This window comes from Roseicella sp. DB1501, assembly GCF_013112485.1.
Taxonomy (GTDB): Bacteria; Pseudomonadota; Alphaproteobacteria; order Acetobacterales; family Acetobacteraceae; genus Paracraurococcus.
The window spans coordinates 337,526-394,303 of sequence record NZ_JABFHG010000004.1 but is presented as its reverse complement, the minus strand read 5'-3'; the positions used below and the strand labels follow the sequence as shown (position 1 = coordinate 394,303).

55 protein-coding genes, 1 tRNA gene and 2 pseudogenes (2 of these 58 only partly in view) are annotated in these 56,778 nt (G+C 64.3%); 45 read left to right on the top strand and 13 right to left on the bottom strand.

Annotated features, from left to right (window positions below):
• The 3 genes in view from HJG45_RS28385 to HJG45_RS10790 are tightly spaced (at most 5 nt apart) and all read right to left on the bottom strand, a layout consistent with a single transcriptional unit that may run on beyond the window.
• Window positions 1–1,197: the 5' portion of a PepSY domain-containing protein gene (locus HJG45_RS28385; protein WP_217362894.1), read on the bottom strand. 351 nt of this gene lie to the left of the window's left edge; only the first 1,197 of its 1,548 coding nucleotides appear in the window; its start codon is at window positions 1,195–1,197; its stop codon lies beyond the left edge, outside the window.
• Window positions 1,194–1,466 carry an iron transporter gene (locus tag HJG45_RS10795; protein ID WP_171612111.1) on the bottom strand — a complete coding sequence of 91 codons (273 nt, stop codon included), beginning with the start codon at window positions 1,464–1,466 and terminating at the stop codon, window positions 1,194–1,196. The genes HJG45_RS28385 and HJG45_RS10795 overlap by 4 nt, the downstream gene beginning before the upstream one ends.
• A 5-nt stretch (window positions 1,467–1,471) precedes the next feature.
• Window positions 1,472–3,649: a TonB-dependent siderophore receptor gene (locus HJG45_RS10790; RefSeq protein WP_171612110.1), complete on the bottom strand. Its 2,178-nt coding sequence runs from the start codon at window positions 3,647–3,649 to the stop codon at window positions 1,472–1,474.
• Between the two features lie 86 nt (window positions 3,650–3,735).
• Here HJG45_RS10790 and HJG45_RS29420 point away from each other — a divergent pair, with 86 nt between their 5' ends.
• Window positions 3,736–4,272 carry a cupin domain-containing protein gene (locus HJG45_RS29420; protein ID WP_368040565.1) on the top strand — a complete coding sequence of 179 codons (537 nt, stop codon included), beginning with the start codon at window positions 3,736–3,738 and terminating at the stop codon, window positions 4,270–4,272.
• A gap of 308 nt (window positions 4,273–4,580) precedes the next feature.
• Here the strand turns inward: HJG45_RS29420 and HJG45_RS29415 are convergent.
• Both HJG45_RS29415 and HJG45_RS10775 read right to left on the bottom strand, forming a co-directional pair.
• Window positions 4,581–5,078, bottom strand: a pseudogene (locus HJG45_RS29415) (pyridoxamine 5'-phosphate oxidase family protein); the annotation flags it as partial.
• 539 nt (window positions 5,079–5,617) lie between these two features.
• Window positions 5,618–5,681, bottom strand: a tRNA-Ser gene (locus tag HJG45_RS10775).
• A 165-nt stretch (window positions 5,682–5,846) separates the two neighbouring features.
• On the opposite strand from HJG45_RS10775, the gene HJG45_RS10770 reads away from it, so the two are divergent.
• The 3 genes from HJG45_RS10770 (at window position 5,847) to HJG45_RS10760 (ending at window position 8,293) form a co-directional block, all read left to right on the top strand.
• Window positions 5,847–7,205 carry a site-specific integrase gene (locus tag HJG45_RS10770; RefSeq protein ID WP_171612108.1) on the top strand — a complete coding sequence of 453 codons (1,359 nt, stop codon included), beginning with the start codon at window positions 5,847–5,849 and terminating at the stop codon, window positions 7,203–7,205.
• 76 nt (window positions 7,206–7,281) lie between these two features.
• Window positions 7,282–7,728: a DNA-binding protein gene (locus HJG45_RS10765; RefSeq protein WP_171612107.1), complete on the top strand. Its 447-nt coding sequence runs from the start codon at window positions 7,282–7,284 to the stop codon at window positions 7,726–7,728.
• Entirely contained in the window at window positions 7,718–8,293 is a 576-nt protein-coding gene (locus HJG45_RS10760) for a PIN domain-containing protein (RefSeq protein ID WP_171612106.1), read from the top strand. The genes HJG45_RS10765 and HJG45_RS10760 overlap by 11 nt, the downstream gene beginning before the upstream one ends.
• Window positions 8,294–8,318: 25 nt before the next feature.
• On the opposite strand, the gene HJG45_RS10755 is transcribed toward HJG45_RS10760, so the two are convergent.
• The 7 genes from HJG45_RS10755 to HJG45_RS10725 form a co-directional block, all read right to left on the bottom strand.
• A complete protein-coding gene (locus HJG45_RS10755; RefSeq protein WP_171612105.1) occupies window positions 8,319–10,097 on the bottom strand; it encodes a bifunctional diguanylate cyclase/phosphodiesterase in 1,779 nt (592 codons plus the stop codon).
• A 324-nt stretch (window positions 10,098–10,421) separates the two neighbouring features.
• Complete coding sequence (chrA, locus tag HJG45_RS10750; RefSeq protein ID WP_171612104.1) at window positions 10,422–11,621, bottom strand: chromate efflux transporter; 1,200 nt, start codon at window positions 11,619–11,621, stop codon at window positions 10,422–10,424.
• Between the two features lie 66 nt (window positions 11,622–11,687).
• Entirely contained in the window at window positions 11,688–12,404 is a 717-nt protein-coding gene (gene arsH, locus HJG45_RS10745; protein ID WP_098107553.1) for an arsenical resistance protein ArsH, read from the bottom strand.
• Window positions 12,404–13,459 (bottom strand): ACR3 family arsenite efflux transporter, encoded by a 1,056-nt coding sequence (gene arsB, locus HJG45_RS10740; RefSeq protein ID WP_124084671.1) that lies wholly within the window; start codon window positions 13,457–13,459, stop codon window positions 12,404–12,406. The genes arsH and arsB overlap by 1 nt, the downstream gene beginning before the upstream one ends.
• A 9-nt stretch (window positions 13,460–13,468) precedes the next feature.
• Complete coding sequence (gene arsC / locus HJG45_RS10735) at window positions 13,469–13,894, bottom strand: arsenate reductase (glutaredoxin) (protein ID WP_124084670.1); 426 nt, start codon at window positions 13,892–13,894, stop codon at window positions 13,469–13,471.
• Between the two features lie 8 nt (window positions 13,895–13,902).
• The gene (locus HJG45_RS10730) at window positions 13,903–14,430 is read right to left on the bottom strand and encodes an arsenate reductase ArsC (protein WP_171612103.1); all 528 of its coding nucleotides are present in this window, start codon (window positions 14,428–14,430) and stop codon (window positions 13,903–13,905) included.
• Entirely contained in the window at window positions 14,423–14,794 is a 372-nt protein-coding gene (locus HJG45_RS10725) for a helix-turn-helix transcriptional regulator (protein WP_046845536.1), read from the bottom strand. Before HJG45_RS10725 ends, HJG45_RS10730 begins: the two co-directional genes overlap by 8 nt.
• 205 nt (window positions 14,795–14,999) lie before the next feature.
• On the opposite strand from HJG45_RS10725, the gene HJG45_RS10720 reads away from it, so the two are divergent.
• The 16 genes from HJG45_RS10720 (at window position 15,000) to HJG45_RS10645 (ending at window position 36,856) form a co-directional block, all read left to right on the top strand.
• Entirely contained in the window at window positions 15,000–16,421 is a 1,422-nt protein-coding gene (locus tag HJG45_RS10720; RefSeq protein ID WP_124084669.1) for an IS1182 family transposase, read from the top strand.
• A 169-nt stretch (window positions 16,422–16,590) separates the two neighbouring features.
• Complete coding sequence (locus HJG45_RS10715; protein ID WP_171612154.1) at window positions 16,591–17,784, top strand: DUF932 domain-containing protein; 1,194 nt, start codon at window positions 16,591–16,593, stop codon at window positions 17,782–17,784.
• Window positions 17,785–17,955: 171 nt separating this feature from the next.
• Complete coding sequence (locus tag HJG45_RS10710) at window positions 17,956–18,873, top strand: hypothetical protein (RefSeq protein WP_171612102.1); 918 nt, start codon at window positions 17,956–17,958, stop codon at window positions 18,871–18,873.
• 193 nt (window positions 18,874–19,066) lie between these two features.
• On the top strand, window positions 19,067–19,465 hold the full coding sequence (locus HJG45_RS10705; RefSeq protein WP_171612101.1) for a response regulator: 399 nt from the start codon (window positions 19,067–19,069) through the stop codon (window positions 19,463–19,465).
• 221 nt (window positions 19,466–19,686) lie between these two features.
• The gene (locus HJG45_RS10700) at window positions 19,687–21,822 is read left to right on the top strand and encodes a ParB/RepB/Spo0J family partition protein (RefSeq protein ID WP_171612100.1); all 2,136 of its coding nucleotides are present in this window, start codon (window positions 19,687–19,689) and stop codon (window positions 21,820–21,822) included.
• Window positions 21,823–21,875: 53 nt separating this feature from the next.
• Window positions 21,876–22,097, top strand: a complete 222-nt coding sequence (locus tag HJG45_RS10695) for a hypothetical protein (protein ID WP_171612099.1) — start codon at window positions 21,876–21,878, stop codon at window positions 22,095–22,097.
• A 148-nt stretch (window positions 22,098–22,245) separates the two neighbouring features.
• On the top strand, window positions 22,246–22,563 hold the full coding sequence (locus HJG45_RS10690; protein WP_171612098.1) for a hypothetical protein: 318 nt from the start codon (window positions 22,246–22,248) through the stop codon (window positions 22,561–22,563).
• Window positions 22,564–22,851: 288 nt separating this feature from the next.
• Window positions 22,852–27,165: a strawberry notch family protein gene (locus HJG45_RS10685; RefSeq protein ID WP_171612097.1), complete on the top strand. Its 4,314-nt coding sequence runs from the start codon at window positions 22,852–22,854 to the stop codon at window positions 27,163–27,165.
• Window positions 27,165–28,220 carry a toprim domain-containing protein gene (locus HJG45_RS10680; protein WP_171612096.1) on the top strand — a complete coding sequence of 352 codons (1,056 nt, stop codon included), beginning with the start codon at window positions 27,165–27,167 and terminating at the stop codon, window positions 28,218–28,220. The genes HJG45_RS10685 and HJG45_RS10680 overlap by 1 nt, the downstream gene beginning before the upstream one ends.
• A gap of 302 nt (window positions 28,221–28,522) precedes the next feature.
• Window positions 28,523–29,446 carry a DUF2493 domain-containing protein gene (locus HJG45_RS10675; protein ID WP_171612095.1) on the top strand — a complete coding sequence of 308 codons (924 nt, stop codon included), beginning with the start codon at window positions 28,523–28,525 and terminating at the stop codon, window positions 29,444–29,446.
• A gap of 174 nt (window positions 29,447–29,620) precedes the next feature.
• Window positions 29,621–29,941: an SMR family transporter gene (locus HJG45_RS10670; protein WP_171612094.1), complete on the top strand. Its 321-nt coding sequence runs from the start codon at window positions 29,621–29,623 to the stop codon at window positions 29,939–29,941.
• Window positions 29,942–30,291: 350 nt separating this feature from the next.
• The gene (locus HJG45_RS10665) at window positions 30,292–30,459 is read left to right on the top strand and encodes a hypothetical protein (RefSeq protein ID WP_171612093.1); all 168 of its coding nucleotides are present in this window, start codon (window positions 30,292–30,294) and stop codon (window positions 30,457–30,459) included.
• A 141-nt stretch (window positions 30,460–30,600) separates the two neighbouring features.
• Complete coding sequence (locus tag HJG45_RS10660; RefSeq protein WP_171612092.1) at window positions 30,601–31,044, top strand: hypothetical protein; 444 nt, start codon at window positions 30,601–30,603, stop codon at window positions 31,042–31,044.
• A 943-nt stretch (window positions 31,045–31,987) separates the two neighbouring features.
• Window positions 31,988–33,148 (top strand): tyrosine-type recombinase/integrase, encoded by a 1,161-nt coding sequence (locus HJG45_RS10655; protein WP_171612091.1) that lies wholly within the window; start codon window positions 31,988–31,990, stop codon window positions 33,146–33,148.
• Between the two features lie 37 nt (window positions 33,149–33,185).
• A complete protein-coding gene (locus HJG45_RS10650; RefSeq protein WP_171612090.1) occupies window positions 33,186–34,967 on the top strand; it encodes a hypothetical protein in 1,782 nt (593 codons plus the stop codon).
• A 314-nt stretch (window positions 34,968–35,281) separates the two neighbouring features.
• Window positions 35,282–36,856, top strand: a complete 1,575-nt coding sequence (locus tag HJG45_RS10645) for a hypothetical protein (RefSeq protein ID WP_217362892.1) — start codon at window positions 35,282–35,284, stop codon at window positions 36,854–36,856.
• A gap of 28 nt (window positions 36,857–36,884) precedes the next feature.
• On the opposite strand, the gene HJG45_RS10640 is transcribed toward HJG45_RS10645, so the two are convergent.
• A complete protein-coding gene (locus HJG45_RS10640; RefSeq protein WP_171612088.1) occupies window positions 36,885–37,496 on the bottom strand; it encodes a hypothetical protein in 612 nt (203 codons plus the stop codon).
• Between the two features lie 289 nt (window positions 37,497–37,785).
• Here HJG45_RS10640 and HJG45_RS10635 point away from each other — a divergent pair, with 289 nt between their 5' ends.
• The 25 genes and pseudogenes from HJG45_RS10635 to trbL all read left to right on the top strand — a co-directional run.
• Window positions 37,786–38,082 (top strand): DUF736 domain-containing protein, encoded by a 297-nt coding sequence (locus HJG45_RS10635; RefSeq protein WP_171612087.1) that lies wholly within the window; start codon window positions 37,786–37,788, stop codon window positions 38,080–38,082.
• Window positions 38,083–38,226: 144 nt separating this feature from the next.
• Window positions 38,227–38,511 (top strand): annotated as a pseudogene (locus HJG45_RS10630) (DUF736 domain-containing protein); the annotation flags it as partial.
• A gap of 192 nt (window positions 38,512–38,703) precedes the next feature.
• The gene (locus tag HJG45_RS10625; RefSeq protein WP_171612086.1) at window positions 38,704–38,955 is read left to right on the top strand and encodes a helix-turn-helix domain-containing protein; all 252 of its coding nucleotides are present in this window, start codon (window positions 38,704–38,706) and stop codon (window positions 38,953–38,955) included.
• Between the two features lie 104 nt (window positions 38,956–39,059).
• A complete protein-coding gene (locus tag HJG45_RS10620) occupies window positions 39,060–39,332 on the top strand; it encodes a DNA -binding domain-containing protein (protein WP_171612085.1) in 273 nt (90 codons plus the stop codon).
• A gap of 118 nt (window positions 39,333–39,450) precedes the next feature.
• The gene (locus HJG45_RS28700) at window positions 39,451–39,786 is read left to right on the top strand and encodes a transcriptional regulator domain-containing protein (protein ID WP_368040561.1); all 336 of its coding nucleotides are present in this window, start codon (window positions 39,451–39,453) and stop codon (window positions 39,784–39,786) included.
• Entirely contained in the window at window positions 39,719–40,231 is a 513-nt protein-coding gene (locus tag HJG45_RS10615) for a DUF2285 domain-containing protein (protein WP_368040564.1), read from the top strand. Before HJG45_RS28700 ends, HJG45_RS10615 begins: the two co-directional genes overlap by 68 nt.
• Window positions 40,232–40,370: 139 nt before the next feature.
• Window positions 40,371–40,652 carry an AlpA family transcriptional regulator gene (locus HJG45_RS10610; protein ID WP_171612084.1) on the top strand — a complete coding sequence of 94 codons (282 nt, stop codon included), beginning with the start codon at window positions 40,371–40,373 and terminating at the stop codon, window positions 40,650–40,652.
• An 18-nt stretch (window positions 40,653–40,670) separates the two neighbouring features.
• A complete protein-coding gene (locus HJG45_RS10605; RefSeq protein ID WP_171612083.1) occupies window positions 40,671–41,819 on the top strand; it encodes a replication initiator protein A in 1,149 nt (382 codons plus the stop codon).
• On the top strand, window positions 41,816–42,469 hold the full coding sequence (gene parA, locus HJG45_RS10600; RefSeq protein ID WP_171612082.1) for a ParA family partition ATPase: 654 nt from the start codon (window positions 41,816–41,818) through the stop codon (window positions 42,467–42,469). Before HJG45_RS10605 ends, parA begins: the two co-directional genes overlap by 4 nt.
• Window positions 42,466–43,224 (top strand): site-specific DNA-methyltransferase, encoded by a 759-nt coding sequence (locus HJG45_RS10595; RefSeq protein ID WP_171612081.1) that lies wholly within the window; start codon window positions 42,466–42,468, stop codon window positions 43,222–43,224. The genes parA and HJG45_RS10595 overlap by 4 nt, the downstream gene beginning before the upstream one ends.
• Window positions 43,221–43,460, top strand: a complete 240-nt coding sequence (locus tag HJG45_RS10590) for a hypothetical protein (RefSeq protein WP_171612080.1) — start codon at window positions 43,221–43,223, stop codon at window positions 43,458–43,460. The genes HJG45_RS10595 and HJG45_RS10590 overlap by 4 nt, the downstream gene beginning before the upstream one ends.
• Window positions 43,457–43,978, top strand: a complete 522-nt coding sequence (locus tag HJG45_RS10585; protein ID WP_171612079.1) for a DUF2840 domain-containing protein — start codon at window positions 43,457–43,459, stop codon at window positions 43,976–43,978. Before HJG45_RS10590 ends, HJG45_RS10585 begins: the two co-directional genes overlap by 4 nt.
• Complete coding sequence (gene traF, locus HJG45_RS10580; protein WP_171612078.1) at window positions 43,975–44,520, top strand: conjugative transfer signal peptidase TraF; 546 nt, start codon at window positions 43,975–43,977, stop codon at window positions 44,518–44,520. Before HJG45_RS10585 ends, traF begins: the two co-directional genes overlap by 4 nt.
• Before the next feature lie 67 nt (window positions 44,521–44,587).
• The gene (locus HJG45_RS10575; RefSeq protein WP_171612077.1) at window positions 44,588–44,923 is read left to right on the top strand and encodes a DUF736 domain-containing protein; all 336 of its coding nucleotides are present in this window, start codon (window positions 44,588–44,590) and stop codon (window positions 44,921–44,923) included.
• Between the two features lie 4 nt (window positions 44,924–44,927).
• A complete protein-coding gene (locus HJG45_RS10570; protein WP_171612076.1) occupies window positions 44,928–45,656 on the top strand; it encodes a lytic transglycosylase domain-containing protein in 729 nt (242 codons plus the stop codon).
• A 243-nt stretch (window positions 45,657–45,899) separates the two neighbouring features.
• Window positions 45,900–47,639, top strand: coding sequence for a VirD2 family relaxase/mobilization nuclease (locus tag HJG45_RS10565; protein ID WP_171612075.1), 1,740 nt, complete (start codon window positions 45,900–45,902; stop codon window positions 47,637–47,639).
• Window positions 47,640–47,664: 25 nt separating this feature from the next.
• A complete protein-coding gene (locus HJG45_RS10560) occupies window positions 47,665–49,650 on the top strand; it encodes a conjugal transfer protein TraG (protein WP_171612074.1) in 1,986 nt (661 codons plus the stop codon).
• Window positions 49,651–49,655: 5 nt separating this feature from the next.
• Window positions 49,656–50,117, top strand: a complete 462-nt coding sequence (locus HJG45_RS10555; protein WP_171612073.1) for a CopG family transcriptional regulator — start codon at window positions 49,656–49,658, stop codon at window positions 50,115–50,117.
• A 167-nt stretch (window positions 50,118–50,284) separates the two neighbouring features.
• Complete coding sequence (gene trbB / locus HJG45_RS10550) at window positions 50,285–51,268, top strand: P-type conjugative transfer ATPase TrbB (protein ID WP_171612072.1); 984 nt, start codon at window positions 50,285–50,287, stop codon at window positions 51,266–51,268.
• Window positions 51,265–51,618, top strand: a complete 354-nt coding sequence (locus tag HJG45_RS10545; protein ID WP_217362891.1) for a TrbC/VirB2 family protein — start codon at window positions 51,265–51,267, stop codon at window positions 51,616–51,618. Before trbB ends, HJG45_RS10545 begins: the two co-directional genes overlap by 4 nt.
• Window positions 51,618–51,899, top strand: a complete 282-nt coding sequence (locus HJG45_RS10540; protein ID WP_171612071.1) for a VirB3 family type IV secretion system protein — start codon at window positions 51,618–51,620, stop codon at window positions 51,897–51,899. The genes HJG45_RS10545 and HJG45_RS10540 overlap by 1 nt, the downstream gene beginning before the upstream one ends.
• Window positions 51,900–51,912: 13 nt before the next feature.
• A complete protein-coding gene (gene trbE, locus HJG45_RS10535) occupies window positions 51,913–54,351 on the top strand; it encodes a conjugal transfer protein TrbE (protein ID WP_171612070.1) in 2,439 nt (812 codons plus the stop codon).
• Window positions 54,348–55,112, top strand: coding sequence for a P-type conjugative transfer protein TrbJ (gene trbJ / locus HJG45_RS10530; RefSeq protein ID WP_171612069.1), 765 nt, complete (start codon window positions 54,348–54,350; stop codon window positions 55,110–55,112). Before trbE ends, trbJ begins: the two co-directional genes overlap by 4 nt.
• Window positions 55,113–55,129: 17 nt before the next feature.
• Complete coding sequence (gene trbK-alt, locus HJG45_RS10525; RefSeq protein WP_171612068.1) at window positions 55,130–55,501, top strand: putative entry exclusion protein TrbK-alt; 372 nt, start codon at window positions 55,130–55,132, stop codon at window positions 55,499–55,501.
• 3 nt (window positions 55,502–55,504) lie between these two features.
• Window positions 55,505–56,778, top strand: partial view of a P-type conjugative transfer protein TrbL gene (gene trbL, locus HJG45_RS10520; RefSeq protein ID WP_171612067.1) — the 5' portion only. The gene runs 88 nt beyond the window's last position; the window shows 1,274 of its 1,362 coding nt (coding positions 1–1,274); its start codon is at window positions 55,505–55,507; its stop codon lies beyond the right edge, outside the window.

Sequence of the window (56,778 nt, the reverse complement as noted above, 5' to 3'; positions counted from 1 at the left end):
CAGCAGGCGGTTGAGCCAGAGATAAGCGATGCAGGCGATGACCACCCCAGCCACGGCCGCGACATTGATCCGCGCCACCGCCCGGTCGAAGCGGGAGGCAGCGCCGTGGCGCGCCATCCGCTTGACGGTGAACATCACCAGCCCGGTGGCGATCATGGCGGAGCCGGCGAGGCCGGAGAGGAAGTAGAGCCAGCGCATCGCCGCGCCGCCGAACTGCGCCAGGTGCAGCCCGACCATGGCGCGCCAGACATAGGCCGAGGGATTCCACGCCACCTGGGTGCCGACATGCCGGCCGGTCGTGCCCTCGAAGGCGGCATGGTCGGCGATGGCGGCGATGCGGTCGTCGGTGCGGCGGAAGACGTCCACCACCGCATTGGCATCGCCGGGGTTGTAGACCGTCACCAGCTCCGCCGTCTCCGGCCCGAGGATGCCCTCGGCCTGTTCCACCATCGGCGCCAGCGGCAGCAGCGGCGCCGGCTGCCGCGCGGCGGGGCGCTCGAAGGGCGTCACGACATCGGCCCGCAGCCTGGCCAAGGAGCCGCCGTAATGCAGCTGCACCCCGACCGGCATGGTCACGCTGAACATGATCGCCAGGCCGGTATAGGTGATCATCAGGTGGAAGGGCAAAGCGAGGACGCCGCAGACATTGTGCGCGTCGAGCCAGGCGCGGTGTGGAGCCCGGGCGCCGGGGCGGAAGGTGAAGAAGTCGCGGAAGATCCGCTTGTGGATGATGATGCCGCTGAGCAGCAGGGCCAGCATCCCGATGCTGACCGCGGCGATGATCCAGATGCCGGCCGGCCTCGACATCAGGCTGTAGTGGAAGTCCACGAAGAACTCGCCGCCCTCGGTCTCGCGCACCGGCACGATCCCGCCGGTCGCGGGGTCGAGGAAGCGGGCCTCGCGCGTGCTGCCGTGCCGCCAGCGGATCTCGATCGGCTCATCCTCCGCATGCGGCAGGGCGATCTGCCAGAGCCGCGACTGCGGCGCCTCCCGCTCGAGCGTGGCCTGGGCGCGGGCGATGGCCTCGGCCCGGGGAGCGCTGCCCACCCGCCGCAGCTCCGGCTGCATCCAGTCGGTGATCTCATGCGCGAAGACCGAGAGCGTGCCGGTCAGGAAGATGGCGAAGAGCAGCCAGCCGAAGAACAGGCCGGCCCAGGTGTGCAGCCAGGACATGGACTGCCGGAAGCCCGCCTTCATGGCCGCGGCCAGCCGAGCAGGAGGACGGCCGCCGGCGGCGCGGCGAGGGCGAGCAGCCAGGCCCAGGCCCGCAGCGCCGTGCGCGCGGCGAAGGCCCAGAGCACGGCGAAGGTCATCGGCAGATAGGCCAGCATGCCGGAGATGTAGACCGCATCCGGCCGCGGCACCGGCAGCAGCAGCGCCAGCGCCCCCGAGATGGCATAAGAGAGCGCATAGCCGCCGAGCAGGGCGGCGAGGACGCGCCCGATGATGTCGATCGGCCTCGCCATGCCGCCTACCACCGGTGGCTCAGCGTCGCCAGGATGGTCCGGCGCGCGGCGAAGAAGCAGTCCGTGTTGGAGGCGCAGGTCACCAGCCGCTTGTCGCCGAGGTTGGAGGCGTTGACCGCGAGGCGCGTGCCCTCGAGCCCAGGCGCCAGCCGGCCGAGATCGTAGCGGATGGCGGCATCGAACAGGGTCGCGGTCGGCGTCTCATAGAGGTTGGCCGTGTCGCCATAGGCGCCGCTGACATAGCGCGCACCGCCGGCGATGCCGAGTCCGGCGAGTGGCCCGTCGGGGAAGGTGTAGTCGAGCCAGAGCGCGGCGGTGTGCTCGGGCGTCAGAGGCAGCCGCTTGTCCTGGTTGGCGGCGACCGTCGTCCTGGTCACCTTGCTGTCGGTATAGGTGTAGCTGGCGATGGCGCTCAGCCCGCGCGCCAGGCCGGCGACGCCCTCGAGCTCAACGCCGCGCACCCGCGCCTCGCCGGTCTGCACCTGAAACAGGGTGTTCGCCGGGTTCGTCGTCAGGATGTTCTCCAGCGTGCCGGTGTAGGCGGCGAGGCTGACGGAGGCGTTCACGCCTGGTGGCTGGTAGCGCAGCCCGACCTCCCACTGCTCGCCCCGCGTCGGCCGGAAGGGGGTGCCGGAGGCATCCACGCCGATCTGCGGCTGGAAGGACTGCGACCAGGAGACATAGGGCGCGAGGCCGAAATCGAAGAGGTAGTTGAGCCCGACGCGGCCGGTGGTGGCGCTGTCGCTCTGCGGCGTCTGCCGGTTGGTCAGGCGGTTGTCGGTGTTGCTGTCCACCCAGTCCTGCCGGCCGCTCACCGTCAGCAGCCAGCGGCCGAGGCGCGCCTGGTCCTGGGCGTAGAGGCCGACCTGGTCCTGCGTGCTGAAGGTGCGGACCGAGTTGTAGCTGGTCGGCAGGGTGAAGGCACGGCCATAGACCGGGTTGAAGACGTTGATCGTCGGCGCCGCGCCGCGGCCGAAGCCGTAATCGGTGGAGGCATGGCGGAAATCGAGGCCGGCGAGGATCGTGTGGCTGACCGGGCCGGTTTGCAGATGCGCCTCGCCCTGGTTGTCCATGGTGAAGGCGTCAACATGGTCGCGGATGACGACGGCGGTGCGGTTCAGCGTCTGCAGGTCCGCCTGCAGCCCGAGGCCGCGCACCACGTTCATGTCGAAATTGGTGCGCGAGTAGCGCAGGTTCTGCCGGATGGTGAAGCGGTCGTCGATCCGGTGCGAGAAGGCGTAGCCGACGCCCCACTGGTCGCGGTCGAAGTTGTTGGCGTTCTTCTCGCCGACGAAGCGGTTGATCGGGATGGTGCCGTAGGGGTTGGAGCGCAGCGTGCCCTGGACGGGCAGGAATTGCTGCACGCCGGAATCGTCGCGCTGCCAGTAGGAGAGCAGGGTCAGGCTGGTATCGGGGCTGAGCCGCCAGGTCAGGCTCGGCGCGAGGAAGAGCCGGCGGTCGCGCACATCGTCCGTCTGGCTGTCGGAATCGCGCGCCAGACCGGTGAAGCGGTAGAGGAACTTTCCCTCCTGATCGATCGGGCCGCCGAGGTCGAAGGCCCCCTGCAGCCGGCCGAAGCTGCCAGTCTGCAGCTGCACCTCATGCGTCGGGACATCGGTCGGCCGGCGGCTGATCATGTTCAGCATGCCGCCCGGCGGGATCTGGCCGTAGAGCACCGAGGCCGGGCCGCGCAGCAGTTCGAGCCGCTCGAGGCCCCAGGGCTCGACCTGCGGGATGGCATAGGTGCCGAAGGGCAGCCGCATGCCGTCGAGGAACTGCGCGCCCTGCAGCGAATAGCCGCGCACCGTGCTCCAGCCGTAGCGGATGTCGCTGCCATAGGGCTCGGCGAAGACGCCGGGCGCGTAGCGCAGGGCCTGCTGGGTGTCCTGCACCGCCCTTGCATCCATCTGGTCGCGGGTGATGACTGAGACGGCTTGCGGGGTCTCGAGCAGGGGGGTATCGGTCTTGGTGCCGCTGAGGTTCTGCCGTGCGACGAAGCCCCGCACCAGTCCGGTGGCGGTTTCCGCGCGCTCCTGCACATCGAGCGTCGGCAGGGTGATGCTGGGCGCGGCGCCGGGGCTGGCACCGGGCGCGGCCGCATCCTGGGCACCGGCGGGCAGGCCGGTGGCGAGCACGGCGATGGCAGGCAGGACAAGCCGTGCCCCGGCTCGGATGTGGCGCATGGTCAGCTCCCGGCGCCCCACGTCCCGGTTCGCCAGGGATCGGAGGCAGTCTGATCTCGATTTGGATAGGCGTCTATGCGATTGAGATGCATTCGCATCAAGCCGCTGACGGCACACATCTTTGTTTTCCTGGCCAATGTGGCACGACAGCCAGGGCCTCCGCCCTGAAGCCGCGAGACCCCAAAGGGAGAGACGCCATGAACGATGTGACGGTACGCCCGGCCGCGGGCCGGACGACGAAACCCGCCCCGGCCGCCAGCTTCACCGGGACGGTCCTGCAGGATTCCCTGGCGACGCCCGAGGCGCCGTCGCGGACCAGCGCTACCCTGGTGACCTTCACCCCCGGGGCGCGCACCAACTGGCATACGCATAAGACCCGGCAGGTGCTGGTGGCGACGCATGGCACGGGCATGGTGCAGGTGAAGGGCAAGCCGCCGCAGTGGCTGCGGGCCGGCGACGTCGCCGTGGTGCCGCCGGGGATCGTGCACTGGCACGGCGCCATCGCGGGCCAGCTCTTCGCGCATATCTCCTTCGTCGAGACCGACGGCCCCGACAACACCACCTGGCTGGAGCCGGTGGAGGAGGCGGAGTACCGGTCCGTCGCGGTGGCGCCGGAAGGCTGAGGCCATGGCGGGCGCTCAGTAGAGGTTGGATTTGTAGTCCTTCTCCAGCCCCTGCGCATCAGGCCGGGGATGGAGACGACGGCGCCGGCAAGCCGGGCAGACAGGCCCTTGTCCCGGTTGAGTCGCACATGTGCGGTGAACATCGCGACGGGGTCGATCCCCTCGACCGGTGCCGCGACCGGCCAGAGGGCGGCGCGCCCGAGCGCGGCGCTCCGGCGCAGGGCCAGGCTGGCGAGTTCGACGCGGGTGACGAGCGGCGGCACCTTGCCCTCCACGGCGAAGCCTTCCCGCGCCGTCTCCTCCGTGGTCAGCCGCGCCCGGCCGCCGAGGATCAGGACATGGTCGGTGCCGGGGAGGAGCAGCGCGGCCGCGATGCGCGGCTGGGCGATGATGTTGCGGAAGCTGTCGGTGCGCCGGTTGCCGGGTCGGTCCGGGAACCACAGCGCGTCGCCCTCCAGCCGCGCCAGCCGCATGGCCGGATCGCCCTTCGGGCTGAGATCGGCATGGCCGCCGGGATCGCTCGTCGCCAGCGCCATGAACCGGCTGGCGGCGGCGAAGGCAGCAGCCTCCTCGGGCGCCGCGTCGAGCTGCGGCGCGGACCAGAAGGCCGAGCGGATCAGCGCCTTGGCGCAATGGACGTAGCATTCCTCGACCGCGATCCGGGCCTCGTCGCCTTCGATCCCGGCGACGCGGCCGTTGACGCGCAGAGTCTCGCCGAGGTCCGGCGCGAGGAAGAGCGCGCCGAAGCCGGCCCCTGGCCGCGCCAGCGCCGGCTCATCGAGCGCCGCGGGGGGCAGGCGCAGCATCCGCGCCTCGGTGCCGGCGAAGCCCGGCGCGCCACCGCCGAGCGTGATGGCGAGCGTGGCGGCATCGCCGAAGCCGGCGAAGAGCAGCGGCGATGCGGCGATCCAGCGCCGGGCGCCCTCGTCGAGATGGTCGATGACCTTCAGGTGCATCGGCGGCGGCGTCTTGCCGAGGACGCTTTCCAGCGCGGCGACGGTGTCGATGGCGGTCATGGCGGCGGCCGCATCATCCTGAATCGGTCCTGCCGTGCCGGTCATGGATCGCCTCTCCTCCGCTGCGGGGATTCATCCCGCCGCTCGGCTTAGAGAAATTGCGAATGATTCTCAACTAAGTTTCGCGCCGGGCGAGCCTGGTCCGTTGCTGGCGCAGGCACCGGCGAGAGCGGCGGAGTTGAGCGTTGGCGCGTCAGCGCGTCGGGCTTGCAGGAAGCGGGGGCGTCATCGGCAGCCGCGAGGCGGGCAGATCGCAACGCAAGCCAGCGCGCCTGCCGGCAAAAGGCAGGCAACTTGCTGGCCGAATCAGCCTAACGCATTGAGAAGATTGGCGGACCCGATACGATTCGAACGTACGACCTTTGCCTTCGGAGCAATTTGACCTAGCCATCCTTTATGCACGCTAGGACACGCTACGATGCGCCAACCGCTTGAAACCCCTAGACTATCCGGCCTGTTGTGCCGAACTGTCTATCCGAAAATTCGCTCTGATATTCATCCGGCTGCTTCCGTGGTGCTTCCGCGGAAACAGCCCCTCCTCAACGGAGGAGACGTCACATGGCAAAGCTGACCAAGCGCATTGTAGATGCGGCCAGCGCTCGAGAAAAGGACTACTTCCTCTGGGACGACGAGTTGCCGGGCTTCGGCCTGCGCATCTTCGCTTCGGGCAAGCGCAGCTACCTCATCCAATATCGCGCCGCCGGACGGACGCGGCGCTACACCATCGGTATGCATGGCGTGTGGACACCGGAGACGGCCCGGCAGGAAGCGAAGGTGCAACTCGGTCGTATCGCCAAGGGCGACAATCCCGCCGAGGAGCGCCAGCTCGACCACCAGGCGATCACCGTCAAGGAACTCTGCGAACTCTATCTCAAGGATCTGGACGCTGGCCTCATTCTCGGGAAGGGCGGCCGACCGAAGAAGGCCGGCACAATCGCCAGCGACATCGGCCGGATTCATCGGCACATCGTCCCGCTCATCGGCAACCGGCGGGTCAAGGATCTCGCCAAAGCCGACATCGCCAAGGTGTTGAAGGACATCATGGCCGGGAAGACGGCCGTGTCGGTCAAGACGAAAAAGCTGCGTGGCAAGGCAATCGTTCGCGGCGGCGCAGGCACCGCGACCCGAACCGTCGGACTACTCGGCGGGATACTCACCTACGCGATGGAAGCCGGCATCATCACGGCGAACCCGGCCCACGGCGTTCGCAAGCCCAAGGACAATGTGCGCGGCCGTCGCCTCACGGAAGCCGAGTATCGCACCTTGGGCGAGATGCTGCGCACGGCCGCCGCGACCGAGAAATATGAGATGACCGTCGACATCATCCGCCAGATCGCGCTGACCGGCTGCCGGCGAAGCGAGATGATCGGCCTCATGTGGACCGAGGCGGATACGGGCGCCAGTTGCCTCCGCCTCGCCGACAGCAAGGAGGGAGCGTCCATCCGTCCTATCGGGCTTCCCGTCGTCGAGTATCTCGAGGAACGACGTAAGACGCAGACGGGAAGCTATGTCTTCCCCGGTCCACGCGCGGAGGACGCCGCATTTGGCGGCTTCCCGAACCATTGGAAACAGATTTTCAAGGACTCGCCGCTGGCCGACGTCACGCCGCACGTTCTGCGCCACAGCTTCGCCAGCATCGCCAACGATCTCGGCTTCACCGAGGTTACGATTGCCGCGCTGGTCGGCCATGCGAAGGGCTCGGTCACGAGCAAATACATCCACACCCTCGACACGGCGCTCATCATGGCGGCGGATACGATCTCCGGCTACATCCAGGGCCTCCTCGACGGGAAGGCGTTCAAGCAGACCGCCTATGCCCTCGACCGGGATTCCCGGAAGGCGGCGCTGGCGCGCTTCCTTCAGAAGGCCGCCGGCGACGAGGAGACGGAGCGGGAGGAGCTGCCACTTGCCGCTTAACCATCCCATACGGGGCCTTTCAGTTATTGCAGTTATGGCCCCGCGCGACTATATTGGCTGGTCAGGAGAACCCGTCATGGCCAGCCAAGTCGTCAAATTCGCCGGTCTCTCGGATCGAGACCGAAAGAAGGTATCGCCCCTGCCCAAGCTGGCCGAGGGCGACCGCATCGAGCTGCGCGTCCGACGCCGAAGCGGGGGGGACGAGACCGTGGCTCTGCCGCCGGCAGCCGCTAGTGTCGTCGAGACGCTAATTGACCGCCTGCTTAGTGGTGAGCGTGTAGCAGTCCTTACGGAAGACCAAGAGCTGAGCCCAACCGAGGCTTCCGCCATCCTTGGCATATCGCGCCCGCTCGTGGTCCATCGCATGGATATCGGCGATCTGCCGTTCCGCTATGTGGGCAAGCATCGCCGCGCGTCGCTCAAGAACGTGCTGGCACTGAAGGCGAAGCTCGACGTCCAGCGCAAGGCAATGGAAGACTTGGCTGCCGACGCCGAGAATCTTCACCTTCAATATGGCATTTAGCCCCGTAATCGCGGTCTGCGATGCCTGCATCCTCTATCCGTTCCATTTAAGGAACATCATAGTCCAGACCGCAGTCGACCGCCTGTTTCACGCGCGTTGGTCCGAACAAATCCATGATGAGTGGCTGAGCAATCTCGTGGCCAATGTGCCGGGTCTCTCGGCCGATCACCTCGACACAGCGAAACGGCTCATGAATACCGCTCTACCGGCGGCGACGATTACGGAATATGAGAAGCATATTCCTGCCGTCACCTTGCCCGATCCTGATGACCGCCACGTCGTCGCGGTCGCAATCGAGGCCGAGGCGTCCCATATCCTGACCTGGAATTTGCGCGATTTCCCGATCATGGCTCTGAAGAAGCACGGCCTCGTTCGCCAGACTCCAGACACCTTTTTGACCGACCTCTATGACCTGTCGCCCCAACTGATCCTTGGATCTCTCGCCAACGCCCGCCGCAACCTCTCAAAGTCCGCCATGTCGGCCGCCGCGTTCCACGACATGCTGCGTGGCCAGAAGCTGAGGCAACTTCATGACCGGCTACGTGGGCATATCGGCGACCTCTGATGAACCATCGGTCGTGGCAACCGAGTCAGATTGTTCCGGTTCGCCGCTCGTCCTGGGCGAAGCCCTGAAATCCTGTCCCTGTCTGAAGTCGAAGAGGAACGGCGCCTATGATGCCATTCAAGTGGCGGCGGAGCAGCGCCGCCATCTCGGCAGCGCCCATCGGCCGCGAAAACACAAATCCCTGGCCGAATTCGCAGCCCATCGTCCAGAGTTGGCTGGCCTCGACCTCGGCCTCGATGCCTTCAGCTATAACTTGAATGCCAAGTTCATGTGCGATCTCGATCACACCTTTTACGATCGCCGTGCTAGGTTCGTTAGGCCACAGTTCGGCAATCAACGATCGGTCGATCTTGATGGCATCGACCGGCACGTTCATCAGATGGGTTAGAGGCGCCTGACCGCTTCCAAAATTGTCGAGCGCGACGCGCACACCGTTTTCGCGCAGCCGCTTTACCTCCCGCGCGACAATCCTATCGTTTCGCCCCATCCAGACATCTTCGTTCACCTCCACGATGAGATGATCGAGCGGCACCCGCGCTCGGCCGAAACTACCATCCAGCTTATGCAGCAGGTCGCCAGCATAGAAATCGGCCGCCGAGACATTCACGCTGACAAACCGAAGAGGTATGTCCTCGTCCAACCATCGCCGAACGTCACCGGCAGCGATTGACAACATCCGATCCGTCAGCGCCGTCGCCACCCGGACATCAGATGTTGCTTCGCGGAAAGCATAGGCGGACAGAATCTCACCGTCATGCCTCTTCAGCCGGCAGAGCGCTTCGACACCGATAATCTCGAAATTGTCGAGTTGGACGATCGGCTGATAGTAGGCGCTGATCCTGTCATCGGCGATCGCGGCGGAAACGGAGTGGATTGCTCCAATTCGATGGGTGATGCGCGTATCAATCCCCGGCCAGTAGCGGACAAAGCCGCCGCGGCCAGTCTCTTTCGCATGGTAAAGAGCGAAGTCGGCGTTCTGGCAGACACTCGACCCGTCAATGTCACCCGCCGCCAGCACGGCGCCGCCGATCGTTGCCGCCGGCGCCACCATGTTGCCTGCACAGTCGGCCAACTCCTCCAAGGCATCGAAGATCCGTCCTGCTCCTCCCTCGATATTGGCTAAAGTCGCAGGCTCTCGGACGATCACCGCAAACTCGTCGCCGCCGAACCGAAACGTGACGTTTGGCGACATAGCTGCCGCAATCCGGCTGGCGGCAACACGGATCAAAGCGTCACCGGCCGCGTGACCGAAGACGTCGTTCACGACCTTCAGATTGTCGAGGTCGATCATCAACACGGCCCAAGAACCCGGCTCTTCGCACGACAGGTTCGCCAGTTCGGCATCGAAAGCGGCGCGATTGAGCAAGCCAGTGAGAACATCCAGCGTCGCCCTACGATCTCGGGAGACAGCGTGTTCGTGGCGGCGGAAGGCCAGTTCACACCATTCCACGCAGGTTGCCGCCAGGTTCTCTGGAATCTCGACAGCGCCACCGGGTGCTTCCGAAAGAAGCGTCAACCGTCCAATCGGAGTGCCCGTTTCGCCGGTGATGAGAGACGACCAGTTTGACGCCGAAAAGGAAGGAACGGAGCCTTCGGCGGTCGGCCTGGCAACGGATAGGGAAGCCTCATCGCGGGGATCGCCCAGCGCCAGCGGCCGGAGCTGACCATCGGCATCTATGATCTCTATCTCGCAGAGCACCCCCGGAAGACATGCTTCCATCGCTTTGCAAATATGCCGCGCCGTATCGACCAACGGCGCGCCACGCGCAATCATCCGAAGGATATGGTTTTCGAGTTCGAGCAAGTCACCAAGGGCCATCCTACCCATGACCCTATTGGTCTGCGACTATTCTGGTCGCTTTCGTGTGAAAGCTCCGTTTCCTAGATTGGTAAATTGCCGCTTAATTGTGCCTGACTTGGGATTGCCGTGAGGGGAAAGTCTTCCCCTGCGGCCGAGCCTCGCGTCTCGGCCGACCCCTTCTGCGGGGAGACCCCCAGGCTGTGCAAAAACTCTCCCTGATGTCGCTGGGCTTGGATCTCGCCGGCTAGCGTTGGCGTGGCGCGACACAATTCAGCATCGTGCTACCTCGGGTTTGACAGAGTGAGCCCGATAGCTTTCGAAACCGCCTTACATCAACAGGCTAAGCGCAGCTCCACCCACGGCCGCCAGCAACACGACGACCCATGGCGGAGCTTTCCAGGCCATCAGCGCCACGAAACAAATCAAGGCCAGTGCGAAATCCGGCATGCCTCCGATCGCGCTGGTGAAGACAGGCGAATAAAGCGCAGCGCCGAGGATTCCGACGACTGCGGCATTGGCGCCCTGCATGGCCGACTGCGCCCACGTCTTACGGCGCAGTTGATCCCAGAAGGGCAACGCCCCGATCAGGATCAGGAAGCCCGGCAGGAAAAGTGCGACAAGAGCGATCGTCGCGCCGGCCACGCCGTTCGGCGCCGGTCCCATGACCGCTCCGAGCCAGGCGGCAAAGGTAAAGAGCGGTCCGGGGACCGCCTGCGCTGCGCCATAACCCGCAAGGAAGGCATCATCGGACACCCATCCTGGCGTGACCGTTTCAGCCTGTAACAGCGGCAACACGACATGTCCGCCACCAAAGACAAGCGAGCCGGCACGAAAGAAGCTGTCCGCCAGCGCCCATCCTTGCGCTTGCCCCGCTAGGACCGGCAGGCCAATCAGTAGGGCGACGAACAGCGCGAAGGCCATCAGTCCGGCTTTGCGTGAAACCGGCACAGGCAGATGCTCGCCAATCGTGACCCGTCCTTTGCCAAGAGCCAGCCCGGCAAGTGCGCCCAGCAGTATGGCCGCCATCATCCCGATCGCTCCCGGCGCCCAGGCAAGCAGAAGCACGGCCACGACCGCGATCGTGGCGCGCTCCTTATCGGGGCACAGGTTTTTTGCCATGCCCCACACGGCTTGCGCCACGATGGCGACGGCGACGATCTTGAGACCATGTAGGACGCCAAGCGCTAACGGGCTTTCCAGCCGCGTAGCCGTCATGGCAAGCGCAAGAAGGATCATGGCCGATGGCAGGGTGAAGGCGAGGAAAGCTGCGAACGCGCCGAGCCATCCCGCCCGCGTCAGACCAAGAGCAAAGCCGACCTGGCTGGAAGCCGGACCGGGCAGGAACTGGCACAGTGCCACCAAATCGGCATATGCGCTTTCGCTCAGCCATTTTCGCCGCGTCACCAGCTCGTCCCGGAAATAGCCCAGATGTGCGATCGGTCCACCGAAGGAGGTGAGCCCCAGCTTCAGGAATGCGCGGAATACCTCGGAGACGCTTCCTTGCGACTGTTGCGGGCTATGATCCATTCAAGGGACCTCGTTGGTTGGGGCATTCTTGCGAGCGATGACGTGCGATCGGCGCGGGATAGATTCTCAGGTTGCAGCCGTCAGATTGACCCGCTGCATCAGGGCCTCGCCGCTCTCCTTGCGCTCGGAATAGCGGTCGGTCAGGTAGGGTGAGACGTCGCGCGTCAGAAGCGTAAACTTCATCAGTTCCTCCATTACGTCGACCACTCGATCATAATAGGAGGACGGTTTCATCCGGCCCGCATCGTCGAACTCCTGAAAGGCCTTGGCGACGGAGGACTGGTTGGGGATCGTCACCATGCGCATCCAGCGGCCGAGCACACGCATCTGGTTGACGGCGTTGAAGCTCTGCGAGCCGCCGGAGACCTGCATCACCGCGAGTGTCCGGCCCTGCGTTGGCCTTACCGCGCCGACCGAAAGGGGAATCCAGTCGATCTGCGCCTTCATCACCGCGCTCATTGCGCCGTGCCGCTCCGGGCTGGTCCAGACCTGGCCTTCCGACCAGAGCGAGAGCTCTCGCAGTTCCTGCACTTTCGGATGCCTGACCTCGGCGCCGTCCGGCAATGGCAGGCCATGCGGATCGAAGATGCGTGTTTCCGCGCCAAAGTGTTTCAGCAGGCGCTCGGCCTCGAATGTCAGGAAACGGCTGTAGGATCGCTCGCGGAGCGAGCCATAAAGCAGCAGGATACGCGGCGGATGGGTAGAAGGGTCGGTTACGCGCAGCCGACCAAGGCTGGGAGTATCAACGCAGCCGGCATCAAGATTGGGAAGATCGTCCGGCATCAACGCTGCTCTTTCGCGAGTTCGGACACCTTGCCGCCACGCTCATACCAGCCTTTGGAGCGGTTCACGATCCAGACGACCGAGAGCATCACCGGCACTTCGATCAGCACCCCGACAACGGTGGCGAGCGCCGCACCCGAGTGAAAACCGAACAGGCTGATGGCGGCGGCAACCGCCAGTTCGAAGAAATTTGACGCGCCGATCAGCGCCGAGGGACCGGCAACGCAATGTTGTTCGCCGGCAAGCCGGTTGAGCAGATAGGCAAGGCCGGAGTTGAAATAGACCTGAATCAGGATCGGCACTGCCAGCAGGCCGATGATGGCCGGCTGCGCGATGATCTGCTCGCCCTGAAATCCGAACAGCAAAACAAGCGTCGCCAGCAAAGCGACGAGAGAAGCCGGGCCGAGCTTTGCAAGCAGCCGGTCAAGCGCTGCCTGCCCGCCACTTGTCAGCATCCGGCGACGGATGATCTGCGCGATGATGACGGGAATGACGATATAGAGGACGACCGACAGGACCAGCGTGCCCCACGGCACGGTGATGGCTGACAGGCCCAGCAGCAGGCCGACAATCGGCGCAAAGGCGACGACCATGATCGCGTCGTTGAGGGCGACCTGGCTCAATGTGAAATGCGGTTCACCCTTGGTCAGGTTCGACCAGACAAACACCATGGCCGTGCATGGCGCGGCTGCAAGGATGATGAGGCCGGCAATGTAACTGTCGATCTGGTCGGCAGGTAGATAGGGCCGGAACAGCCAGCCGATGAACAACCAGCCCAGTAGCGCCATCGAGAACGGTTTTACCGCCCAGTTGATGAACAGCGTTACGCCGATGCCGCGCCAGTGGCGGCCGACCTCACCAAGCGCAGCGAAGTCGATCTTGAGCAGCATAGGGATGACCATCAGCCAGATCAGCACCGCCACCGGCAGGTTGACCTTGGCAATTTCCATCGCGCCGATGGCATGAAATGCGCCCGGCAGAAAATGGCCGAGCGCGATGCCGACGACAATGCACAGCGCGACCCAGAGGGTCAGGTAGCGTTCAAAGGTGGACATGCAATTCCCTCAGGCCGTTGCGACACGCTGGCCGTGTTCGTCGATCACGCGCTCGCCGTCTTCCTTGACGAACGCGCCGCGTTGCGGCGGCAGCAGGTCGAGCACGTCCTCGGACGGTCGGCAGAGCCGGACGCCCTTAGGGCTGACGACGATGGGTCGGTTGATCAGGATAGGATGCGCCATCATGGCATCGAGCAATTGCGCCTCGCTCAGAGCCGGGTCGCCAAGGCCAAGTTCGGCATAAGGCGTGCCTTTCTCACGGAGCAGCTCTCGCGCAGATATACCCATGCGCGCGATAAGCCGAGTCAGCATGTCCCGAGATGGCGGCGTCTTCAGATATTCGATGACATGCGGCTCGACGCCCGCATTGCGGATCATCGCCAAGGTGTTGCGCGAAGTCCCGCAATCCGGGTTGTGATAGATGATGACATCCATGGCTTGCCTCACGCCGCGCTGCTTCTGGGAGACGACGCGCCATCTGATTGGCCGATCTCTGTCAGCTTCGTGCGCAGCGACGCCTTGTCGAGACTAGCAACCGGCAGGGACGTGAACGCCGAGATGCGGTTCTTCATGTAGCGGAAGGCCGCAACGAAGGCGGCTTCCTTCTGGATATCCGGCCCATCGACGGCGGCAGGGTCTTCGATGCCCCAATGAGCTGTCATCGGCTGGCCAGGCCAGACAGGGCAGGTTTCGCCGGCGGCGTTGTCGCAGACGGTGAACACGAAATCCATAACAGGCGCATCAGGCCCAGCAAACTCTTCCCAACCCTTCGAGCGGAAGCCTTCAGAGGGGTAGTCGAAGCTCTTCAGCACCTTCAGCGCGAAGGGATTGACCGCCCCCTTGGGTTGCGACCCGGCAGAGAAGGCACGAAATCGGCCTTCGCCATCCTTGTTCAGGATGCTTTCCGCGAGGATTGAGCGCGCCGAATTGCCGGTGCAGAGGAACAGGACGTTGAAGATGCGGTCAGTCATGAGTGGCCTCCTTTGCGGTGAGGGTTTGCGGTGAGCAGCAAGGGGAAAAATCGGCGATCAGCGGCGCGCAGATCTCGGGTCGGCCGCCGCAGCAATCCTTGACGAGAAAGCTGGCAAGCGCGCGAACGGCGTCGAGCCTTGCCCGATAAATGATCGACCGGCTATGCCGCTCCGCCTCTATCAGGCTGGCGCGCGTCAGCGTCGCCAGATGTGTGGACATCGTATTGTGGGGGACATCTAACCTGCGGGCGATCTCGCCTGCGGGCAACCCGTCCGGCTCATGCTCCATCAGTAGACGGAACACGTCGAGTCGGGTCGGTTGCGCGAGCGCGGCGAAAGCGAGGATGGCATTATCTGATTCCATATGTCGAGACTAATCGACATATTGGCGAGAGTCTAGGCAGGGACGATCCGAAGTTTCCACCTGGTCGGGTAGCTGGACAGCGCCGCCGAACAGTGAGGACGGGAAGCCCAAGCGCGCTCAGTAGATATTGCTCGTATTGCCAAGCATTTACTGGGGTTATTCACCTGCGGATGGTACACTTAATTATTTGCGGGACGGGGGCACGATGGGACGCTTTATTGAGGGATATGACCGGAGCCAGCCGTTACTGCTGCCCGCCTGTGTTGAAGATTACGTGTCGCAGGACTCTCTCGTCCGCGTCATTGATGCCTTCGTCGAAACCCTCGATCTCACGGCGCTCGGCTTCGAGCGCACCGTCTCTGCCCCGACAGGACGACCTGGCTATCACCCCGGCGACATGCTGCGGCTCTACATCTGGGGCTACCTGAACCAGTTGCGTTCATCGCGACAATTGGAGCGCGCCTGCCAGCGCGATCTGGAGGCCATCTGGCTGATGCGGCGCATGACCCCGGACTATCGGACCATTGCGGCGTTCCGGCACGACAACCCCGAAGCGATCATCCGCACGGGGGCCGCATTCATCAGCTTCTGTCGCGAGAACGGCTTGGTCACTCCTGGCAAGGTGGCGCTGGACGGAACAAAGATGCGGGCGGTTGCCAGCGCGAAGAATATTGCAGGAGCGGATCGTCTGGCACGCGACATCGCTCATACCGAAACAGAAATCGCCTACTATCTCGACCGCCTCAACATAGCAGATCAACACTCGGCGGGCGCGCGCGATCAGACGGTCAATCGCGCGGCGTTTGCCAGCGCGATCGCGTCACTCGAACGCCGTAAGCAGCGCTTGGAAAAGCGGCAGGCCGAACTTGCTGAGCATGATACCAACGTCGTGGTCTTCGGAGAGCCGGATGCACGACCAATGGGATATGGTCGGGCGCCGAAGTTCCCGGCCTATAATCTCCAGAGTGTCGTCGATATCGAAAGCGGGCTGATCATTCACAACGATGTCGCCAACGAAGCCAACGACAGCCAGTTGCTGCATCCAATGGCGATAGCGGCAAAAGAAGTGCTCGACGTCGACCAGCTCGAAGTGCTGGCGGACGGAGGCTACTCGAACGCGCAGGAAGTCGCGCGTTGCGAACAGGACGGTGTCCGCGTGGCAGCGCCGATCAAGCGCGGGGCCATGAGCGCGCAATACTTCCGCCCCGTGCAATTCGTCCATGACGAGCAGACCGACACGATCCGCTGCCCTGCTGGTGAAACCATGTATCCCAAGGGCAAGCATACCCGAAATCGGGCGATCCGTTACAGAACGCCCGCCTGCCAGACTTGCCAGATCAAACAGCAGTGTACGCCGGGATATCAGCGCACCATTCACAGGCTCGTGGATCAGGGCGCGCTCGATCGGATGGAACGTCGGGTTCAGGAGAAACCTGATCTTATGACGATCCGGCGCTGCACGGTCGAGCATCCCTTCGGCACCATCAAGCGAATGTCTGGCGGAGGTCGCTTCCTGACCCGCGGTTTGCGGCGGGTGAAAGCCGAAGCTGCCCTCTCGGTCCTGGCATTCAACATTATCCGCGCTTCGAACGCCTTCGGAACCGGAGCGCTGATGTCGCGGGGCTGAGAACCCCGCTCTATTCGGTTTGCGTCATCGCGGCCGCATCGAGTCCTCGCTGAGTTTCTGCACAGCCTGCCCCGCAACGCCCCCTGAGAGTGAGAGTGCGGACCGATTTCCCATGACGGGTTTAAGGCTGGAGAAGAGGTCTCCGGCGCCCGTCATGGAGATTGATCCCATGAATATGCAGGTTCTTGACGCCCACCGCGATCCGAGCGGTGGCTATAAGGTGGATGTCAGCCGCGGTGAGCGCATCGGCCGCGTTTCGTCGGAGTGGTTTTCCCGGCCCGCCGATCAGCGTTATCTGTCCCTGAACGAGCTGGCCCGCTCGGTGCGGAACCGCGCCGAGCGCAGCCGGACGCGGGTGGTCGAAAGCGCGCTCATCCACGTCGAGGCGAGCCGCGACAATCCCGAACGACTGGCGTTGATGCTGCCCGGCGCCGACACGCCGGTTGCGCCGACGCACTGGAGCTTCGGCCAACTCGCGAGCCAGGTCGGCGCTCCCGCCGCCTATCTGCGGCAGCTTCCGGCGGCGCTCGCGGGCATCAACCTGCAATACGGCCTGACCTCCAACCGTGCCGAACAGATCAAGACGCTGGAGACCGACGATGGCCGTGTCGAGCTGCGCGCCGTCACCGGACCCGACTATGGGCGGATCTTCGACTATGAGTTGGTCGAGGCGGTGCAGCGTATCGCCGGCAACGGCACCGGCGATACGCGGTGGAAGGTGCCGGGCGTGCTCGACTGGTCGACGGGAATCTACAATCCGCGCGTCGACATCTCCAAGGACACCACCACCCTCTACGCCTCCGACCGGGATGTCTTCCTGTTCCTGGTCGATGACCTGAATCCCATCGAGGCCGGCCGGCTGCCCGACGGCTCGCCGGACCTTTACTTCCGGGGCTTCTACGTCTGGAATTCAGAAGTCGGCGCCAGGACGCTCGGCATGGCGAGCTTCTATCTCCGCGCGGTCTGCCAGAATCGAAACCTCTGGGGCGTGGAGGATTTCGAGGAGATTACCATCCGCCACTCGAAATACGCCGCCAATCGGTTTGCGCACGAGGCGGCGCCGGCGCTGCTCAACTTCGCCAACTCCTCGCCAATGCCCTTCGTCAACGGCATCAAGGCCGCCCGTGAGCGGATCGTGGCGAAGAGCGACGAGGATCGCATCGAGTTTCTGCGCCGCCGGGGGTTCTCCAAGGCGGAGACCGGCAAGATCATCGACACGGTGCTGGCTGAAGAAGGGCGGCCTCCCGAGAGCATCTTCGATTTTGTGGCCGGTATCACCGCTGTTGCGCGCGACAAACCCCACCAGGACGTTCGCCTCGATATGGAGGCCAAGGCGAAGAAGCTCATGGATCGAGCCGCCTGACTTCCGTAACGCCGGGGATACGATTTTCAGCATCTCCGGCTTTGCGCCTTCGCTTCTCCGTTTCCGCTTCGCTACGGCGCGGTCCTCTCCGAATGCGAGGGCCGCGCCTCGCTTCGTGATGGGTTGAAGGCCGGGGGACAGCCCCCGGCGCCCATCGCGGAGTAAATCGCGATGTTCACGGAGCCGTCCGAAGGAATCCGCCTGCGTATTCTCAGCCTGGGTGCTGGGGTTCAATCGACAACGCTCGCCTTGATGGCCGCACGCGGCGAGGTCAGCCCTATGCCGGATTGCGCCGTCTTCGCGGATACCGGCTGGGAGCCACAAGCCGTCTATGAGCATCTGGCCTGGTTGAGATCGCCGAACGTCCTGCCATTCCCCGTCCATATCGTCTCGGCGGGCGATCTGCGCACCGATCTGCTCGCGGGAGCGCAGGGCAAGCGCTGGGCGTCGATTCCGGCTTTCACCCGCAATGTCACGCCGACGGGCACCGAACTGCCCGTCTATGACGAGGACGATAATGGCGACCTCATCGTCGTGGGCTCGCGCATCCTGAAGACCGATCGCGTCGGCGTCGGCATGATCCGCCGGCAATGCACCGGCGACTACAAAATCGTGCCGATACGACGAAAGGTGCGCGAGCTGCTCGGCATCGCTGGCCGACGCTCGCCCAAATCGCCAGTCGCCGAACAGTGGATCGGCATCTCGCTCGACGAGGCCCTTCGCATGAAGCCCTCGTTCGAGGACTGGCAGGTCAATCGCTGGCCCCTGATCGAGCATGGAATGACCCGGCGAGATTGCGTGCGCTGGCTGGAACGGCACGAATATCCGCTCCCGCCCAAGAGCGCCTGCATCGGCTGTCCATTCCACTCCGACGATCATTGGCGGCACATGCGCGACCACGACGCCAACGCCTGGGCCGATGCGGTGTCGGTCGATCATGCCATACGCACCGGGTTTCGAGGCATCCGTGGCGAGGTCTATCTTCACCGCTCCGCCGTGCCACTCGATCAGGCAGATCTTACGACCGACACCGATCGCGGCCAGCTCGATCTCTGGCCGAACGAATGCGAGGGTATGTGCGGCGTCTGACGCGCTGCAGCAGACGGGGGCATCCGCATCGGCAGCTATTATAGTCGCGACCGATTGCCTAGCCAGTCAATTCACGGTGCCGTTCCCACAACACCAATCTTGCCTGACTTCTGGGAACCATGAGCGTAAAAGGGCATTTACCCTTCTTATGGACCATTGAAGAGGTTCCCAACCAATCGCGTGCGGGGGGAGCATGGCATTCGCCGAAGCAGCATCGCACACGATCCTGGTTGTCGAGGACGACTATTTTATCGCGACCGACATAGCCACTTACCTGGCCGAATCCGGATTCGAGGTTCTAATTGCGAACAGCGCGGATGGAGCCATCGAGAGGATCATGTCGGGCCACATTATCCATCTCGTATTTTCCGACATCCAAATGCCGGGCAGCATGGACGGCATAGGTCTCGCGAAATGGATGCGCGAGCATCGACCCGACATCAAGTTGATTTTGACGTCAGGTGTTATCAACGCTGCCAATGAGTTGCGCGCGTTGTGTGACGACGGCCCGATCGCCAAACCCTATATTCGTTCCTTCGTTGCCGAGCGCATTCGCCACCATCTGGGTGACGACTCCCCGACACACTTGTAGCTGGTCCGCCCCGACCGGCGGGTTCTCAGGTCCGCTCCCATTCCGGGGAGCGGGGTCCATATCAAGCACAACCTTCAGCGAACAGCGCGCGTCTCAACCGGCGTGCTTTGTCGGAATGGCGCTTCGGAGGGACCAGAAAGAGGGAGAGGAGGGCCGGGATTTCGTGACGGGTCGGAGGTCGAGAGAGAGGCTCTCGGCCGCCCGTCGCGGAGTAAATCCCGATGGCTACTGCCGTTCAAAAGATCACCCTGTCGTCGTCACGCGACATCCCCTTCAACAAGCTGGTGCTGAGCCAGGCGAACGTCCGGCGCGTGAAGTCCGGCGTCTCGATCGAAGACCTGGCGGCCTCGATCGCGCGTCGCGGCCTCATCCAGAGCCTCCATGTTCGGCCGGTGCTCGACGCCGACGGTCAGGAAACCGGCATGTTCGAGGTGCCGGCGGGCGGGCGGCGCTATCGCGCGCTCGAGCTGCTAGTAAAGCAGAAGCGCCTGGCCAAGACCGCGCCGGTGCCGTGCGTCGTGTCGCGTGCGGACAGTGACATCCTCATCGACGAGCTTTCGCTGGCCGAAAACATCGAGCGCGCGCCGCTCCATCCCCTCGATCAGTTCCGCGCCTTCCAGACCATGCGCGAAAAGGGCATGACCGAGGAAGCCATCGCGGCGGCCTTCTTCGTGCCGGTGCAGGTGGTCAAACAGCGTCTGCGGCTCGCTTCGGTGTCGCCGACGTTGCTCGATGTCTATGCCGACGACGGCATGACGCTGGAACAGCTCATGGCGTTCACCGTGACGGACGATCACGCGCGTCAGGAACAGGTCTGGGAGAACGTCCGCAATTCGTGGTCGAAGGAGCCCCATCAGATCAAGCGTATGTTGACGGAGACCACCGTGCGCGCATCCGACAAGCGGGCGGTGTTCGTCGGGCTAGATGTCTATGAGGCCGCCGGCGGCAGCATTCTGCGCGACCTCTTTCAGGATGACGACGGCGGATGGCTGCAAGATCCCGCGCTGCTCGATCACCTGGTCGCCGAGAAGCTGAAGGCCGCGGCCGAAGAAATCGCCAGCGAGGGCTGGAAGTGGATCGAGGTGGCGGTCGGCTTCCCCTACGGTCACGATTACGGCCTGCGTGAGCTGACCGGCGTCACGGTCGATATGACCGACGACGAGCGCGCCGCCCGCGAGGCGCTTCGTGACGAATATGATCGTCTCGAATCCGAATATGCGGAAGCCGACGAGCTGCCCGACGAGATCGACCAGCGGCTGGGGGAAATCGAGCAGGCGCTCGATGCCTTCGAGCAGCGCCCGGTGATCTACGATCCGGCCGACATCGCCATCGGCGGCGCCTTCGTCAGCATCGACAGCGAAGGTTCGCTCGTGGTGGATCGCGGCTATGTCCGCCCCGAGGACGAGCTTCCGGTCGAGACCGAACGCGGTGAGGCCCCGGTCGCAGACGACAGCGATCCGGCGGCTCCGACCGTTCAGCGCGCCGTCATCACCATCGGTGGCCAGCCCACTGAGACGGAAGAGGATGAGGACGATGGCATCAAGCCGCTGCCCGAGCGTCTCGTCATCGAGCTGACCGCGCACCGCACCCTCGCGTTGCGCGACGCCGTGGCGCAAAATCCGCATGTTGCCATGACGATGCTGCTCCACAAGCTCGTCTCCGAGACCATCCTGCACAACTCCACGCCGGGCTGCCTGCACGCCAATGTGCGGCACGTCTTCTTCCCAGCGCAGGCTGACGATCTGAAGGACAGCCTCTCGGCGAAGAACGTCGCCGAGCGCGAGGAAGCCTGGAAGCAGGACATTCCGGCCAACGACGACGCGCTCTGGAATTGGCTGACGATGCTCGACGACACCAGCCGCCTGGCCCTGCTTGCGCATTGCGTGAGCTACGGGGTGAGCGCCCTCTACGAGCGGCCGAATCCCCTTAGCGCGAGCGGCGTCAGCGAGCATGGCCTCAATGTCCGCCTCGCGCAGGCCGATCGCCTCGCGCGCGCGACCGGGCTCGATATGGTCGAGGTGGGCTGGCGGCCGACCTTCGGCAACTACCTCAACCGTGTCAGCAAGGCACGCATCCTCGAAGCCGTCCGCGAAGGCGCCGGTGAACGAGCCGCCCAGCTCATTGACCACCTCAAGAAGGGCGACATGGCTAAGGAAGCCGAACGCCTCCTCGCCGACACCGGCTGGCTGCCCGAGCCGCTGCGGCTCGTGGACCTCGACGGCCAGGCCGTGGAGACTCAGGCGGATGCCGAACCCGGCGACGATGCCGCGCTGCCGGACTTCCTCACCGAGGATGGCGAGGAAGAAACCTCGCTCGAAGACGAGGACGGCGAGCTGGCGGTGATCGCGGCCGAATAGTGGGCACAGAGGGAGCGGCGCAAGTCGCTCCCCCTTTCTCAAGGAGACATTCCATGTTCGATGAGAACCCCTCCACCTCTCGCCGCGTCGTCTTCCAATATCTCGTGCCCGTTCACGTCGAGGTCGAAGACGGCTTGGTTAGCCGTGTAGTTGTCATCGACGAAACGCCGGTGCGCGATCCGAACGTCGTCGAAGGCGATGCGGCTTACCTGACGGAAGCGGTCGCCGCCGCCGATGACGGTCAGCCGTGGCCGTCATGGCAGTTCGGCTACTGACCTCAAGCCAGCCGCGCGCCGAGCGGTCTCGCGTCAGGAGCCGATCATCTGCGCCTTCACCATTGAGAGCCCGCATCAGCGGTGATTCAATTTGCACTTTCCAGGCCGCGATTTGCGGGAACCACCTACATGACCAACAGGAGGGCACATGCAGATTCTTAAGGATCTACCGCCGGGAACGATCTGGCCACACCTTCTTGAGGCCATTGAAGTAAACGTGTTGTCCGATCTGCGCTCCTACGCGCAGTCGAAGCAGAATGATGTCGAGCGCGGAGCCGACACGCCTGATCTCGCCGCATTGCTTGTCGACAAGTATTGCGAGGGCCTTGCGGTCGCCCTGCGTATTGCAGGCATCGACTCATCGGTGCGGCAAGAAGGCGACCGACTCTGCCGTGTGATTGACGCGAAATTCGATGAGCACCGACAGGCCCGATGGGCAGCACGCCCATGCTCACTCAACTATTGATGCAATAGTGCCTGTCCCGCACGGCTGTTCACAACTCACCGCCGCAGTCCGCTACCGCAGTCACCTATTATCGAGAGTATCGCATGTGGATCTGGGTCGGGCGCGATAGCCCGTCCCAGGATTCGATCGGTTGATACTGGAGCGCTCGCCCTACGGCTGAGCGCCTTTTTTTGCAGGCTACCGCCGTGCCCTGAGAGTGAGAGGTCCGCCGGGACGGAATGAGTCCGGGCGGTCGAGAGAGAGCGCCGTCCGGGCTTTCCCGTTCCCGCTCTCCTGAAAGTCCCGCTCATGAACATCATGTCGCCCGTGACCGCTCCGGTCGCGCCCGCTGCCCCTGCGCCGGCCATCCTCGCAGCCGCCCATCACCTGCTCGGCCATCTCGAACGCGGCCAGCGCGTCGACGCCACGATCCTGCGCACCGCAATGGAGACCGCGTTCGGCGCCTCTGACGCCTCCGGCGCCTGGGACTGGAAAGCTGCCTATGACGCCTGCGAAGCCGCGACCGTTCTGTTCCTTCGCAAATTCGGACGTGCGCTTTTCCGTAAAGCCGCGTCTCCGTCTGCACGGCTTTCCGCCTTGTCGAAGATCACTGGTCTCCTGCCGACGCATACCCGTCGCTCCGAAGAGAGCCAGGCGTTCCAGCAATTCTCGACACCCGTTCCGCTCGGCCTCGCCGCGGTGACGGCGGCAGCCATCATGCCGACTGACATCGTGCTGGAGCCCTCCGCCGGCACCGGCCTGCTCGCCATCCTGGCCGATATCACTGGCGGCACGCTCCTCCTCAACGAGCTGGCCGACACCCGCGCCGACCTGCTCGCCTCCCTCTTTCCGGCCGTCACCGTCGCGCGCTTCGACGCGGCCCAGATCGACGATCACCTCCCTCCGGTGGCGATCCCCAGCGTCGTGCTGATGAACCCGCCTTTCTCGGCGATGGCGAACGTCTCCGGCCGCGTCGCCGACACGGCTTATCGGCATATCGCCTCGGCGCTGGCGCGGCTCGCTGATGGCGGACGGCTGGTGGCGATCACCGGCGCCAATTTCGGGCCGGACCTGCCGGCTTGGCGGGACGCCTTCGTCCGACTTCAGGAACGCGGCACGATCGTATTCACCGCGACTATCGACGGCTCGGTCTATGCCAAGCACGGCACGACCATCGACACACGGCTCATTGTGGTCGACAAGCGCCCCGCCGCCGACGCGGCTGTGTTTCCAACATCGGCGGGTATCGCGCCGGACGTCGCCACGCTGCTTGGCTGGATCGAAGCGCACGCGCCGGCCCGCTTGGCGGCACCACGGCAGACGGCTGTCGTCTCAGCCGGGTCTTCGACTCCCCGCACCGTGCGCGGATACCTTGCGCGCAGCGCCGCAACCCGACCGGCGGCGCTGGCTTCGATCGAGCCCGAAGGCGTCGAACTCGCCTATGAGACGGTGGACTGGATGCCGCCGGAAGACGCGCGACTGACAGACGCGATCTACGAAGAATATACGCTTCAGTCGATCCGCATCCCTGGCGCGCAGTCGCACCCGACCAAGCTGGTGCAGTCGGCGTCGATGGCGAGCGTCGCGCCGCCCAAGCCCAGCTACCGGCCCATGCTGCCGGCGAACATCGTCCTAGATGGTCTGCTCTCCGACGCCCAGCTCGAAACGGTTATCTATGCCGGCGAGGCCCATGACGACTACCTCGCCGGATCGTGGACGGTGGACGAGACTTTCGACCTCGTTTCCGCCGCCGTCGAAGACACGGAGGGGACCGTCCGCTTCCGGCGCGGCTTCATGCTCGGCGATGGCACCGGCGCGGGCAAGGGCCGCCAAGCCGCTGGTATCATCCTCGACAACTGGCTGCGCGGTCGCCGCAAGGCGGTCTGGATCAGCAAGTCCGACAAGCTGCTGGAGGACGCCCAGCGTGATTGGTCGGCCCTCGGCATGGAGCGTCTGCTCATCACGCCACTGTCCCGCTACCCGCAGGGCAAGCCCATCAGCCTGGCGGAAGGCGTCCTATTTACGACCTATGCCACGCTACGCTCCGACGATCGTGGCGAGAAGGTTTCGCGTGTCCGGCAGATCGTCGAATGGTTGGGCTCAGATTGGGATGGAGTGCTCATCTTCGACGAGAGCCACGCGATGCAGAACGCCGGCGGCGGCAAGGGAGAGCGGGGCGACGTCGCTCCCTCACAGCAGGGACGCGCGGGTCTGCGCCTTCAGCACGCGCTCGCGAACGCACGCATTGTCTATGTCTCCGCCACAGGCGCCACAACTGTTCACAACCTGGCTTACGCACAGCGGCTCGGTCTCTGGGGTGGCGAGGATTTCCCATTCGCTACGCGCGCCGAGTTCGTCACCGCCATAGACGACGGCGGCGTGGCGGCGATGGAGGTTCTGGCGCGCGATCTGCGCTCGCTCGGTCTCTATACCGCACGCTCGCTTTCCTATGACGGCGTGGAATATGAGCTGGTCGAGCACCCGCTCACCGACGAGCAGCGGCGCATCTACGACGCCTATGCCGGAGCCTTCAGCGTCATTCACAACCATCTCGACGCCGCGATGGAGGCCGCCAACATTACCGGCTCCGACGGCACGCTGAACCGCCAGGCCAAGGCCGCCGCACGCTCGGCGTTCGAGGCCGCCAAGCAGCGCTTCTTCGGGCATCTGTTGACGTCGATGAAGACGCCGACCCTGATCCGCTCGATCGAGCGCGATCTCGATGATGGCCACGCCGCTGTAGTGCAGATCGTGTCCACTGGCGAAGCGCTGATGGAGCGCCGTCTGGCCGAGATCCCGACCGAGGAATGGAACGATGTCCGTGTCGACATCACGTCGCGGGAATATGTGCTGGACTATCTCGCCCATTCCTTCCCGGTGCAACTCTATGAGCCTTTCACCGACAGCGAAGGCAATCTTTCCTCGCGGCCGGTCTATCGGGACGGCCAGCCCGTCGAGAGCCGCGAAGCTGTCGCCCGGCGCGATGAGCTGATCGAACGGCTCGCCTCGCTCCCGCCTGTGCCTGGTGCGCTCGACCAGATCGTCCAGCGCTTCGGCACGGACATGGTGGCGGAAGTGACCGGACGCTCGCGCCGCATCGTTCGCAAGGGCGATCGCTTCGTCGTCGAGAACCGCGCGCCCTCGGCCAATCTCGCCGAGACGGCCGCCTTCATGGACGATGTGAAGCGCGTGCTGGTGTTCTCGGACGCCGGCGGCACCGGCCGGAGCTACCATGCCGAGCTTTCGGCTCGGAACCAACGCCTGCGCGTTCACTACTTGCTTGAGCCGGGATGGAAGGCCGATGCGGCCATTCAGGGCCTCGGCCGCACCAACCGGACCAATCAGGCGCAACCGCCGCTCTTCCGTCCGATCGCGACGGACGTGAAGGCCGAGAAGCGCTTCCTCAGCACGATCGCCCGGCGTCTCGACACGCTGGGCGCGATCACGCGGGGCCAGCGTCAGACGGGCGGCCAAGGGCTGTTCCGGCCCGAGGACAATCTGGAATCGCCGTATGCCCGCGACGCGCTGCGCCAGCTCTATCTCCTGCTTGTGCGAGGCAAGATCGAGGATTGCTCGCTCGACCGCTTCGAGTCCGCCACCGGGCTTTCGCTCACGGACTCTAACGGCATCAAGGACGAACTGCCGCCGATCACGACCTTCCTCAACCGGCTGCTAGCGCTGACCATCGAATTGCAGGGCATCCTGTTCACCGCCTTCGAGCAGCTTCTCGAGGCGAAGATCGCGGGCGCCATCGCTAGCGGCATCTATGACATGGGGCTGGAGACGCTGACCGCGGAGAGCTTCGTCGTCACCGACCGACGCACCATCTACACCCACCCCGCTACTGGCGCGGAAAGCCGGCTGCTGACCATCACCGAGCGCCGACGCAATCGGCCAGTCACCCTCACCGAAGCGCTCGCTTATCTCTCCGATCCGGGCGCGGTCCTGCTGGTGAACGAACGCTCGGGTCGCGCGGCCGTCCAGATCCCCGCGCCGAGCATCATGCTCGACGATGGCGAAATCGAGCGCCGCGTGCGGCTGGTTCGGCCGATGGAGCACCATTACGCCTCGCACAAGATGATGGCGGACAGCCACTGGCAACGGGCCGACCGCGATTCCTTCGCCGCGGCCTGGAACCGCGAGGTCTCCGAGGTGCCGACGTTCGCCGACAGCACGCTTCATATTGTCGCCGGTCGGTTGCTGCCGGTGTGGAAGCGGCTGCCGGACGAGTCGACGCGGGTTTACCGCCTTCAGGCGGATAACGGCGAGCGCATCATCGGCCGTCGTGTCTCTCCAGCCTGGGCGGCGAACGCCACGCAGGCCGGCGCGACCACGCTCACGGCTGAAAGCGCCTATGCCGCGCTGACGGAAGGCCAGACAATCCTCGACCTTGCCGAGGGGCTTCAGCTTCGCCGCGTGCGCGTCATGGGCGCCAACCGCATCGAGCTGACCGGCTTCACCGAGGCGATGCGCGAACGCCTGCGCGCCTATGGTCTGTTCAGCGAGATCATCAGTTGGAAGCTCCGCTTCTTCGTCCCCGTGGAGACTTCCGGTCCCACCATCCTCAGCAAGCTGATCGACACCTATCCGGTGGCGCGCATCTCCGAACGGGAGGCCGCGTGATGGCTCTTCACGACGCTTCCGATCTCGCACATCGTCTCGGCCAGCAGGCCGAGGCGGTGTGCCGCCGCTATCTCTCGAACGGCCGGCGCCAAGGCAACTACTGGCAAGTCGGCGATGTTCGCAATGTAGCCGGGCGATCCATGTTCGTCCGGCTGCGGGATTCCCCGAAAGGACCGGCGGGCAAATGGACCGACGCCGCCACGGGCGAGCATGGCGATCTGCTCGACGTGATCCGCGAGGCGCTCGGCCTATTGGACTTCGCCGACGTTGCCGAGGAGGCGCGGAGCTTCCTCAGCCTACCGCGTCACGATCCCGAATCGTCCGCGCAGAAGCGACATACGACTCCGGCGCCATCGGGCTCCGCCGAGGCCGCGCGACGATTGTTCGCCATGTCGCATCCCATCGCAGGCACGCTCGTAGAGACGTATCTCCGCAATCGCGGCATTACGCTTCTGCACGAAACGGCGAGCCTTCGATTCCATCCTCGCTGCTATTATCGGCCCGACGAGCACAGTCCGACCGAAACCTGGCCAGCGATGATCGCCGCCGTCACCGATCTCAGCGGACAGCTCACCGGCGCACATCGCACTTGGCTCGATCCGCACGGCCTCACCGAGGCAACGCTTGGCAAAGCGCCGATCGACACGCAGCGCAAGGCGATGGGCGACCTGCTCGGCCACGCGGTTCGCTTCGGCATCCCCGGCGACGTGATGGCGGCTGGCGAAGGCATCGAGACGATGCTGTCACTCCGACAGGTTTTGCCCGACATGGCGATGGCCCCAGCACTCTCAGCCGCACATCTCGCCGCCATCCTGTTCCCGCCCACGCTTCGTCGACTCTATATCGTCCGCGACAACGACCCAGCCGGTGACGGAGCGCGGGACAGCTTGGTCGAACGGGCGAACGCCGAGGGGATCGAGGCTGTTCCGTTGTCCCCGGCGCTTGGCGACTTCAACGAGGATCTCCGCAGGCTCGGCATCGGCGCACTTCGAGCAGGCGTCCGTATCCAGCTCGCTCCGCAGGACGTCGCCCGCTTCCTGGCTCTAGCGCCATAGCCGGGAGGGAAAGGCTGGCAGCGCCGCGCGGCCGTCAAGCTCGCCCGGATGCGTCTCACCATCGGAGAGGACCGCGCCTCGGCCTTCCAGAGGGCGATCGGCCCACAAGCGGGCCAGTCCGGCAATGGCGGCGGCCGACTATTTTCCGGCGGCGGGCCAAGGCCCGCCTTTCCATCGCGAGACAAAATAGCCGGCCTTAGCCATCAAGGCCCTCGCTTCGCTCGGGCTGCCAGCCCGCCCCGCCCGTGGGCTTCGTCGCCATGAAGGCCGCGACGGTCGCGGTCCAACCGACGGAGCATCCCATGAGCGGGCATGACGACCACGAACCTGACCACACCTCATCCCAAACCGACTACCTCATCCAAGAGCTTCAGCTTTACGGCTGGCGTCCCTTCCAAGACGAGCCCGACCAACGGCTGCTGCCTGACGGCAACCAGGTGGCAGGTGCAATCGCCGACATCTTCGACGCGCTGATCGTGACGCTGGAGGACACCCGCCTTGAGCCGGACCTCGACGATCTCCTCTGGTCGACCGTCAACGTCTTTCACCGCGCCACCGGCCGGATCGACCGTGAACTCGACGACAACGAGCAAGCGCAGAAACGCGCGCAGCGGGAACAGGATGGCAGCGAGGTTAAGTCGGTCGAACTGGAACGCCTGATCGCCGAAGGCAAGACCCTGGTGGAACGCCAAACCACCTTCGAGCTGATGCGCGATCAAGCCGCCGAACACTACGAGCGCCACGTCGGCAAAGTCTGGCTCCCTCGCACGGGCTCACGAGTCAACCATCGCGATCTCACCGCGACCATGATCGACAGCCGCGACTTCATCATGGCCAAGAAGCGCGCCGAACAGACCGTTCTGCTCCCTCCCGGCCCGAAGATCGTCGTCACCGGCGGCCTCGACTTCAACGACCACCCATTGATCTGGAGCAAGCTCGATCAGGTCCACGAGAAATATCCCGATATGGTCCTGGTCCACGGCAAGTCGCCGAAGGGCGCCGAGAAGATCGCTTCGCTCTGGGCCAAGAACCGCAACGTGCCGCAAATCGGCTTCGCGCCCGATTGGGCCAAGCACGGACGGGCCGCACCGTTCAAACGCAACGACGTGATGCTCGAAATCGTGCCGAAGGGCGTGATGCACTTCCCCGGCAATGGCATCAACGACAACCTCGCGGACAAAGCTCGGAAGCTCGGCATCCAGGTCTGGAAGCACGGCGGCGCGTGAGCGCCGCTATCTTCTCCTCGAACCTCCTTCGGCTAGTTGCACAGGCCGCATCAGGCTCCCGGTAAGCGTTGATTTTGACAAATCCACTTACTAGATTATCCGGGGAGGCCACGTCCTCGCCGATTCAGGTATCAGGTCCGGGACGGCCCGGCAGCTCGTGTCTTGGAGGCTGTCGTGGCTTGGATTTACCTTACCGTCGCCGGTATTCTTGAAATCATCTGGGCTTTTGCGATGAAGCAATCGCTCGGCTTCTCAAAACTCGTGCCATCCATCGTTACGATCGTGACGATGATTGCCAGTTTTGCATTGCTCTCCCTCTCAATGAAGTCCCTTCCTCTGGGAACAGCATATACGATCTGGACGGGCATTGGGGCGGTGGGAGCGTTCCTGGTCGGCATCGTCGTGCTTGGCGAGCAGGCAACGGCAATGCGGATCGGTGCCGCCGTCCTGATTGTCAGCGGCCTCGTTCTTATGAAGCTTTCATCCCCAAGCTAACGCGGGTTCCCATCCGGGGACTTGCGTCCGGGCGCTACGGCCGATTGGCACCTGTCACGAGGTCACGCCCCCTTCCGGTGTGATTACCGGCACGAGGGTCGAGATCGCGCGGCTCTTGCTACCATCGCGGGCGAGCGCAATCGAACCGGCTCCGATCGCAGAGCACCATCCCCTTCTCAGCGCTGATCCTTGGTCAGACTGATCGCCTGATGCCATCAACCCGTAAAGGGTCGGCTACGCATAGCGTGCCGCCGCGGCGGCTTCGCCTTTGCGGTGATTGCTGCGTTCAGCCTGACACGTCGGGCGCCTGTCGGCGGGGGTGGTCCCCCGCTCAAACAGGAGCCGGATCAATGTCACAACGCGACGCCCACGCCTTCGCCTTCAGCCTCGCCACCACTCTGATGGTTGCCATCGTCATCTTCCGCGCTGGCGACGGTAGCCTTTCGGTCGTGCCCACCGCCGAATATGACGGCGACATCTCGCAGATCGTCCATGAGGTCGACCCTTTCGCCCTGTAATGGGGCGAAGGCCCCTCGCCAGCGGGCGGGAACCCAGTGGGTTTCCGCTCCCGTTGGTGTTCGATCTTTGCTATACTTCACGTTGCGCCGTGGTGGTGGTGGAAGGCGCAACCGTCAGAGCTTTCTAACGGAGACGCCACCATGATGTTTCTCGGCATTCTTCTCTCGATCGCAGCGATCGGCTTTTTCTGCTGGCTGTTGTTCACGCTCGCCGTCTTCGCGCTGCCATTCTTCGCGGGTGTCATCGCCGGCACCTGGGCCTATAGCAGCGGCGCAGGATGGCTTGGTGCGATCATAGTCGGGATCGTCGGCGCGGGCCTGACACTCGGCATCGGGCAAGTCCTGCTCGTAGTGGTTCGCCCAACATGGGCGCGACTGCTTATTGCGCTCGTCTTTGTCGCGCCCGCCGCCATCGCCGGCTATCACGCCACGCACGGCATCGTAAAACACACGATGCCATCGGAGACATGGCAGCTCGTGTTTTCCGTCATTGGTGGTGTTGCAGTCGGCGTCACAGCGTTCATCCGGGTTGCCGGCATGGCGAAGGCCCCCGACCGATCCGGCGGGAGTCCTGCGCGAGCCTGATCGCGCGGCCCTCGGCGGAGGAACCAGAGCCACGATCCCGCCATAACCTCATCGTTCGATCGGCAAGACTGGCGTAGCTTGGATTTCGGAGAGGCCCCGGTGCTCAGGCGCTCCTTGGTCGGATTCTGAATCAGCAGCCCCATTCGGCGCGTGACGCGATCGCAAAAGTCCAGGCCCGTTCTCGCCGGTGTTGTCAGGACGAGACAACGCTCTTCCTCAGTTAGTCAAGATGGTCACGAAGCCAGTGAGCATCGAATCAGCCTGCTTTCAATTGCCGACCGGGCGCCACCATCTCCGTTATCCAGCCTCCAGACCGCACCACATGGCCTCTTCAATGGCCTGATCTGGCCGAAGGACGGCTGCGCCTCGACCGCCTATGACGCAACAGCCGCGTCAAACTTTCTTCCCCTGCCGGCTGCGCCGCCATTCCTCGCGAAACAAGAAAGTCCTCCTTAGCTGTCAGGCCCCTTCGGGGTGCGTCGTCGATCGCCTCCGGCCAACCGATCGCCATCGAGGCCGCAATGGTGCGGGCTCGAAAACGGAAATGGAGACTTACAATGGCGACCATTGGCAACTTCAAGAAGACCGGCTCGAACGAGTTAGGTCACGTCCTCGGAAGTGTCTTTTAGCGACGATGGTTTGCGATCCTGGCACGCAGACGTCCGGGTCAAGCGTTCCCGCAGCGTAGCGAGGACAACGCTTGACGTGGCGGCGGCACCTCAAGCTTTTCCATGGGGTGCAGGATAAGTCCTGCACCCCTGCCACGTGGCGAACGGGAGAGCGCGAGGGGAACCCCTCGCATCTAAAGGAAGACTCGCGCCGTAGGCGCTCCGCTTATCTTTTGTTCAGATGCTGTCATCTGTCGGTTTCACCGACAGTGTAGGCATTTGGCAGTGTCGATGTCCTTATGCGCCTCCGGGTGCCTTTGTCTCCGGAGAGCAGGATGGTTTCGATCGTGCGGGCGATCGCCGGCGTTCAAGGGATTCCGGTCGGATTTCCCATTCTGCTCGACGTGCGGATGTCGATCATCGAGCCGGCCTTCAGCTATTTGCTTGAGCTTTCCACGATTCCCGGCCGCTCTCATGCGATGGAGACGCTGCGGACCTACAGCGAGCACCTGCATGACTGGTTCGACACGCTGGAGCAGAGCGGGCTGGAATGGCGCTTCGCCGACGAAGGAACCATCGCTGCCTACCGCAACCGAATGCTGTCGGCGCCGAGTCCCTATACCGGACGGCCCTATGCCCGCTCCACCGTGAACGACCGCGTCCGCACCGTTTACCGTTTCTATTCATGGGCGCATCGGCGCGGCCTGATTGACGCGCTGCCGTTCGACTATGTCGATGTGTCACTTCGGTCGGCGCGCCGTCAGGGCATGCTGGCGCATCTGGGTAATCGCCCGCCAGTTGTGATGGCGAACGTCCTGACGATTTCGGAAGCCGAACGACTACCGCGACCGCTTCGCGTCGATCAACTCCAATCCCTGTTCCAGCACCTCGATCCGCCCTATGGCTTGATCGCCGAGTGGGCATTGGCAACCGGCATGCGCCGCAAGGAACTTTGCGGTTTGCAGCTTCATCAGGTACCGGAAGTCGCCCATCTCGATATTGAGGAAGATCCGCTTGTCGGTATCCCGCTGATCGTCACCAAGGGTGACCGGCTGCGGACCGTATATCCACCGCTACGATTAATCGACCGCACCCACTGGTATGTGGGAGAGGAACGCGCAGCACTGGTGAAGCGACGGCGCAAATCCGAACCTGGCTACCGAGTATCAACCGCGCTCTTCCTCAACAGCAAGGGCGATCCCGTTTCACGAGCGAGGCTTTCCGCCGCATTCGCCGCGGCATTCCGGGCAGCAGGGCTTTCGGGAACGGGGCATTGGCTGCGCCACACCTTTGCAATGACGATGCTCGTGCGCCTGCAGAAGCAAGCGGCGACAACGCCGGACCTCAACCCGCTGAAGATCGTGCAGGTCCTGCTCGGTCACGCCTCGATCCAGTCGACGGCCATCTATCTGCGCTGTGTCGAGTTTCATGCCGACACACTCGCCGAGAGCCTCGCCTATCTCTACGGCGAACTGGTGCCCCATGGCCGGCCGTAGGAGGAGTTCGGTAGACCGCCGGCTTCCGGTTGCGTCTATGCAGCCGGAGACCTCGGTATCTGCGTTGCCCAGCGACACGATCATTTTCACGGACGGGTGGGGCAAGGCCGCTCAGCGTTTCGATCCCGACCAGTTATCCGGCCTGCCTGCCGATCTGCGCCGCCTTCTCGTCGACGCTTTCCGCGAGTATGGCGCAGGCCAGAGACCGGCCACGCGCCGAACGACTTGGGGAGCGATCCGCCGCTTTGTCCGCTTTGTTGCTGGCGACGGGATGATCGAGATGGCCGGCGATCTCGATACAGCGGCCCTCGGCCGTTATGTGCTTTGGCTCAAGAAGGAAGGGGCATCTCGCGCGCCACGCGGCGCGCACGCCGTCGCCTTCGATGTCCTTCGACCCTTGCTCATGTGGTGCCAGCGCAATCGACCGGGTGCGCTCGCGCGCGACCTGGAGATTCCCTGGAACCCGTTTCCCGGCAGGAGGACCCACCAGCAACCGCGGCGCCGGCTTCCTCCGGATCAGATCAAGGCGATCCTGCACGCCTGCTATGAGGAGATCGATGAGATCTGGGCGCGGTTTCAACATGGGCAGGAGGTCATCCGGCGTCCCGAGCTCCCGCCCAAGACGTTGCGCGGCCAAGGGCTCGACCGATGGATATGGCGGATCAGCCGGATCGAAGGCGGCCTCATGCCCGACAGAGCCGCTCTCGAAGAACACGGGATCAGGTCCAGCACGCTCGTGAGGTTCTGGGGCGGCTACCGCACCATGGCGCAGTATTTCCATATCACCACCGACACGCTCGTTCCGTTTTTCCTGGCGATCGCCATCCAGACTGCCGCTAATCCGGAACCGCTGCGCCACATCCGCCGCAACTGCCTCGTTCCGCACCCGCTCGACGAACATCGCACGATTGTCGAATGGAACAAGGCCAAGACCGGTGCCCGGCTCCAGAAGGCGCAGCGACGGTCATTCGATCGGCGCCGGCGGTACGCCGCGCCGAACCTGATCGAGATGATGCTGGCCTTGACCGAACCGATCGTGGCCACGGCGCCGCCCGGCGAGCAGGATCGACTCTTCCTGACGCGCAGCGTCTATAAGGAACCCGTCCGCCGCTCGCTGCGCAGCCGTACCGAGGTCATAGAACATTCCGTCCTCAGGCGGGCCATCCTGAGGTTCACGGATCGCGCCAACCGCCGCACCGAAGAGTGGAACGCCGCCTATTCCGACAAGCCACGTGAGCCGATCGCGAGCTTTGCTCCCGCGCTGTTTCGTGGAACCGTCGCGACCGAGCATTACCGTGCGTCCGGAGGCGACGTTCTTGCGGCGCAATCAATTCTGAACCACGCCAGTGCCGCAACGACCGAGACCTATCTCAAGAGCGAGGAGACCACGCGCCTCCAGCGTCAGACGATTGCTCGCCTACAAGACCTGATGATCACCTGGGTGCGCGGGCCTGACCGGAACGAGCCGGCGCCAGTATCCCGCGAGACCCGTGCCGCCGTTCCCTTCGGCCACGATTGTCTCGCCCCTGTCGCTCCCGGCCGTGACGGTGCCGAGCGCCTGTGCCCGCGTTTCGGCGGATGCCTCGCTTGCCCCGGCCTGGTCATCCCGGTCGACACGGAGCATCTGGCCCGCATTCTTGCCGCCGTCGATCGGTTCGAACAGGCCCGCAACCGGCTCGATCCGCGGCGCTGGAACCTCCTATACGCGCCGTCATGGCGCATTCTCACCCAGGACATCCTGCCGGATTTCCCTACGGATATGCATGAGGCGGCGTGTGTCCTCGCCACCAGCATGCCAGCCCTGCCGGAACTGGAATGATCATGCCAGCACGCACGAAGAACCTGAGCCGTTGCGATCCCCCACAAGGCGTGTCTTCGCGGTCGGTTTGGACCGACCCTCAATGGTATTTCGACAGTGCGAGACCCGATCTAAGATCCCATCAACTTCTCATCGATTGGGCTTTCGAACTCCCGGATGGCAGCCGTTTCACCGACCAGAGATGGGACCGTTGGCTGCAGGACGCCCGCGCCTTCATATGGTCGCTTCACGTCGATCCGCCGCCGGGCCGTCGGCAGGCGCGGCCACGGTCGCTTGTCACGGCAGCGGTCAAGCTTCGCGTCCTGATCCGATGGATGACCGAACAGACCACGCACGGTTTCGACGAACTGGATCGCGATGCTGCCGAGCGCTTCATGCATCACGTCGCCGCACGACGAACGCATGCGGGCGCGCCAATCAGGCCCGGCACCAGACATGACTACGCCAATCTTCTGCTCGCCCTCTATCAGCAGAGGTCCAAGCTCGCGTTCCCGCCGCCCGAGCATCCCTTTGGCGATGAGCGTGCCAGCCGGTTTTCCGGATTCAGCGCCCACACCGTTCGCCGCTTGCCCTTCACGCCGGACGCCATCGCCGTTCCACTCGTCTCGGCGGCAATCCGGTTGATCGGTCAGCCGGCCGATGACGTCATTGCGCTGCGCGACCAGGCTGTTCCGTTCCGTATGCATGATCAGGGCCGCTCCTTCTTCACCCACCGGCAGGCCGTTCGCAATCTCGTCGCATCGTTTCGCTTTTCTACCATCGATGGCGAGGCGGCCCCCTGGCATGCACCGCTGACCCGGACGAAGGATTTGCGTCTGCTGATCAACCGGATCCATGAGGCTTGCTTCATCACCATCGCTTATCTGGTTGGCGCGCGGGTCTCGGAGATTCTGACGCTTGAGGCAAACTGCATCGAAGAGCACTCATCCGCCGATGGTAGCGAAGTCTTTGCCTATCTCCGTGGACGGATATTCAAGACCGCCGCCAATGAAGCCGGAACCCCGCATCTGTGGCCGGCGCCGCCACCCGTCCTGCGCGCCATCGAGATTCTGCATCGGCTGTCGGAGCCTTTTCGCGCCGAGACCGGGCGATCGGAACTCTGGCTCTCCCTTGCCGGCAGCGGCATCGTCGACTGCCGTGCCCCGGAGGTCATAACCGCCAGTTCCCTCATCGTCCGCCTGAACGAGCGGTTCGCTCCCTTCATCGATCTGCCCCGCAAGGAGGACGGCTCGCCCTGGCACCTGACCACGCATCAGGGCCGCAAGACCTTCGCCCGCTTTGTTGGTAAACGTGACCGCACCGGCCTTCACGCCCTCCAGCATCATTTCGGGCACGTGACCCGGATCATGACCGACAGCGCCTATGTCGGCACGGATTTCGATCTGGGCGAGCTCGTGGATGCCCAAACCCTCGAAGAGACACGATCCGCTCTCGAGGAACTGCTCACTACCTCGCGCCTCGGCGGCAAGGCCGGACGCCTGTTGTCATCGCGGTCGCGCTTCCGGGGCCGTACCCGCGATGGCGAACTTGCCGCCTATGTCGATTTCCTTATCGAGGACAGTGGCATGCGGCTCGGCGTCTGCGATTGGGGCTACTGCGTCTATCGCCACGAGACCGCCGCCTGTATGGGCGACGAACGCGGCCCGAACCCGCTATGGCGCACCGAGAGCACCTGCGTGAGCTGCGCGAACTTCGCTGTCACTGAGCGTCACCGGCCCGTCTGGCGGGCTCGCCTCGAGCGCAATCTCACTCTGATTGCTGACCAGCGACTCGACGAGGCGAGCCTTGTTCTCGCCAAAACGCGTATCGCCGAGTGCGAGCGCATCTTGTCCGATCTTTCCACCACAGAGGAACCCCATGGCCAAGCCGCCGACCGCAAACCCACATGACAGGCGTATGGAGGCGACATCCGAGAAGCTACGCGCCGCGCTCGATCGCTTGGTCCGAGGGGACGGGCAGTGCTCCAACACAGCTATCGCGCGCCTGACCGTCGCAGCACTGGCCCGCGAGGCGGGCGTCGGCCGCAATGCCATCTACGCCAATCACCGCGGTATCCTCGACGAGCTCATCCGAGCCCGCCAGCAGCAGCGCGTGCCCGACCGGATCATCACCATCGAAGACAAGATCACCGAACAGCGTAGCGTGATCGAAGATATGCAGCAGCAGATTCGACAGCTCGCGACCGAGAATGCCGGACTCATGCGGCGTGCCATCGAGGCGGAACGTCGCGCCGACAGGGCCGAACGCCGCAGCGCGCAGTTGACGAAGGAGGTCGACACTCTCCGCCGCCCGACGCTGCTGCGATCGCCAGATGGTGATACGCGCGACGCTGATACCGTGACACTCCCACCTATGCCACGCGGCCCATAGCGATGCGCCGATAAGCTGATCCCCCAGGAGCAAGGTGGCGAGGCTCGCCTTTCTTATCGCCGCAGTGAGCGGCTGGGACATGATGCAACGCGGCGCCTGATCTCGGCATGTCATCATCGTCCGGATTGCGGCGTCATGAGCCAGGGCCTTCTCCTCCATCAGGCTGCCTGAGGTGCGTCCATTGCGGCCTTTCTTGCTGGCGTATCTCACACCGGGTTCGCCTGCGAAGCAGTCCGACCTCGATCCCGCAACAGCGCGATGCCGACCTTCTTCCCCGCCGTGCTCGGCTGACGCCTGCGCGCGGCTTCCTCGCGCTAACCAAGAAGCCCGGCCCCGCGCCGCCCTCCATTCCATTTCGGCCCTTCGGGTGCGGGCCGGTCGCCCGGTGTTCTCCGATCGCCATCAAGGCCGCGATGGTCGCGACCTGATACAGCAAAGGAGAAGACAAATGGCTCAGATCGGCACCTTCACCCGCAACGAAGACGGCTCTTTCGCCGGAGTGATCAAGACGCTCAACCTCAACATCAAGGCCCGCCTCGTCGTCGCCGAGAAGGAAAGCGAGAAGTCGCCCGACCTTCGCGCCCTGGCAGGCACCATTGAGATCGGCGCCGGCTGGAAGAAGACCGCCAAGGAGACCGGTCGGGAGTATCACTCCGTCAAGCTCGACGATCCGAGCTTCCCCGCTCCGATCTATGCGAGCCTCGTCGAGAACGAGGACGGATACGCCCTCATCTGGTCGCGCTGAGGCGGCCAGTCATCGGACGCGGCGCTCCACCTCGGGGCGCCGCGATCCGGCAAAAGGACACCCCGAAAGTGTCCTTCAGCGAATGACGAAGCCGGATCAACAGCTTACGCTCTGAATGACAGTCGACGGCTGACCTAAGCGGGCTTCACCGGCGAAATCGTCACCCTCAGCGTCCAGGCCAAGGGCGTGCGGATCGTCCCCGACACCCGCGCCACCGGCGAGAACGCCCCCAGCCACCGCGTGCTGGTCGGTCGCGCCGAGATCGGTGCCGCCTGGTCGAAGCGCTCCAACGAGGGCCGCGACTATCTGGGCCTCAAGCTCGACGATCCGAGCTTCAACGCCCCGATCTACGCCAATCTCTTCAACGACGAGGATGGCGAGGGCTACTCGCTGATCTGGTCCCGCCCCAACGGGCGGCGGAGCGACTGACGCCCCGAGGCCCCCGGCCCGACCGGCCGGGGGCCTTCGCCCCATTTCCGCGTCATGACGCCGAATCAGGCACTCCACGAAAGACTTGCCCAGACCTCGATTGCCTAGTTATAGGTGGTCAGCACGGCTAAGTCCGACTATTATAGTCGTAGTTTTGGCGTGCGCGCAGGTCGGTGTGGGAGGTGATCATGCATGATCACCGCCCGACAATCGCGGGCCGCGCGAGCCTTGCTGGGTTGGACACAGGAAACGCTTGCCGATGAGGCCCGGGTATCACTGACCGCGCTCAAACGTCTCGAATCCGAAAGCGGGTTGGACGTGTATGAGTCCACACGCGATCAAATCCGTAGGGCGCTTGAGGCCGCCGGAATCGTCCTGTTGTCCACGGACAAGGGCGAAGGTGTGCTTCTCCTCAATGAGCGAACCGAGCGATCAAGCCGATAGCGTCTCTCTGAGGCAGCGAAATCCGCCCAACTATTTTCGTTCCCGTCATGCTGCGACGCAATGACAGGGATCAAGGTAGTTAACAAAACGGATACGGTGCCGAGATGGGACAATCGCCTGCGCAATTCCTGGACGAGCCGCCTTCGAGTCAGACGCTGACTCCCTATGATCGCCAACACATGGTCCTTTACCTGCGGCTGCTCGACTCGGCGCGTGACGGCGCCGATTGGCGCGAGGCAGTTCAGATCCTGTTCGGGCTGGACCCTGAGCACGAACCCGCGCGATGCAAGCGCATCCACCAGGCTCACTTAGCGCGCGCAAATTGGATGACCGAGCACGGCTATCGGGAGCTGGTGCGCGAAAGCCAGCGTCCTTAGTCAAGGTGATGTCTCCGAGGCATCACCCGTTGCAGATAGCTGGTCTTCCCAAAGACAACCCAGCCGGGAAGTCTAATTCCCCCACAAGTCGCTAGATCGAGACTCATGGGAGGAGAGCTTGACGCCAGATGCATCCCAATGGCGCGCCTCGACAAGTTACGATCACGTCGAGGATTTGACCGCCTCCCACCTCGCCTGGGAATGGCTTCGCCGTAACGAGTCCTATGATCAGGACTTCGAGGCGGTGACGCGAGGCGACGTCGACCCGCGCGCCTTTGCAGACACTATTCGTCAGCGATGGGGTTTGCGATTTCCCGGTCGATCCTCTGCAAGCTCCGCCAGACGCACCCGTTCTCTGGTCGCCACAAGAGGATACGAGTGTCGTTATCCTGGCATCCGCACCGGAGGTTCTGTTAAGCGACGGGGACGATCGTTCAACCCTTCCAAGCATTAGTTCGCATATCGACGCAGAAGGCGCGCACGGCCTTTACGACCTCGGCAATTCTCAAACTTTGCAAGTTCTGCGTCTCGACATCGCGCCGGCCGACGCTCCGCTCGCCGCGCTCGTGCCACTTGGAGTCACAGGGTTTGATCGTCTGCAGGCCATCGAGCGCCTGCTGGCGGCACTCCAGGGCCGCGTCGTTCCATCGGATAAACGCCTAACTCGTCAGCAGCGAGCGCGGGCGCGTCGGATGCTGCAAGCCTTCGATGGCGCACGCGACGGCGCTACCCAACAAGAGATCGCCGAAGTCATCTTCCGTATCGGCCGAATTACCCGTGACGAGTGGCAAGTCTCCTCGTCGCGCTACGCCGTCATGTCCCTATTGCGTGATGCTCGCGCCATGATCGCAGGCGGCTATCGCGATCTGCTTCGTCATCGCCATCGGTCCAAACGCTGATCGTCGTCGCTTCGCCGCAGCGTGGGATTTCTGACACCCCCAAGTCCGCACGGCAACTCGCCGGTTTCGCTCCGCCATCGTGGCCGTCGTTGGCCGCTCCCAAGCAGCGGCCGCCCGCACCCCCACGGAGGCCCGATCCATGCGACCCGATACCGCCGTTCTGCCGCCGCGCTTTCTGCGCACCAAGGAAGCCGCCGAGTTTCTCAGTCTTTCCGCCCGGACGCTCGAGAAGCACCGGACCTATGGGACCGGACCGGCTTATCGCAAGCTCGGCGGCCGCGTCGTTTATTCCGTCGACGATCTCGAAACTTGGGCCGCACGCGGCGTCGTCACTTCGACCTCCGATCCGCGTGGACAGGTGCTGCCGGCGAAGCGTCACGCGCCGTCTGCTCTCGTGCAGCCCGGCCGCGCCACACGCTGATCCCGGACAGCTTTCCAAATGGTGGCGCGACATCGGCATCCGTCGGAGCGCGGGCAGCTTGATCTGTTCCGGGCGATCCCCGGCGACTTCGCGCCACGAGATGCGCAGGATCTCATGGCCTATCCCTTTTTCTCCCTCGCAAAGACGCATCGCGTCGCGCCCATCGACTTCGCCACGGGCAACATCGCGATCCGCGTAGAAGCAGTGCCCGATCATGGCATGGCCACAATTTGGGACGCCGACATCCTGATCTGGGCGGCGAGCCAGATCGTGGAAGCGCGCGACGCCGGCTTTCGCACCTCGCGGCTGATGGCCGCGACGCCCTACGAAATCCTTACCTTCATTGGCCGCGGCACGTCTCTTCGCGACTACCAGCGCCTCAAGGCCGCGCTCGACCGCTTACAATCGACCACCGTCACCACCTCGATCCGACAGTCCGCCGAGGGCCGACGTCATCGCTTCTCCTGGATCAACGAGTGGCAAGAGCGCACGGATCAGAACGGCAGGCCCGACGGCATAGAACTGATCGTGCCGGACTGGTTCTACCGCGCCGTCCTCGATGACGCCCTCGTGCTGACCATCGACCGCGCCTACTTCCGTTTGACCGGCGGGCTTGACCGCTGGCTCTACCGGCTGGTGCGCAAACACGGCGGCCGCCAGCGCAACGGCTGGCGCTTCGACTTCCGCCATCTTCATCTGAAATCCGGCAGCCTATCGCCATTCAAGCGCTTCGCCTTTGAGCTGCGGGACATCATCCGCCGCCAGCCGCTGCCCGGCTACACGCTGTTCATCGAGGTTGAGATCGGCGGCCGGACGCTGCTCGCGTTCGAGCCGGCGGCGTCGTGTGGACAAGCTGTGAACCGCGTCGTGCTATCGGGAACCGGCCATGTCGTGCCATCAGGAACCCGAGTATCGTGCCATCGGGAACCCAAATCTGCTTTAACCCACGACGAGAAAAGCAGAAATTGCGCTCTTAACTTAGAGTCTAACGAAGAATCTAACTTTGAAGAGCGCGCGCGCGATGTGGAAAACGTCGCGGATGAGTTCGCGTCCGGCAAATCGGCAGACTCCGCAAAGGTAGCTCCGCTTCGCAAGAACGGACCTACGGTCCACAATGCTTCCGCCACGCCACATCGTCCTCTCGATTCCTCGGGAGGAACGCGATGATCGTGGCGTTCCTTAACCAGAAGGGTGGCGCCGGCAAGACGACGCTGGCGCTTAACCTGGCCGGAGAATGGGCCGGGAGGGGAAGACGCGTCACGCTCGTCGACGCCGATCCCCAAGGCTCGGCGCTCGACTGGTCGCAGCAGCGCGCCAGGGAGGGTATCCCGCGGCTGTTCGGCGTCGTTGGCCTGGCGCGCGACACGCTCCATCGGGAAGCGCCCGAGCTGGCCCGCAACGCCGATCACGTCGTCATCGACGGCCCGCCGCGCATCGCCAGTCTCATGCGCTCGGCGCTGTTGGCGGCGGATCTGGTGTTGCTCCCGGTCCAGCCATCTCCGTTTGACGGCTGGGCCTCGGCCGAGATGCTCGCGCTTCTCCGCGAAGCGCGCATCTATCGCCCTGGTCTGGTCGCCCGCTTCGTCCTCAACCGCTGCGGCGCCCGCACCGTGCTCGCCCGCGAGACGGCCGAGACGCTCGCCGACCATGACCCGCCGGTGTTGGCGACGACGATCGGGCAGCGCATCGCCTTCGCCACGGCCGCGCAATCCGGGCATCTGGTCGGCGAGTTGGAGGGCGATACGCTCGCCGCGCGCGAGATCGCGGCCTTGGCGACCGAGATAGACCGACTCACCGTCAAGGGGATCGTCCCATGACGATCTCCACGCCGACCGTGCTGACAGGCGATTGCCGCACGTTGATGCCCGCCTTCGGTCCGTTCGATTTGATCCTCGCCGATCCGCCCTATGGCGACACATCGCTGGCTTGGGATCGGCGCCTCACGGGCTGGCTGCCGCTCGCCTGTCAAGCGCTCCGGCCAACCGGCTCCATGTGGCTGTTCGGCTCACTCCGCGCATTCATGACGATAGCGGCGGAGCTTCGGGAAGCAGGCTTCCGCTACGCGCAGGAAATCGTCTGGGAAAAGCAGAACGGCTCCAGCTTCCATGCCGATCGCTTCAAGCGCGTGCATGAGCTGGTCGCGCAGTTCTATCGCGCCGACGCGGCGTGGAGCGTGGTTTACAACGCCGTGCAAACGACGCCCGACGCCACCGCGCGCACCGTGCGCCGCAAGCGCCGCCCGACGCACACGGGGCATATCGAGGCCGGCTACTATCTGAGCCAGGACGGTGGCCCGCGCCTGATGCGCTCCGTCATTTTCGCGCGAAACGCTCACAACCGCGCCATCCACCCGACCGAAAAGCCGTCCGCGCTGCTCGAGATCCTCATCCGCACGAGCTGCCCCGAAGGCGGGCTGGTCGCGGATTGGTTCGCCGGCTCCGGCGCGGCCGGTGAAGCCTGTCGGCTCACCGGCAGACGTTATCTCGGCTGCGAGATCGACGCCGACATGGCGGAAAAGGCCCGCGCCCGGATCGCTGCGGTGCTGCCTTTCGACGGGAGGGCCGCTCTATGAGCGAACGTCCGACCCGTCGCACCTTCGCCGCCCGGCCCGCCGATCCAGAACACTGGATCAAGGCCGCTGACGATCCATCGCGCGCCGGTTTCACCGCGCGCCTCACGATCGACGTGACGCCCGGCCAGCGCGCCAGCATCAAGATCGCCGCGTTCCGGCGCGGCGTCACCGTCGCCGACATGCTGCGCGACCTCCTCGCGCGCGAATTCCCCGCCACCGAAGGAGACCCGTCATGACCGGCGCCGCGGCCCCACGCGTGCGCGGCGGCCTCGTGCCGGCTGCGCAAACAACCGACGGTCTCGTCCATGTCGAGTTGACGTGGATCGAGAAGCGCATCGAGAACTGGATCAGGTTCGGTCGCGAAGCGCACGAACAGATACTCGACCGCAGACGACGCGTGCTCTCCTTCCATTCCGGCAGCATCTTCGCCTTCGTCCGTTGGGCTGCCAACGACTTCGGCACCATCATCTCGCGCATCGACATCGTGCGTGCGGTGGAGCTAGGCGAAGCCTATCAGACGCTGCCTTTCGTGCGTCCCGGCGGCGAGATTCTGCTGAAGATCGAAGGGTGGCCGAAGGTCGAGCGCGTGCTCCGGCACATCGACGCAGTGGAGACCATCGGCGTCGACGCCTGCGACGTCGCGCCTGATCACTGGCGACATGTCCACAACCAGATGAGCGTCGGCAACGAGCCGCGCCCTTACACCGCGGAACGCCATCAGGCGTGGCTCAAGCGGCGGGAGATCGAACGATGACCCGCTTCAGCTACGTCATGCTGACGTATCTCGTGACGCTGACCATCGTCGTCGCGTCCTTCTTTTCCTTCCCGATCCGCCTGATCTGGAATCTCTCGGCCAGCGCCCCCATTGGTCTCTACGAGATCGAGCACGTCCGCCATCTCGCGATCGCTGACTTGGTGGCGGTAACGCCGCCGAAGCGCCTAGCCGACTTCATCGTCGGCCGCGGCTATATCGGCCGAGGCGTGCCGCTGTTGAAGCGCGTCATGGCGCTGCCAGGGCAAGAAGTCTGCCGCACCGGCCGCAGCATCGCGGTCGACGGCGTGGTCTTGGGCGACGCACTCCACCGCGACCGGATGGGCCGCGAACTGCCGGTTTGGCGGGGCTGTCGGCGCCTTGCCGACGGCGACGTGTTTCTCATGAACTCCGGCGTCCCTGACAGTTTTGACGGCCGCTACTTCGGCCCGATCGCGGCGCGCAACGTCATTGGCCGCGCGACGCCGCTCTACACCGACGAGGACGGCGAAGGCCGCTTCGTGTGGCGCGCACCGACACGCTGACTGATCGGAAAACAGCAGATGCACGACGCGACACCTTTCCTTCCACCCCCAGCAACAGGAGGCTTTCATGCCGCAAATTGGCCAATTCACGCGCGAGTCCACAGGCTTCGTCGGACGCATTCATACGCTCACGGTCTGCCGCGACCTCGCCCTCGTTCCGGCGGAGCCGTCCGACGCCGAAAACGCACCTGACTATCGCATCCATCGGGGCAACGGCGAAGGCCCGGAGATCGGCGCCGGCTGGAAGCGCACCGGCGAGCGAGCGGGCGACTACATCTCGCTCGTCATCGACGATCCGGCGCTCTCGCATCCGATCCGGGCCAATATGTTCCGTGACGACGACGATGGAACGTCCTGGTCGCTGCACTGGAACCGTCCCACCAAGCGCAGCGGAAAGGATTGATGCCATGCGATCGGCATGTCGCCGCTTCGTCCTTCTTCTCCTTTCCGGCTTGCCGCTCGCAGCGATGCCGGCGCGGCCTGTCTTCGCGCAGACCGTGCCGGTTTCACGTCCGACGCCGGCCGATCCCTATGCTGCGCCTGTCGCCGAGGCTTCACAGCGCTTCGGCGTCCCGGCGGCTTGGATCAGAGCCGTCATGCGCGTGGAGAGTGCGAACGATCCGCACGCCCTTTCCGCCAAGGGCGCGATGGGCCTCATGCAGATCATGCCCGACACTTGGACTTATCTGCGCGTCCGGTTTGGCCTCGGGCGCGATCCTTACGATCCGCGCGACAACATTCTGGCGGGCGCGGCCTATCTGCGGGAGCTGCATGACCGCTACGGCTCCCCCGGCTTTCTTGCAGCCTATAATGCCGGCCCTGGTCGCTACGAAGAATATCTTGAAGGCCGTCCTCTACCTTCGGCAACGCGGGCCTATGTCGCCGTCCTTGCTCCCCTGATCGACGGCGGCGCTTCGCTCGAGCCGATCGTCGTGGCGGTCGCCAATCCGCTCGCCTGGACTCGCGCGCCACTGTTCGTCGTGCAGCCGAACCGCACGACCGCCGCCGATCCCGTCCCGGATCAGCCGCAATCGGCCGACACTCCAACCGCAACTCCCGTGCGCGACGTGTCCGCCCTCGAACCGGAATCGGCCGGGCTGTTCGTCGTGCGATCCAGCTCGGGAGAGCCGCGATGACGGCGAGCGCGCCTTGTCGCATCCTATCGGGCTACCGCGTATCCAGGCGAGTCGGGAGGCGGGAGTGCAGACACACAACCGACCGATGGCGAGATAAAAGGGCGCAAGGTGCGCTTCGGTCGGTTGTTTGTTTTCGTTGGGCTTTTCAGCCTGTCGCGCAATGTGCCGGCCTAGGCCGCAATGTGCGCTCGATACGCAAGAGCCTGATTTTCTTCCCGCTTTCGCACATTGTCGGAGTCGGTGATGGCCGATGAGCGAGAATTTCGCATCCGGCCGGGCCGCATCCGCTCGACCAGCACGCAGCGAGCGCGGCCCTTCATCGCGCAGGCGCTCGCCGCTGCCCAGAAAGCCGGCGGCCGGGTCTCGCGCTCGGGACGGATCAGTGCCGGCAACCGCTCGCACTTCGGGCGCGGCCGAACGGCCAGCGTCCGGGCCAACCGCCTGCTAACCAGCCGCTCGCGCTTCGTCGTCATCAAGACCCGCGTGGTCCGTCACACCGCGCGGGCGGCACCGCTCTCCGCCCATCTCACCTACCTGCGGCGCGAAGGCGTGACCCGCGACGGGGAGAAGGCTCGCCTGTTCGGCCCGGAAACCGAAGACGCGGACGGGAGGGCCTTTGCCGAGCGGTGCGAGGATGACCGCCACCACTTCCGCTTCATCGTCTCGCCGGAAGACGCCGTGGACATGGCGGACCTCAAGTCCTTCGCCCGCGACCTGATGGGACAGATGGAGAAGGATCTGGGCACGAAACTGGATTGGGTTGGCGTCGATCACTGGAACACCGACAATCCCCACTTCCACATCATCCTGCGCGGCCGCCAGGACGACGGGCAAGATCTCGTCATCTCGCGCGACTACATTAAGGAAGGAATGCGGGACACCGCCCGGAACCTCGTCACCGAGGAGCTGGGGCCGCGCACCGATCTTGACATCCGCCGCCATCTCGAGCGCCAGGTCGAAGCCGAGCGTTGGACTCAGCTCGACCGGCAGCTCGCCCACGACGGACGCGGCGGCGGCGTCATCGACCTCGCGCCCCATGCCGATCGGCAGCCCGACGAATTCCATGCGATGAAGGTTGGCCGCCTTCGCAAGCTGGAGACCCTCGGCTTGGCCGATCAGATCGGTCCCGGACAATGGGTGATCGACGGCAAGGCCGAAGCGACCTTGCGCGAGCTTGGCGAGCGGGGCGACATCATCAAGCGGATGCACCGCGCCCTGACCGAGCGCGGTATCGAACGCGGATCGGCGAGCTATGTGCTGGCGGCCGAGAGCTTGGACACGCCTGTCATCGGCCGGCTCATCGACCGCGGCCTCGACGATGAGCTGAAGGGCACGGCCTATGCCATGGTCGACGGCGTGGATGGCCGCACCCATCATATCAAGCTGTCCAACCTCGACGCGGCCGGGGACAGCGCACCAGGCTCGATCGTCGAGCTACGCACGTTCGACGACGCGCAAGGACAGCGGCGCGTCGCGCTCGCTGTCCGCTCCGATCTCGACATCGAGCGACAGGTGACGGCTTCGGGCGCGACCTGGCTCGACCGGCAGGCCATCGCCCGCGATCCCGCCGCGCTCTCCGATGGCGGCTTTGGTGTGGAAGTGCGCAATGCGATGGAGCGCCGCGCCGAGCATCTGATCGAAGAGGGCTTCGCCGAGCGGCAAGGACGGCGGGTCGTCTTCAATCGCAATCTCATCGACTCGTTGCGTCGCCGCGAACTCGACGCGCTGGGCGAGAAGCTCGCCGCCGAAAGTGGGCGGCCCTATAACCGCGCCGGCAGCGGCGAATATCTCGCCGGCACTTACCGCCAACGCTTTGCGCTCGCCACCGGCCGCTTCGCCATGATCGACGACGGCCTCGGCTTCCAGCTCGTGCCCTGGACGCCATCCCTCGAAAAGCAACTCGGCCGCCACGTCTCCGGCATCGCCCGCAATGACGGCGGCATCGACTGGAGCTTCGGCCGCAAGCGGGGGCTGGGTCTCTAACTCCATTCAAGAAAGGACGCTCGTCATGTCCGCGACAAAAATCCTCTGGGGCCAGATTCTCGTCGTCTCCCTCATTGTCCTCCTGACCACTTGGGGCGCCACCGAATATGTCGCGTGGCAGCTCGGATTTCAGGCGCAGTTGGGCGCCCCTTGGTTTCGGGTCGCGGGCTGGCCGATCTATCATCCGCCTGCCTTTTATTGGTGGTGGTATTTCTACGACGCCTATGCACCTGACGTCTTCGTGCGCGGCGCCTTCGTCGCCGCCTCGGGCGGTTTCATCTCGATCGCCGTCGCAATCGCGATGTCGGTCTGGCGCGCGCGCGAGGCGAAGAAGATCGTAACCTATGGCTCAGCGCGGTGGGCCGAGAAGGGAGAGGTGCGGGCGGCCGGCCTGCTGCGTCCCGACGGAGTGGTGCTCGGCCGATTTCATCATGACTACCTTCGCCACGATGGACCCGAGCATGTCTTGTGCTTCGCGCCAACTCGGAGCGGGAAAGGCGTGGGCTTGGTCGTGCCGTCTCTCCTGACCTGGCCGGGCTCGGCGATCGTCCACGATATTAAGGGGGAGAACTGGCAGCTCACCGCCGGCTTTCGCGCCAAGCACGGCCGCGTGCTGCTGTTCGATCCGACCAATCCGAAGTCGGCAGCTTACAATCCGCTCCTCGAGGTGCGCCGCGGCGAATGGGAAGTCAGGGATGTTCAGAACGTGGCGGACATCCTGGTCGACCCCGAGGGCAGTCTCGAGAAGCGGAACCATTGGGAGAAAACCAGCCACGCGCTGCTCGTCGGCGCAATCCTTCATGTCCTCTACGCCGGGGAGGATAAGACCCTCGCCGGCGTCGCCGCGTTCCTCTCCGATCCCAAGCGCCCGATCGAGTCGACGCTCGCCGCCATGATGAGGACGGCTCATCTCGGCGAGGCCGGCCCGCATCCAGTCGTGGCCAGTGCCGCTCGCGAGCTGCTCAACAAATCGGATAACGAGCGAAGCGGCGTGCTCAGCACCGCCATGTCATTCCTCGGCCTCTACCGCGATCCTGTCGTTGCCGAGGTGACGCGTCGGTGCGACTGGCGCATCACCGACATCGTGGGGGGCAAGAGCCCGACGACGCTCTATCTCGTCGTGCCGCCCTCGGACATCAATCGGACGAAGCCGCTCATTCGCCTGATCCTCAATCAGGTGGGGCGGCGGCTCACCGAGGATCTACAGGCGAAAAGCCACCGGCACCGGCTGCTGCTCATGCTCGATGAGTTTCCCGCCCTCGGCAGACTCGACTTTTTCGAGTCCGCCTTAGCCTTCATGGCGGGATACGGCCTGAAATCCTTCCTGATCGCCCAGAGCCTGAACCAGATCGAAAAGGCGTATGGACCGAACAACTCGATCTTGGACAACTGCCATGTCCGCGTCAGCTTCGCCACAAACGACGAAAGGACGGCGAAAAGGGTCAGTGACGCCCTCGGCACCGCGACCGAGATGCGCGCGATGCGGAACTACGCCGGGCACAGATTGAGCCCCTGGCTCGGACACCTGATGGTGTCGCGCTCCGAGACGGCTCGACCTTTGCTGACGCCGGGGGAAGTGATGCAGCTACCGCCGACCGATGAAATCGTCATGGTCGCCGGCACGCCTCCGATACGGGCGAAAAAGGCGCGCTACTACGAGGATACACGCTTCAAGGAACGCATCCTCGCGCCACCGGCATTGTCCACGCCGAAGCACAAACGGCCCGACGACTGGACGGCCCTCCCGTTGCCGCCGCGCCCGGAAGCGAGCGTCGACGACCCACCGACCGAGGCAGCCGAAGAAGATACGACCGAGTCCGAGCGTCGTCGGCAACCTGAACTCAGCCGTGTGAAGCCGGTCGAGAAGAACGCGCCGATCCCGAATGAGTTTGAAATCGAGCCGGCGGACGATGCCGATGACGACGCGGCCCGCAACAGTCGCATGAGCCGCGTGATGCAGAACGTGGCGCGACAGGTATCGCTCGATCCTGGCGACGGTATGGAGCTTTAGTCGCCATGTCCGCTCGCAAGAAGAAGGTCCAGCTATCGGCCTACCTCGATCCCGAGGTGATGGCATCGCTCGTCGATTATGCTGCCCGCCGAGACCAGTCACTCTCGCTGATCACGGAGGCGGCCCTGGTCTCGTTCCTTTCGCCGGATACGGCCGAACGGCGTGAGGCAGTGCTCGCCAAACGTCTCGACCAGCTCGATCGCCGCATGACGCGGTTAGAGCGCGACGTCGGGATCGCGGTCGAAACCTTGGCGGTATTCATCCGCTTTTGGTTGGTGACGACGCCGGCGCTTCCCGAACCGGCCGCCCAGGCCGCTCGCGCCAAGGCCGGAGAGCGCTACGACACGTTTGTCACCACGCTGGGGCGGCGTCTCGCCAAGGGACCGAAGCTCCGGCAGGAGATCTCCGAAGATATCGGCGATTCGAGCGAGGCGTCCGCATTTCAGTCAGACGCAGAAGAAAATTAGTCGTCGCTCGCTCGGGTCCGAGATAACAATAGCGCCGCCGTTCTCCTGTATTTGCACGCTACGCTACTACGACACGATATACTTGTTGAAGCCGCCCAAAATCGGGCTCTTTTAATCACCCCTATCCGGGGACCGTCTGTTCAAGCCCCCGCGAAAACGGGGAACAGATGGCGGCTTCTCACCACAATTCTGAAGGTCTGGCGCGAGGCGCGCGGATGCTGCGCACCGCGCTCGGCCCCGCCATCACTCGTTTTCTCGAAGACTCGGCCATCGTCGAGGTGATGCTGAACCCGGACGGCCGGTTGTGGATCGACCGGCTGTCTGAGGGTCTTTCCGACACGGGCGAGGTGCTCCCGCCCGCCGACGGTGAACGGATCGTCCGCCTGGTCGCACACCATGTCGGCGTCGAGGTTCACGCCGGCTCTCCGCGCGTGTCGGCCGAGCTGCCGGAAACAGGCGAGCGCTTCGAGGGCCTGCTCCCTCCAGTCGTGTCGGCACCGACCTTTGCGATTCGCAAACCCGCCGTCGCGGTGTTCACCCTGGCCGATTACGTCGCCGCCGGGATCATGACGGCGCAGCAGGCCGAAGCGCTCCAGAAGGGCGTCGTATCGCGCGCCAACATCCTCGTGGCAGGCGGCACCAGCACCGGCAAAACCACGCTGACCAACGCGCTGTTGGCGGAAGTCGCGAAGACTTCGGATCGCGTCGTCATCATCGAGGACACCCGCGAGCTGCAATGCAGAGCGGAGAACCTTGTCGCAATGCGCACCAAAGACGGCGTGGCGTCGCTGTCCGATCTTGTGCGCTCCTCGCTCCGGCTGCGCCCCGATCGCATTCCCATTGGCGAGGTGCGCGGCGCTGAGGCGCTCGACCTCCTGAAGGCGTGGGGGACGGGTCACCCAGGCGGGATCGGCACCATCCATGCCGGTAGCGCCATCGGCGCGCTGCGCCGGCTCGAGCAGCTCATCCAGGAAGCCGTCATCACCGTCCCGCGCGCGCTGATCGCCGAGACGATCGACCTCGTTGCCGTGCTCGCCGGCCGCGGTTCCTCGCGGCGGCTCGCCGAACTGGCCGGCGTCGAGGGGCTCGGAGCCAACGGCGACTACCGGCTCACACCCCTGCCACTCGCAGAAATGGGAGATCAACCATGACGCTGAAGCGCAAGCTGCCCCCCGCCATATTCGACAAGCTGGAGACGGCCGTGTTCGCCGTCGCTGGCCCGATTCTCCTGTCTCCCCTGCTCGCATCACCCGCCTATGCGGCCGGCTCGTCGATGCCGTGGGAGGCGCCCCTTCAATCCATCCTGGAATCCATTGAGGGGCCGGTCGCGAAAATCATCGCCGTAATCATTATCATCATCACCGGCCTCACTCTCGCGTTCGGTGACACGAGCGGCGGTTTCCGGCGGCTCATCCAGATCGTGTTCGGTCTGTCGATCGCGTTCGCGGCATCGAGCTTCTTCTTGACGTTCTTCTCGTTCGGCGGCGGAGCGCTTGTGTGATGGCGGACCAGGCCGACACCGCCTTCGATGTGCTGGGCTATATGGTCCCGGTCCATCGGGCTTTGACGGAGCCGATCCTGCTCGGCGGTGCTCCCCGCTCTATCGCTATCCTCAACGGGACGCTCGCCGCCGCACTCGGTCTAGGTCTGCGCCTTTGGCTGGTCGGTCTCGCACTCTGGGCGGTCGGCCATATCGCCGCGGTATGGGCCGCCAAACGCGATCCGATGTTCGCCGACGTCGTGCGCAGGCACCTGCGCGTTCCCGCGCATCTCACGGTCTGAGTGGGATGACGCGATGATGAACTTGGCCGAATATCGCAATCGCAATACGCGCCTCGCCGATTTCCTCCCCTGGGCCGCGCTGCTCAGCGAAGGCGTCGTCCTGAACAAGGACGGCAGCTTCCAACGCACGGCGCGCTTTCGCGGCCCCGATCTGGATTCTGCGGTGCCGGCTGAATTGATCGCGGTCGCCGGCCGGCTGAATAACGCTTTCCGCCGTCTCGGCTCCGGCTGGGCGATCTTCGTGGAGGCGCAGCGGCATTCGTCCAACCGCTATCCCGATAGCCGGTTTCCCGACGCTGCGTCCGCCCTCGTTGATGCAGAACGCAAAGCCGACTTCGAGGAAGCCGGAACACATTACGAATCCAGTTATTTTCTCACCTTCACCTATCTGCCGCCGATCGAGGACGCAGCCCGCGCCGAAAGCTGGCTTTATGAAGGCCGCGAGAAAAGCGGCTTAGATCCGCACGAAATCGTCCACGCCTTCATCGACCGCACCGATCGCCTGCTCCGTCTCGTCGAAGCCTTCATGCCGGAGTGCGCTTGGCTCGATGACGGCGAGACGCTCACCTATCTTCATAGCTGCGTTTCGATCAAACGTCATCGCGTCCGCGTTCCAGAAACGCCGATGCACCTTGATGCGCTGCTGGCCGACCAGCCACTTACAGGCGGGCTTGAGCCGCGTCTCGGGTCGGCGCATTTGCGCGTTCTCACGATCGTCGGCTTTCCGACGGCAACCACTCCAGGATTGCTCGATGAGCTGAATCGGCTGGCCTTTCCCTATCGCTGGTCGACGCGCGCGATCCTGCTCGACAAGACCGATGCGACCAAGTTGCTGACCAAGATTCGGCGGCAATGGTTCGCCAAGCGCAAGTCGATCGCGGCCATCCTCAAGGAGGTGCTGACCAACGAGGCGTCGGTGCTGGTTGACACGGACGCTGCCAACAAGGCGGCCGATGCCGACCTCGCTTTGCAGGAGTTGGGTGCTGACTATGCCGGCATGGCCTATGTGACGGCCACCGTCTCGGTGTGGGATGCCGACCCTCGCATAGCCGACGACAAGCTGCGGCTTGTGGAAAAAGTTGTTCAGGGGCGCGACTTTACGGCGATGGCCGAAACCATCAACGCGGTGGACGCCTGGCTCGGCAGCTTGCCGGGGCATGTCTATGCCAACGTCCGGCAACCCCCCATCAGCACCTTGAACCTCGCCCACATGATCCCCTTGAGCGCCGTGTGGGCAGGGCCGGAACGGGATGAGCACTTCGGGTTGCCCCCCTTGCTTTATGGCAAGACCGAGGGAAGCACCCCGTTCCGGTTTTCCCTTCATGTCGGCGATGTTGGACATACGCTCGTCGTTGGTCCGACGGGCGCTGGCAAGAGCGTGTTGCTCGCCCTTATGGCGCTCCAGTTTCGACGTTATCCGCGATCCCAAGTCTTCGCGTTCGATTTCGGTGGCTCGATCCGCGCCGCGGCGCTCGCCATGCACGGCGACTGGCACGATCTCGGCGGCGGACTGACGGAAGGTTCCAGCGAAACAGTTTCGCTCCAGCCGCTCGCTCGTGTCGACGATGTGCCCGAGCGCGCCTGGGCGGTTGACTGGATCGTCGCAATCCTCGGCCGTGAAGGTGTCATCATCACCCCGGAGGTCAAAGAACACCTGTGGTCAGCGCTGACTTCGCTCGGCTCCGCTCCCATCGAAGAGCGGACCATCACCGGCCTGACCGTTCTGCTCCAGTCGAACAATCTCAAACAGGCGCTCCAGCCCTATTGCGTCGGCGGCCCTTACGGTCGCCTGCTCGACGCGGAGAACGAGTATCTCGGTGCTGCCACGGTGCAGGCGTTTGAGACCGAGGGCCTGATAGGGACCGGCGCCGCAGCAGCCGTGCTCGCCTATCTCTTTCACCGTATCGGTCATCGTCTCGACGGATCTCCGACACTCATCATCATCGACGAAGGCTGGCTGGCGCTCGACGACGAGGGGTTTGCCGATCAGCTTCGCGAATGGCTGAAGACGCTCAGGAAGAAGAACGCGAGTGTAATTTTCGCCACGCAGTCGCTCTCGGACATCGACGGCAGCGCCATTGCGCCGGCCATTATCGAAAGCTGTCAGACGCGACTTCTTCTTCCTAACGAACGCGCCGTCGAGCCGCAAATTACCGCCATCTACCGTCGCTTCGGGCTTAACGACCGGCAGATCGAAATCCTCGCGCGGGCGATACCGAAGCGTGACTACTATTGCCAGTCGCGGCGCGGCAATCGCCTGTTTGAACTCGGACTGTCCGAAGTGGCCCTCGCGCTGTGCGCGGCGTCCGCCAAGACCGATCAAACGGCCATCACCAACATCGTCGCCGAACACGGTTGCGACGATTTTCTCGCGGCGTGGCTGCGATACCGCGATCTCGGATGGGCAGCGGACCTCGTTCCCAACCTCACCAACAAGGAGACGTCTTTATGATTCCGCGTCATTCGCGCGCGGCGCGCTTTGCCGCCGCTTTGCTTGCCGCCACTGTCGTTACCAGCCCGCTTATGGTTGCGCCTGCCTACGCGCAGTTTGGCGGCGTCGTGTTCGATCCATCGAACTATGCCCAGAACGTGCTGACGGCGGCTAGGTCGCTTCAGCAAATCACCAACCAGATAACCTCGCTTCAAAACGAAGCGCAGATGCTCATCAACCAAGCCCGGAATCTGGCGAACCTGCCGTATTCCTCGCTGCAACAGCTCCAGCAGTCCGTTCAGAGGACGCAGCAGCTTCTCCATCAGGCGCAGAACATCGCCTACGACGTTCAGCAGATCGACCAAATCTTCCAGCAAAAATATGCCAACATCTCGATGTCGGCCTCGGATGCGCAGCTCGTCGCCGACGCTCGCTCTCGCTGGCAAAACACTGTTGGCGGTCTGCAAGACGCCATGCGCGTGCAAGCCGGCGTCGTCGGCAATATCGACACCAACCGCACGCAGATGTCCGCTCTGGTGGGCGCGAGCCAGTCGGCCACCGGCGCGCTTCAGGCGACACAGGCTGGCAACCAACTCCTGGCGCTTCAGGCCCAGCAGCTTGCTGATCTTACAGCCGTCGTCGCCGCCAACGGCCGGGCGCAAGCGCTAAGTGACGCCGAACGGGCGGCCGCCGCCGAGCAGGGCCGGGAGCAACGCCGCCGCTTCCTGACGCCAGGCACGGGCTACCAGCCCGGCAACGCGAAAATGTTCCACGGCAACTGAGCGGAAAGGATTGCGTCATGGAGGGCAAGACGCTCGCTCGCATTGGCGCTGTCGTGTTCGTCGCCATCGCCATCACCGCCACGATCATCGAGCTGACGCGGAAAGATGAGACGCCGGCGATAACCACAGCCGTTCTGCCGAGCACCAGCGTTAATCCGTTGCGCGCCATGCTCCGACAGTGCCGGGACATGGGCGAGACCGCCATGCGCGATCCCGTCTGCCTCCGCGTCTGGGCAGAAAATCGAGACCGCTTCCTCGGCCAACGTGAGCCATCAAGACGAGCGCCATCCGCCCCAACGGCGCCCGCCGGAGATCCCGTCCACGAGGAACGTGCGCCCGCAGGCGACATGCTCGTGCCGCCTGAACCTGCTCAACCGGAGGCTCGGTGAGGAATGGGCAACACCGGCGTCATCGACCATTTTCTCGAGGTCTTCACCCGCTACATCGACTCCGGCTTCGGTCTGCTGACGGGTGAAGTTGCTTTCATCGCTACGACGCTGATCGTCATCGACGTGACGCTGGCGGCCCTGTTCTGGTCCTGGGGCGCCAACGACGACATTCTCGCGCGCCTTATCAAGAAGACGCTCTTCGTCGGCGTGTTCGCCTATATCATCGGCAACTGGAACAATCTCGCCCGCATCGTCTTCGAGAGCTTCGCCGGCTTGGGCTTGAAAGCGAGCGGCACAGGTTTCACCGTCGCCGATCTTCTGCGGCCCGGCAAGGTGGCCCAGACCGGCCTCGACGCGGGCCGACCGTTGCTCGACTCCATCTCGGACCTGATGGGATGGGTCTCCTTCTTCGAGAACTTCATCCAGATCGCGTGTTTGCTGTTCGCCTGGGCGCTCATCCTGCTCGCCTTCTTCATTTTGGCCGTCCAACTGTTTGTCACCTTGATTGAATTCAAGCTGACAACGCTGGCCGGCTTCGTCCTCATTCCCTTCGGCCTGTTTGGAAAATCGGCGTTTATGGCGGAGCGCGTGCTCGGCAACGTCATTTCCTCCGGCATCAAGGTTCTCGTTCTCGCCGTCATCATCGGGATCGGCTCGACGCTCTTCTCCGAATTCACCGCCGGCTTCGGCGGGGTTACGCCGAGCATTGACGATGCGATGGCAATCGTCTTGGCCGCCTTGTCGCTATTGGGCCTCGGCATCTTCGGGCCGGGCATCGCAAACGGACTCGTTTCCGGCGGCCCGCAGCTCGGCGCTGGCTCCGCTGTCGGAACCGGCCTTGCCGCAGGTGGTCTGGTTGTCGCCGGGGCCGCAACGGCCGGAGCAGCCGTTTCCGGCGGCGCAGCACTGGCTGGCGGCACCGCCGCGGCGGCCCGTGGCGGAGCGACACTCGCTGGCGGGGCCTCAACTGCCTATAGCCTCGGTGCAGCCGGTCATTCCGGCGCCTCTGCCGTGGCCGCCGGCCTCGGCAACGTGGCGAACACCGGCGCGCAGGCTGCCGCCTCGCCATTGAAGCGCGCGGCGTCGCGCGCGGCCGATAGCCTGAAGTCCAACTACCAAGCCGGTGCGCGTGCCGCTTTCGAGCTGACAGGCGGGTCGTCGACTGCCGGCACGATCGGCGGCGAAACGACCGCGACAGCCGCCACCGAAGCATCTTCGCCCAAGGATGGCCCTCCCGGTTGGGCGAAGCGGATGAAGCGCTCGCAGCAAATGTCCCA

Coding starts and splice junctions, on each gene's coding strand:
- HJG45_RS10795 (WP_171612111.1), bottom strand. CDS start 1,466: ATGGCGAGGCCGATCGACATCATCGGGCGCGTCCTCGCCGCCCTGCTC.
- HJG45_RS10790 (WP_171612110.1), bottom strand. CDS start 3,649: ATGCGCCACATCCGAGCCGGGGCACGGCTTGTCCTGCCTGCCATCGCC.
- HJG45_RS29420 (WP_368040565.1), top strand. CDS start 3,736: ATGCATTCGCATCAAGCCGCTGACGGCACACATCTTTGTTTTCCTGGC.
- HJG45_RS10770 (WP_171612108.1), top strand. CDS start 5,847: ATGGCAAAGCTGACCAAGCGCATTGTAGATGCGGCCAGCGCTCGAGAA.
- HJG45_RS10765 (WP_171612107.1), top strand. CDS start 7,282: ATGGCCAGCCAAGTCGTCAAATTCGCCGGTCTCTCGGATCGAGACCGA.
- HJG45_RS10760 (WP_171612106.1), top strand. CDS start 7,718: ATGGCATTTAGCCCCGTAATCGCGGTCTGCGATGCCTGCATCCTCTAT.
- chrA (WP_171612104.1), bottom strand. CDS start 11,621: ATGGATCATAGCCCGCAACAGTCGCAAGGAAGCGTCTCCGAGGTATTC.
- arsH (WP_098107553.1), bottom strand. CDS start 12,404: ATGCCGGACGATCTTCCCAATCTTGATGCCGGCTGCGTTGATACTCCC.
- arsB (WP_124084671.1), bottom strand. CDS start 13,459: ATGTCCACCTTTGAACGCTACCTGACCCTCTGGGTCGCGCTGTGCATT.
- arsC (WP_124084670.1), bottom strand. CDS start 13,894: ATGGATGTCATCATCTATCACAACCCGGATTGCGGGACTTCGCGCAAC.
- HJG45_RS10730 (WP_171612103.1), bottom strand. CDS start 14,430: ATGACTGACCGCATCTTCAACGTCCTGTTCCTCTGCACCGGCAATTCG.
- HJG45_RS10725 (WP_046845536.1), bottom strand. CDS start 14,794: ATGGAATCAGATAATGCCATCCTCGCTTTCGCCGCGCTCGCGCAACCG.
- HJG45_RS10720 (WP_124084669.1), top strand. CDS start 15,000: ATGGGACGCTTTATTGAGGGATATGACCGGAGCCAGCCGTTACTGCTG.
- HJG45_RS10715 (WP_171612154.1), top strand. CDS start 16,591: ATGAATATGCAGGTTCTTGACGCCCACCGCGATCCGAGCGGTGGCTAT.
- HJG45_RS10710 (WP_171612102.1), top strand. CDS start 17,956: ATGTTCACGGAGCCGTCCGAAGGAATCCGCCTGCGTATTCTCAGCCTG.
- HJG45_RS10705 (WP_171612101.1), top strand. CDS start 19,067: ATGGCATTCGCCGAAGCAGCATCGCACACGATCCTGGTTGTCGAGGAC.
- HJG45_RS10700 (WP_171612100.1), top strand. CDS start 19,687: ATGGCTACTGCCGTTCAAAAGATCACCCTGTCGTCGTCACGCGACATC.
- HJG45_RS10695 (WP_171612099.1), top strand. CDS start 21,876: ATGTTCGATGAGAACCCCTCCACCTCTCGCCGCGTCGTCTTCCAATAT.
- HJG45_RS10690 (WP_171612098.1), top strand. CDS start 22,246: ATGCAGATTCTTAAGGATCTACCGCCGGGAACGATCTGGCCACACCTT.
- HJG45_RS10685 (WP_171612097.1), top strand. CDS start 22,852: ATGAACATCATGTCGCCCGTGACCGCTCCGGTCGCGCCCGCTGCCCCT.
- HJG45_RS10680 (WP_171612096.1), top strand. CDS start 27,165: ATGGCTCTTCACGACGCTTCCGATCTCGCACATCGTCTCGGCCAGCAG.
- HJG45_RS10675 (WP_171612095.1), top strand. CDS start 28,523: ATGAGCGGGCATGACGACCACGAACCTGACCACACCTCATCCCAAACC.
- HJG45_RS10665 (WP_171612093.1), top strand. CDS start 30,292: ATGTCACAACGCGACGCCCACGCCTTCGCCTTCAGCCTCGCCACCACT.
- HJG45_RS10660 (WP_171612092.1), top strand. CDS start 30,601: ATGATGTTTCTCGGCATTCTTCTCTCGATCGCAGCGATCGGCTTTTTC.
- HJG45_RS10655 (WP_171612091.1), top strand. CDS start 31,988: ATGGTTTCGATCGTGCGGGCGATCGCCGGCGTTCAAGGGATTCCGGTC.
- HJG45_RS10650 (WP_171612090.1), top strand. CDS start 33,186: ATGCAGCCGGAGACCTCGGTATCTGCGTTGCCCAGCGACACGATCATT.
- HJG45_RS10645 (WP_217362892.1), top strand. CDS start 35,282: ATGACCGAACAGACCACGCACGGTTTCGACGAACTGGATCGCGATGCT.
- HJG45_RS10640 (WP_171612088.1), bottom strand. CDS start 37,496: ATGGAGGAGAAGGCCCTGGCTCATGACGCCGCAATCCGGACGATGATG.
- HJG45_RS10635 (WP_171612087.1), top strand. CDS start 37,786: ATGGCTCAGATCGGCACCTTCACCCGCAACGAAGACGGCTCTTTCGCC.
- HJG45_RS10625 (WP_171612086.1), top strand. CDS start 38,704: ATGATCACCGCCCGACAATCGCGGGCCGCGCGAGCCTTGCTGGGTTGG.
- HJG45_RS10620 (WP_171612085.1), top strand. CDS start 39,060: ATGGGACAATCGCCTGCGCAATTCCTGGACGAGCCGCCTTCGAGTCAG.
- HJG45_RS10610 (WP_171612084.1), top strand. CDS start 40,371: ATGCGACCCGATACCGCCGTTCTGCCGCCGCGCTTTCTGCGCACCAAG.
- HJG45_RS10605 (WP_171612083.1), top strand. CDS start 40,671: ATGGTGGCGCGACATCGGCATCCGTCGGAGCGCGGGCAGCTTGATCTG.
- parA (WP_171612082.1), top strand. CDS start 41,816: ATGATCGTGGCGTTCCTTAACCAGAAGGGTGGCGCCGGCAAGACGACG.
- HJG45_RS10595 (WP_171612081.1), top strand. CDS start 42,466: ATGACGATCTCCACGCCGACCGTGCTGACAGGCGATTGCCGCACGTTG.
- HJG45_RS10590 (WP_171612080.1), top strand. CDS start 43,221: ATGAGCGAACGTCCGACCCGTCGCACCTTCGCCGCCCGGCCCGCCGAT.
- HJG45_RS10585 (WP_171612079.1), top strand. CDS start 43,457: ATGACCGGCGCCGCGGCCCCACGCGTGCGCGGCGGCCTCGTGCCGGCT.
- traF (WP_171612078.1), top strand. CDS start 43,975: ATGACCCGCTTCAGCTACGTCATGCTGACGTATCTCGTGACGCTGACC.
- HJG45_RS10575 (WP_171612077.1), top strand. CDS start 44,588: ATGCCGCAAATTGGCCAATTCACGCGCGAGTCCACAGGCTTCGTCGGA.
- HJG45_RS10570 (WP_171612076.1), top strand. CDS start 44,928: ATGCGATCGGCATGTCGCCGCTTCGTCCTTCTTCTCCTTTCCGGCTTG.
- HJG45_RS10565 (WP_171612075.1), top strand. CDS start 45,900: ATGGCCGATGAGCGAGAATTTCGCATCCGGCCGGGCCGCATCCGCTCG.
- HJG45_RS10560 (WP_171612074.1), top strand. CDS start 47,665: ATGTCCGCGACAAAAATCCTCTGGGGCCAGATTCTCGTCGTCTCCCTC.
- HJG45_RS10555 (WP_171612073.1), top strand. CDS start 49,656: ATGTCCGCTCGCAAGAAGAAGGTCCAGCTATCGGCCTACCTCGATCCC.
- trbB (WP_171612072.1), top strand. CDS start 50,285: ATGGCGGCTTCTCACCACAATTCTGAAGGTCTGGCGCGAGGCGCGCGG.
- HJG45_RS10545 (WP_217362891.1), top strand. CDS start 51,265: ATGACGCTGAAGCGCAAGCTGCCCCCCGCCATATTCGACAAGCTGGAG.
- HJG45_RS10540 (WP_171612071.1), top strand. CDS start 51,618: ATGGCGGACCAGGCCGACACCGCCTTCGATGTGCTGGGCTATATGGTC.
- trbE (WP_171612070.1), top strand. CDS start 51,913: ATGATGAACTTGGCCGAATATCGCAATCGCAATACGCGCCTCGCCGAT.
- trbJ (WP_171612069.1), top strand. CDS start 54,348: ATGATTCCGCGTCATTCGCGCGCGGCGCGCTTTGCCGCCGCTTTGCTT.
- trbK-alt (WP_171612068.1), top strand. CDS start 55,130: ATGGAGGGCAAGACGCTCGCTCGCATTGGCGCTGTCGTGTTCGTCGCC.